The organism is Xanthomonas sp. GW (assembly GCF_014236815.1).
Classification (GTDB): Bacteria; Pseudomonadota; Gammaproteobacteria; order Xanthomonadales; family Xanthomonadaceae; genus Xanthomonas_A.
Window position 1 is genome coordinate 2,328,437 of the sequence record NZ_CP051189.1, and the last position, 57,029, is coordinate 2,385,465.

The window sequence follows — 57,029 nt, forward strand, 5'->3', positions numbered from 1 at the left end:
AATGTCGCGCTGTACGCCAACCTCAGCGACAGCGACGACGGCCACGGCTGGACCGTGTCGCCGAGCTACACGTTCTACGCGCAGGGCAACCTCAGCGTCTATGCCGAAGCCGGCATCGGCGGCGGCGAGGACGAGATGCGCGCGCTCGGCACCGGGCTGACCTGGTTGATCGCCGGGCGCGTGCAACTGGACCTGTCGGTGCTGCGCGGCTTGTCCGCGCCGACGTCGGATTGGCAGGGCGGGCTCGGCGTATCGGTGCTGCTGCGCTGAGCGCAGTTAGCCCCTGTCCCTGCGGGAGAGGGGTTGGGGTGAGGGTCCGGCGCGAAGCGGCTCGCGGTGTTTGGGTGCGCGAGGCTGCGCCCGTACCCTCATCCGGCCCTTCGGGCCACCTTCTCCCGGTGGGAGAAGGAACCGCCTAAGCCCCTCTCCCGTCGGGAGAGGGGTTGGGGTGAGGGTGCGGCGCGCAGCGTCTCGCTGAGTTTGGGTACGCGAGGCTTCGCCCGTACCCTCATCCGGCCCTTCGGGCCACCTTCTCCCAATGGGAGAAGGGAACAGCCGTGGCATAAGTCCCGGTATGAGAGGGACCTACACCCCTCACTCCGGATCGTAGTCCAGGTTCGAGGCCAGCCAGCGCTCCGCCTGCAGCAGCGGCACGCCCTTGCGCCGCGCGTAGTCGGCGACCTGTTCCTTGGTCAGACGCCCGACCACGAAATACTGGCTCTGCGGATGGCTGAAGTAGTAGCCGGACACCGCCGCGGTCGGCAGCATCGCGAAGCTTTCGGTCAGCGACATGCCGGCATTGCGTTCGGCGTCGAGCAGCGCGAACAGGGTCTTCTTCTCGCTGTGCTCGGGGCAGGCCGGATAGCCGGGGGCAGGGCGGATGCCGCGGTACTTCTCGGCGATCAGCGCCTCGTTGTCCAGCGCCTCGTCGACGACATAGCCCCAGAATTCGCGGCGCACGCGCTGGTGCAGGCGCTCGGCCAGGGCCTCGGCCAGGCGATCGGCCAGCGCCTTGAGCAGGATCGCGTTGTAGTCGTCGTGCTCGGCCTCGAAGCGCGCCACGTGCGGCTCGATGCCGATGCCGGCGGTGACCGCGAACGCCCCGATCCAGTCCTGCTTGCCGCTGTCCCTGGGCGCGATGAAATCGGCCAGGCAGAAATCGGGCCGCTCGACGGGTTTGTCGACTTGTTGGCGGAGGAAGTGCAGGAGAAGCCGGGATTGGGGATTGGGGATTGGGGATTGGGCGGGCTGTTGCGAATCCCCAATCCTGACTCCCGAATCCCGGTGATCCCCCAGGATCACCTCAACATCGTCGCCCACGCTATTCGCCGGCCACAGCCCGAACACCGCCTTGGCGGTCAGCCACTTCTCGGCGACGATGCGCTTGAGCATCGCGCGCGCGTCGCGGTACAGCTCGCTGGCCTGGCTGCCGACCACCGCGTCGCTGAGGATCGCCGGGAACTTGCCGGCCAGTTCCCAGGCCTGGAAGAACGGGGTCCAGTCGATCAGCTCGATCAGCTCGGGCAGCGGATAGTCGTCGAACACGTGCAGGCCCGGCTGCTTCGGCACCGGCGGCGTGTAGGCGTCCCAGCCGCCGTCGAAGCGCTGCGCGCGCGCCTTCTCCAGTGATACCAAACGCTTGGCGTCGCCGCGGTTCTTGTGGCGCTGGCGGATCTCGGCGTAGTCGGCGTCGTTGGCGGCGACGAACGCGGCGCGCAGGTCCTTGGAGATCAGCGACTGGGCCACGCCGACCGCGCGCGAGGCGTCCTTGACCCACACCGTCGGCGCGCCGTAGTGCGGGTCGATCTTCAGTGCGGTGTGCGCACGCGAGGTGGTGGCGCCGCCGATCAGCAGCGGCATCGAGAAGCCCTGCCGCTGCATCTCGCGGGCGACGTGGCTCATCTCCTCCAGCGACGGGGTGATCAGCCCTGACAGGCCGATGATGTCGGCGTTCTCGGCGCGCGCGCGGTCGAGGATGGTCTGGGTCGGCACCATCACCCCCAGGTCGATCACGTCGAAGTTGTTGCAGGCCAGGACCACGCCGACGATGTTCTTGCCGATGTCGTGCACGTCGCCCTTGACCGTGGCCATGATGATCTTGCCGTTGGACTTGCCGGTGTCGCCGGTGCGCAGCTTTTCCGCCTCGATGTACGGCAGCAGGTAAGCCACCGCCTTCTTCATCACTCGCGCCGACTTGACCACCTGCGGCAGGAACATCTTGCCGGCGCCGAACAGGTCGCCGACCACGTTCATGCCGTCCATCAGCGGGCCTTCGATCACGTCCAGCGGACGCGTGGACAGCTGCCGCGCTTCCTCGGTATCGATCTCCACGTAGGCGTCCACGCCGTGCACCAGCGCATGCGCCAGCCGCGCGCGCACCGGCTTTTCGCGCCAGGCCAGGTCCTCGACGCTGCTCTGGCCCTTCTTGCCCTTGTAGCGCTCGGCGATCTCCAGCAGGCGCTCGGTGCCGTCGCGGCGGCGGTTGAGGATCACGTCCTCCACGCGCTCGCGCAGGTCCGGGTCCAGGTCGTCGTAGATCGGCATGCCGCCGGCGTTGACGATGCCCATGTCCATGCCCGCGGCGATCGCGTGGTACAGGAACACCGAATGGATCGCCTGGCGCACGGTCTCGTTGCCGCGGAACGAGAACGACACGTTGGACACGCCGCCGGACACATGGCAATGCGGCAGGGTCTTGCGGATGATGCGGGTGGCCTCGATGAAGTCCACCGCGTAGTTGTCGTGCTCCTCGATGCCGGTGGCCACGGCGAAGATGTTCGGGTCGAAGATGATGTCTTCCGGCGGGAAGCCGACCTGCTCGGTCAGCACCTTGTAGGCGCGGCTGCAGATCTCGACCTTGCGCGCGCAGGTGTCGGCCTGGCCCTGCTCGTCGAACGCCATCACTACCGCGGCGGCGCCGTAGCGCAGCACCTTGCGCGCGTGCTCGATGAACACCGCCTCGCCTTCCTTCAGCGAGATCGAGTTGACCACGCTCTTGCCCTGCAGGCACTTCAGCCCGGCCTCGATCACGCTCCACTTGGAGGAATCGACCATGATCGGGATGCGCGCGATGTCCGGCTCGGACATGATCAGGTTGAGAAAGCGGGTCATCGCCTTCTCCGAATCGATCAGGCCCTCGTCCATGTTGACGTCGAGGATCTGCGCGCCGCTGGCGACCTGCTGGCGCGCCACCTCCACCGCCTCCTCGTAGCGTTCTTCCTTGACCAGCTTGCGGAACTGCGCGCTGCCGGTGACGTTGGTGCGCTCGCCGACGTTGACGAATAGCAGGTCCGGGGTCAGCAGCAGCGGCTCTAGGCCGGACAGGCGGGTAATGCGCACGGACATGGTCAGTCTTCCAGGATCGTTGCGGTGGACGCGCAGGCGCGGCCGGCGGGCGCAGCGCACGCCATGCGGCGCGCCTGCGCTGCGAATGCGTAGCGGGGCAGGGGATGCGCGCGCATCTCAGGCCGCCTGTGCCTGCGCCGCCAGCGGCGTGCGCGGACGCAGCCCCCGCACCGCCTCGGCGATCGCCTGGATATGCGCCGGGGTGGTGCCGCAGCAGCCGCCGACCAGGTTGAGCAGGCCGGATTCGGCGAACTCTTTCAGCGTCGCCGCCATTTCCTCGGGGGTCTCGTCGTACTCGCCGAAGGCGTTGGGCAGGCCGGCGTTGGGATGCGCGCTGACGTAGCCGTCGGCGATCCGCGCCAGCGTCTCCACGTGCGGGCGCAGGTCGCTGGCGCCGAGCGCGCAGTTCAGCCCCACCGACAGCGGCCGGCCGTGCGCGACCGAGGCGTAGAACGCTTCGGCGGTCTGCCCGGACAGGGTGCGCCCGGAGGCGTCGGTGATGGTGCCGGAGATCATTACCGGCAGGCGCCCGCCGCGCGCGTCGAACACTTCCTCGATCGCGTACAGCGCCGCCTTGGCGTTGAGCGTGTCGAAGATGGTTTCCACCATCAGCGTGTCGGCGCCGCCGTCGATCAGGCCTTCGACCGCTTCGCGGTAGGTGCCGCGCAGCTCGTCGAAGCTGGTGTTGCGGAAGCCGGGATCGTTGACGTCGGGGCTGATCGAGGCGGTGCGGCTGGTCGGGCCGAGCACGCCGATGACGAAGCGCGGCTTGTCCGGAGTCAGCGCCTCGACCGCGTCGCAGCAGTCGCGCGCGACCTGCGCGCCGGCCTTGTTCAATTCGTAGACCAGGTGTTCCAGGTGGTAGTCGGCCTGGCTGATCGAGGTGGCGTTGAAGGTGTTGGTTTCCAGCAGGTCGGCGCCGGCGTCGAGGTAGGCGCGATGGATGCCGGCGATCACTTCCGGCCGCGACAGCAGCAACAGGTCGTTGTTGCCCTTCAGGTCGTGGCCCTGCGGCGCATGGTCGCAACCGGGTCCGTGCACGTGCGCGCCGTCGTAGCCGGCGGCGAAACGCTCGCCGCGGTAGTCGGCTTCCTGCAGGTCGTGGCGCTGGATCATGGTGCCCATCGCGCCATCGATGATCAGGATGCGTTCGGACAGGGCCTGCAACAGCTTTTGCGTGCGCTGCGGATGCAGCCAGGGAATCTGGGACTGAGAAGAACCGTCAGAGATGCTCATGCGCTTGCTCCTGCTTTTGCCTTTGCGATTCCCGAATCTCCATTCCCCAATCCCGGCTTCACCGCAATCAACGAAATCACCTCGAAATGCGGCGGCCGCTTTTCGCGGGTCACGGTTTCCAGGCTGGACACGTCCAGTCCGGCCTTGTCGACGAACTTGCGCAGCTCCTTGGAGGCGAAGCCCAGGTTGACGTGGCCATAGGCCTGCACCGCGGCCTTGTGTTCGTGGCGGGCGAGGCTGCACAGCAGCAGGCGCCCGCCGGGGCGCAGTACCCGCGCCGACTCGGCCACCGCTTGCGCCGGCTTGGCCGCGTAGGTCAGCGCGTGCATCATCACCACCAGGTCGAAGCTGGCGTCGGCGAATGGAAGCGCATGCATGTCGCCTTCGCGCACTTCCACGTTGCTCAGGCGGCGCAGGCGTTCGCTGGCCGCGGCCACCACCCGCGCGCTGGTGTCGATGCACACGTAGCGCCGCGCATGCGGCGCCACCAGTTCGGCCAGCACGCCGTCGCCGGAGGCGATGTCGAGCACGTCGCCGGTTTCCAGCAGCGGCAACGCGGTGCGCGCCAGCGCTTCCCAGGTGCGCCCGGGCGAGTAGTGGCGTTCCATGTCGCCGGCCACCGAATCGGCCCAGTTCTGGTCGGCGGCGCGATTGGCCAGCACCGCGGCCACGCGCTCGGCGTCCTGGCGCAACAGCGGGTCGTCGCTGCCGGTGCTCAGCGCCAGCCACAGCGCGCGCTGCGCCGGGTCCAGCTGCGCCTCGTCGAAGCGGTAGTAGGCCGACACGCCGGCGCGGCGGTCGCGCACCAGCCCGGCCTCCTTCAGCTTGGCCAGGTGGGTGGACACGCGCGGTTGCGCCAGCCGGGTGATTGCCGACAGCTCGGCCACGGTCAGCTCTTCCTGCTCCAGCAAGGCCAGCAGGCGCACCCGGGTCGCATCGGCGAACACCTTCAGCCGGGTCGACCAGTCCTCCAGATCCATTAATATCTTCCTATCGCGATATAGAGATATTCTGTTCCCGCGGGCGCACCGGGTCAAGTCGTGCACACGCCTGCGTATGGTCTGGTTGGCTACAATGGCGCACCAGACAGCCCGGGAGGGGTTCTACGTGGATTTCAGCTTTACTGAAGAGCAATTGATGATCCAGGACGTGGCGCGACGCATCGCCCAGGAACGGATCGCCCCGAGCGCCGAGCATCACGACCGCACCGGCGAGTTCCCGCTGGAGAACATCCGCCTGCTCGGCGAGAACGGGCTGATGGGCATCGAGGTGCCGGAGGAATACGGCGGTGCCGGCATGGACCCGATCGCCTACGTGCTGGCGATGGTCGAGATCGCTGCCGGCGACGCCGCCCATTCCACCATCGTGTCGGTCAATAACTCGCTGTTCTGCGCCGGCATCCTGAAGAACGGCAACGAGGCGCAGAAACAGAAGTACGTGCGCGCGATCGCCGACGGCAGCCACATCGGCGCGTTCGCGCTGACCGAGCCGCAGTCCGGTTCCGACGCCACCGCGATGCGGTGCCGGGCGGTGCGCCAGGACGACGGCAGCTTCGTGATCAACGGCAAGAAGAGCTGGATCACCTCCGGCCCGGTCGCCAAGTACATCGTGCTGTTCGCGGTGACCGATCCGGAGCAGGGTTCGCGCGGCATCACCGCGTTCGTGATCGACACCGACAAGCCCGGCTTCCATCGCGGCAAGACCGAGCCCAAGCTCGGCATCCGCGCTTCGGCCACCTGCGAGATCGAGTTCCAGGATTACGTCGCGACCCCGGACGAGGTCCTGGGCGCGCCGGGCGAGGGCTTCAAGATCGCGATGAGCGTGCTCGACGCCGGCCGCATCGGCATCGCCTCGCAGGCGATCGGTATCGCCCGCGCCGCCTACCAGGCCACCCTGGACTACGTGAAGGAGCGCAAGGCGTTCGGCTCGCCGATCGGCGCGTTCCAGATGACCCAGGCCAAGATCGCCGACATGAAGTGCAAGCTCGACGCGTCGCTGCTGCTGACGCTGCGCGCGGCGTGGGTGAAGGGGCAGGGCCAGCGCTTCACCACCGAGGCCTCGGTGGCCAAGCTGACCGCGTCCGAAGCGGCGATGTGGATCACCCACCAGGCGGTGCAGATCCATGGCGGCATGGGCTACTCGAAGGAAATGCCGCTGGAGCGCTATTTCCGCGACGCCAAGATCACCGAGATCTATGAAGGCACCTCTGAAATCCAGCGCTTGGTGATCGCCCGCAACGAGACCGGATTGCGTTGAGAGCTGGGAATAGGGAGTCGGGAATGGGGAATCGGACCGGCGCTGCGGCAGGCAGTGCTGGAACCGGCAAAAAAAAAGCGGCCGATAAGGCCGCTTTTTTTGTTTGCAGGAACCTGAGGCTCTCAAGGACCCGGGATTCCTGACGAATCCCGAATCCCCAATCCCGGCCCCTCACCGATCCGGCTGGTTCCGGTTCTGCCCTTCCTGCTGGATCGCCACGTACTCCTTCGACGGCTCGTCCAGCTTGTCGCCGAGCATGCGCCGCACCACCACGAAGAACAGCGGGATGAACAGCACGCCGAGCAGCGTCGCGAACACCATGCCGCCGATCACGCCGGTGCCGATCGAGTGGCGCGCGTTGGCGCCGGCGCCGCTGGAGATCGCCATCGGCAGCACGCCGAGGATGAACGCGAACGAGGTCATCAGGATCGGACGGAAGCGCAGGTGCGCCGCCTCGGTGGCCGCTTCGCGCAGGGTCTTGCCCGCCGCGCGCTGCTCCACCGCGAACTCCACGATCAGGATCGCGTTCTTCGCCGCCAGGCCGATCACCGTGATCATGCCGATCTTGAAGTAGATGTCGTTCGGCAGGCCGCGCAGCAGCGAGAAGGTGATCGCGCCGAGCACGCCGATCGGCACCACCAGCAGCACCGAGACCGGGATCGACCAGCTCTCGTACAGCGCCGCCAGGCACAGGAACACCACCACGATCGACAGCACCAGCAGCAGCGTGGCGCTGTTGCCGGCGATGATCTCCTGGTACGACATGCCGCTCCAGTCGAAGCCGAAGCCCGGCGGCAGGTCGTTGTTGACGATCTCCTCCATCGCGCTCATCGCCTGGCCGGAACTGCCGCCCGGGGCCGGGTTGCCGACCACGTTGACCGCCGAATAGCCGTTGTAGCGGCTCAGCGACGGCGAGCTGTAGATCCAGTCCGACTTCACCACCGTGCTCAGCGGGATCATCTGCGGCAGGCCATCGCTGTCGGTGGCGCTGCTGCTGGGCACATAGAAGTTGCGCAGCGACTCCGGACCGGTGCGGAACGGCGCGTCGGCCTGCATGTTGACGCGCTTGATGCGGCCTTCGTAGAAGAAGTCGTTGACGTACACCGGCGCCAGCATCATCTGGATCGACTGGTAGATGTCGCTGACCGACAGGCCCATCGACTGCGCCTGCACGCGGTCCACGCTCAGCTGCAGCTGCGGCGCGTTCTCCAGGCCATTGGGGCGCACCCCGGCCAGCGCATCCTGGCGCGCGGCGGCCTTGCCGAGCAGGATGTTGCGCGCCTGGGTCAGCGCTTCCTCGCCGGCGCCGGTGCGGTCCTGCAGCCACATGTCGAAGCCGCCGAACTGGCCCAGGCCGTTCACCGTGGGCAGGTTGACCACGAAGATCTGCGCGCCCTTGATGCCGTAGAACATGCCGTTCAACTGCTGGATCAGGTCGGTGGCGGTGACGTCGCGGTCGGCCCATGGCTTGAGCCGGATGAAGCCCATGCCGACGTTCTCGCCGCGGCCCAGGAAGCTGAAGCCGGCCACCTGCAGCATGCCTTCCACGGCCTTCTGCTGCTGCAGCACGCCGCGCATCTGCGCGAACACCTCGTTGGTGCGGCCGACCGTGGCGCCCGGCGGCAACTGCACGATCGCCAGCGCGAAGCCCTGGTCTTCCTCGGGCAGGAAGCTGCCGGGCATGCGCGTGAACAGGAAGCCGCACAGCACCACCAGCAACGCGAACACCGCCATCCAGCGCGGGGCGCGGCGAATGGTGCCGCCGACCGCGCCGACGTAGCGGTTGGCCAGCTTGTCGTAGTACTTGTTGAAGTTGCGGTACACCCAGTTCGGGTTCTCGTTGTGGGTGGCCTTCAGGAACGCCGCGCACAACGCCGGAGTAAAGCTCAGCGCCAGGAACGCCGAGAACCCCATCGCCATGGCGATGGTGATCGCGAACTGCTTGTAGATCGCGCCGGCCGCGCCGGGCTGCATCGCCGAGGGGATGAACACCGCCGCCAGCACCACGGTGATCGCCACCACCGCGCCGGTGATCTGGGTCATCGCCTTCTGCGTGGCCGCCTTCGGCGCCAGGTGCTCTTCGGACATGATGCGTTCGACGTTCTCGATCACCACGATCGCATCGTCGACCACGATGCCGATCGCCAGCACCATCGCGAACAGGGTCAGCTGGTTGATGGTGAAGCCGATCACCCACATGCCCAGGAAGGTGCCCAGCAGCGCCACCGGGATCACCAGGGTAGGGATGATGGTGGCGCGGAAGTTCTGCAGGAACACCAGCATCACCAGGAACACCAGCACGATCGCTTCGGCCAGGGTCTTAACCACTTCCTCGATCGAGATGCGCACGAAGGTGGTGCTTTCGTACGGGGTGAACCAGCTCACGCCCTGCGGGAAGCTCGGCTGCAGCTCGTCCATCTTGGCCTTGACCGCCTCGGACACGCTCAGCGCATTGGCGCCGGGCAGCAGCTGGATCGCGAACGCGCCGGTCGGCTTACCGTTGTACTGGGTGTCGAAGCCGAAGCTGGTCGGGCCGAACGCGACCCGCGCCACGTCCTTCAGGCGCACCACGCTGCCGTTGCCGTCCGCGCGCAGGATGATGTTCTCGAACTGCTCGGGCGAACTGAAGCGGCCTTCGGCGGTGACCGTGGCGGTGAACGACTGCCCGGACGGGGCCGGATCCGAACCGATCGAGCCGGCGGCGAACTGCACGTTCTGCGCGCTGATCGCGTTGTACACCTGGCTCGGCGACAGGTGATAGCCCTGCAGCTTTTCCGGGTTCAGCCAGATGTCCATCGCGTATTCGGCGCCGAACTGCTGGGTGCTGCCGACGCCGGGTACGCGCGAGATCTGCTCCAGCACGCGCGAGCCGACGATGTCGTTGAGCGCGCTGCGGTCGATCGACGGGTTGTCCGAACGCAGCGCGATCACGCTGAGGAAGCCGGCGTTGGCCTTGGCCACCACCACGCCCTGCGCGGTCACTTCCGAGGGCAGGCGCGGCGTCGCCAGCGACACCTTGTTCTGCACCTGCACCTGGGCGATGTCGGCATTGGTGCCGGTCTCGAAGGTCAGGGTGACGGTGGCGGTGCCGCTGGAGGAGGACGAGGAGCTGAAGTACAGCAGGTGATCGATGCCGGTCAGCTGCTGCTCGATCACCTGGGTGACCGAGCGTTCGGTGGTGTCGGCGCTCGCGCCGGGGTAGGTCGCGGTGACGGTGACCTGCGGCGGCGCGATCGAGGGATAGGACTCGACGCCGAGGTTGAGGATGGCGATCACGCCGCTGAGCGAGATCAGGATCGCCACCACCCAGGCGAAGACCGGGTGTTCGATGAAGAACTTAGGCATGGCGGGGGTCCGTTACTGCTGCTCGGGCTTGGAATCGGCCGCGGCGGCCGGCGTGTCGCCGCTCGCTGCGCCCTGCGGTTGGCCGGCGGCCTTGTCCTGCGGTGCGGCACCTGCGGCGGGCGCCTGGCCCTGCGGCGCGGCGCCGCCTGGCGCCTGGCCCGGTGCTGCGCCCGGGGTCCATGGCGTGGCCTTGGCCGGTGCGCCTTCCTTGGCCTTCTGCAGGCCGGAGACGATGACCTGGTCGCCGGCGGCCAGGCCGGAGCCGACGATCCACTTGCCTTCCTGCTGGCCGACCGTGACCACGTCCTTGCGCAGCACCTTGCCGTCCTTGCCGACCACCAGCGCATAGGCGCCCTTGGCGTCGCGCTGGATCGCTTCCTGCGGGATCAGGTAGGCGTTGTTGCGCTGGCCCAGGTTGGCGGCGAAGCTGACGAACGCGCCGGGCAGCAGCACCCGGTCCGGATTGGGCAGCAAGGCGCGCAGGGTCACCGAGCCGGTGCTCGGATCGACCGCGGTGTCGGAGAAGTCCAGCGTGCCGGACTGGGCATAGACGCTGCCGTCGCCGAGCTTGACCTGCACGGTCGACTTGCCCTCGTCGTTCAGCGCCACGTTGCCCTGGGTCTGCGCCTGGCGCAGCTGCGCCAGTTCGTCCGAACTCATCGAGAAGTTCACGTACAGCGGATCGAGCTGGTCGATCGTGGTCAGCAGGGTGGTGTCGCCCTGGCCGACCAGCGCGCCTTCGGTGACCTGCTGCTTGCCGGCGCGGCCGGCGATCGGCGCGGTGACGGTGGCGTAGCCCAGGTTGATGCGTGCGCTGTCCACCGCGGCGCGCGCCTGCTGCACCGACGCGGCCGAGGTGCGTTCGGTGGCCTCGGCGGTGTCCAGGTCGGACTTGGACACGTAGGCCTGCGGGGCCAGGCTGCGCGCGCGGGTGGCGGCGACCTTGGCGTTGGCGTAGGTCGCCTCGGCCGCGGCCAGCTGACCCTGCGCCGACGCCAGCGAGGCGCGCAGCGGCGCCGGGTCGATCTGGAACAGCGGCTGGCCTTCCTTCACGTCGGTGCCTTCGGTGTACAGGCGCTTTTCCAGCACCCCGGCCACGCGGGCGCGCACGTCGGCGCTGCGGTAGGCGGACAGGCGCCCGACCATGTCGCGCTGCAACGGCAGCGTCTGCGGCTTGGCTTCCAGCACGCCCACTTCCGGCGGCGGCATGGCCTGCTGTTCCTCTTGTTTCTTGCAGGACGCCAATACCACCACGACGGCGCAGGCCAGGGCGAGAGAACGCAACGGGGAGGTCATCGGGTGGTACTCCGGTCTGGTATCGAAAACGAAAGGGAAGGGGCAGGGGGCGCGGCGAACGCGCGCAGAAAACCGTCGACGGCGAATTCGGCCCAGGCGCGCTGCGCGGCGGCATCGCTGCGATGGGCGGTATGGAAGCGTTGGCGCTCGAAATCCATCCCGACGATCATGCTCAACAGCAGTTCGGCCATGAAGTGCGGATCGTCATGGCGCAGCTGGCCGGCGGCCACCGCCAGTTGCAGGCGTTCGCTCAGGCGCTGCATCAGCGCCTCGGCGCTGTCGCGGAACAGCGCGCGCACCTGCTCGGGGAAATGCCGCGATTCGGCGGCGATCAGCTGGCAACTCTGCAGCACGCTCGGCTCGGACAGCTGCTCCAGGTACTCGCGGGCGAAGCGCAGCAGGCTGCCGCGCAGCTCGCCCTGCGCCGGACCCAGGTGCGTGGCGCTCAGTTCGGTATGGTCCTGCATCACCCGCTGCAGCAGGTCCTGCTTGCTGCGGTAGCGGCTGTACAGGGTCTGCTTGGAGCAGCCGGCGCGCGCGGCCACCGCATCCATGCTCAGGCGCATGCCGGCTTCGGCCAACAGTTCGCGCACGGCGGCGTACACGCGCTGATCGCGCGCCTGGGGCAGGCGGGACGGGGCAGGGGAGGCGGTCATTGAATGTGGACTATACCGTCCAGTTTAGAATTGGAACAGCCTTGACATCGGCGCGCCGATCGCGACAAGTCCGCGGCATCGGCGACGCTCCGCCGTACGAAGTTAGGACAGCGTGACGGCGGTGCGCGCGACTTTGCCCGATATGGCGTGTCGTTTCGTTCCCCGGCCCGGTTTGCGCCATGCAGCAAGGTAGTTGAACGCGCCACCGGTACAATTCTGGCTTTCCCAACGAGCATCGTTGTTGCTCCCCGTCATGAAACCCAAATCAGACGCTTCCCGTTCCAGCACGTCCTCGGCCGGATCCTCCAGCAAGTCCGCGTCCAAGCCCGCTTCCTCCTCGTCCAAGGCATCGGCCAAGCCGTCCGCCAAGCAGGCCAAGGCCGCCCCGGTCGCGAGCAAGCGCGGCGCGGCGCGCGCCACCGCCAATTCGCGGGTGATCGACGCGGTGCCGGCCACCGCGGGCGGCGGCTTCAGCCTGGAGCCGGTGTACGCGGCCCTGCGCCAGCGCTACCCGAGCGGCCGCCAGGCCGAGGCGCAGGCCTTCGCCGAGGAGTTCTACAAGCGCATGGAGGAGGACGAGTTTCCCCACCACAGCGCGCAGGAATGGGCCGCGCTGGCGGCGTCGATGCTGGAGTTCGCGCGCAAGCGCAAGCCGGGCACGTTCAACGTGCGGGTGTTCAATCCGAGCCTGAAGGAAGACGGCTGGGAGTCCTCGCGCACGGTGCTGCAGATCGTCAACGACGACATGCCGTTCCTGGTGGATTCGGTGAGCATGGCGCTGTCGGAGCTGGGCATCGGCGTGCACGTGCTCGGCCATCCGGTGCTGCGCATGAGCCGCGACAAGGGCGGCAAGCTGGAGACGGTCGGCGAGGGCAAGCCGGAATCGCTGATGCTGCTGGAGATCGACCGGCAGCCGCCGGAGGACATGCCGCGGGTGGATGCGGCGATCCAGCGGATCCTCGGCGAGGTGCGCAACATCGTGCGCGACTGGAGCGGCATGCGCGAAAAGATGCTGACCCTGGCCGACGACCTGACCACGCGGCGCCTGCCGGTGGACGACAAGGGCCGGCGCGAGGCGCAGGAGTTCCTGCGCTGGGCCGCGGCCGACCATTTCACCTTCTTCGGCTACCGCGAGTACCGGGTCGAGAAGCAGGGCGGCGAAGACGTGCTGGCGCCGCTGGAGGACAGCGGCCTGGGCCTGCTGCGCGGCCACGACAAGTCGCCGTCGCGGCCGGTGCGCACCCTGGCCGCGCACGGCCTCAGCGAATCGGGGATCAAGGAAGCGCTGATCCTGACCAAGACCAACGCGCGCTCGCGGGTGCACCGCAGCGGCTACATGGACTACATCGGCGTGCTGGAATTCGACGCCAAGGGCCGCATCGTCGCCGAGCAGCGCTTCCTCGGCCTGTTCACCTCCAGCGCCTACAACCGCCGCCCGTGGGAGATCCCGCTGGTGCGCGAGCGCCACGACTATGTGATGCGCAAGTCCGGGCTGACCCCGAGCAGCCACAGCGGCAAGGCGCTGCGCCACATCCTGGAGACGCTGCCGCGCGAGGAGCTGTTCCAGTCCAACGAGGAAGAGCTGTACCGCACCGCGATGGGCATCCTCGGCCTGCAGGAGCGGGTGCGCAGCCGCCTGTTCCTGCGCCGCGACAAGTACGGCCGCTTCATCTCCGCCTTGGTCTATATCCCGCGCGAGCGCTTCAACACCGACGTGCGCCTGCGCATTGAGGCCTTGCTGAAGGACGCGCTGCACGGCGAATACATCGACTCCAGCGTGGTGCTGGGCGAATCGCCGCTGGCGCAGCTGCACCTGATCGTGCGGCCCAAGCCCGGCGAGGCGCTGGAATTCGATACCACCGAACTGGAAGCGCGCCTGGCGCACCTGCTGCGCAACTGGCAGGACGACCTGCGCGAGGCGCTGGTCGCCAGCCACGGCGAGCGCGACGGCCTGCGCCTGGCGGCCAACTACGGCCGCGCGCTGCCGGCCGGCTACATCGAGGAATCGACCGCGCAGATCGCCGCGCGCGACGTCGAGCGCCTGGCCGCGCTGCGCGGTCCCGACGACCTGCACTTGAGCCTGCAGGCGCTGCGCCGCGACGGCGCCGACAGCCTGCGCCTGAAGCTGTACCGCCAGCACGACGACCTGCCGCTGTCGGACGTGTTGCCGATGATGGAGAACCTGGGCCTGCGGGTGATTTCCGAACGCCCGTACCGGCTCACCGTGGACGGCACGCTGTTGTACATCCAGGACTTCGAAGTGGAGCCGCTGGCCGGCAGCATCGATGTCGAGCGTGCCGATGCGCCGCTGTGCGAGGCGTTCGTGCGCATCTGGCGCGGCGATGCCGAGAACGACGGCTTCAACCGCCTGATCGTCGGCGCCGGCCTGAGCTGGCGCCAGGTGGCGATCCTGCGCGGCTACTGCAAGTACCTGCTGCAGACCGGCGTGCCGTTCTCGCAGGCCTACGTCGAAGAGACCTGCACGCGCTATCCGCTGCTGGCGCGGCTGCTGGTGGAACTGTTCGAGGCGCGCTTCGATCCGGCCACCGGCAGCGAGAGCAAGGCGCAGATCGCCGACGGCCAGGCCGTGCTGGCGGCGCAGCTGACCCTGCTGGCGGGCGGCGACGAAGGCGCGCTGAAGGCGCTGCAGCCGGTGATCGACGCGCGCCGCGGCGACCGCGCCGCGCAGCTGGACGCGGCCAATGCCGCGCTGCTGAAGCTGTTCGACCAGGTCGCCAGCCTCGACGAGGACCGCATCCTGCGCAGTTTCAAGGGCGTGATCGAAGCGACCCTGCGCACCAGCTACTACCAGACCGGCAAGGACGGCGGCCTGGGCCATTGCATCAGTTTCAAGCTCGATTCGGCCAAGGTGCCGGAGCTGCCCAAGCCGCGTCCGTACCGCGAGATCTTCGTGTACGGCCCGCGCGTGGAAGGCGTGCACCTGCGCTTCGGCGCGGTGGCGCGCGGCGGCCTGCGCTGGTCGGACCGGCGCGAGGATTTCCGCACCGAGGTGTTGGGCCTGGTCAAGGCGCAGATGGTCAAGAACACGGTGATCGTGCCGGTCGGCGCCAAGGGCGGCTTCTTCTGCAAGCGTTCGCCGGTCGGCGGCGACCGCGACGCGGTGCTGGCCGAAGGCATCGCCTGCTACAAGCTCTTCATCCAGGGCCTGCTCGACATCACCGACAACATCGTCGGCGGCAAGATCGTGGCGCCGCCGCAGGTGGTGCGCCACGACCAGGACGATCCGTACCTGGTGGTCGCCGCCGACAAGGGCACCGCCACGTTCTCCGACATCGCCAACGGGCTGGCGATCGACCATGGCTTCTGGCTCGGCGACGCGTTCGCCTCCGGCGGCTCGGTCGGCTACGACCACAAGGGCATGGGCATCACCGCGCGCGGCGCCTGGGAATCGGTCAAGCGCCACTTCCGCGCGCTGGGCCGCGATTGCCAGAGCGAAGATTTCAGCGTGGTCGGCATCGGCGACATGTCCGGCGACGTGTTCGGCAACGGCATGCTGCTGTCGCGGCACATCCGCCTGCTGGCCGCGTTCGACCACCGCCACATCTTCCTCGACCCGACCCCGGATCCGGCGGCCTCGTTCGCCGAGCGCGAACGCCTGTTCAAGCTGCCGCGCTCCAGCTGGGCCGACTACGACGCCAAGCTGATCAGCGCCGGCGGCGGCCTCTATCCGCGCACGCTGAAATCGATCGAGATCAGCGCGCCGGTGCGCGAGGCGCTGGGCCTGGAGCCGGGCGTCAAGCAGCTCTCGCCCAACGAACTGATGAACGCCATCCTCAAGGCGCCGGTGGACCTGTTCTGGAACGGCGGCATCGGCACCTACGTCAAGGCCGCCAGTGAGACCCATGGCGACGTCGGCGACCGCGCCAACAACGGCCTGCGCGTCAACGGCGGCGAGCTGCGCTGCAAGATCGTCGGCGAAGGCGGCAACCTGGGCCTGACCCAGCTCGGCCGCATCGAGGCCGCGCAGGTCGGGGTGCTGCTCAACACCGACTTCATCGACAACTCGGCCGGCGTGGACACCTCCGACCACGAGGTCAACATCAAGATCCTGCTCAACGACGTGGTGCAGGCCAAGAAGCTGACCGTGGCCGCGCGCAACACGCTGCTGGCGTCGATGACCGACGAGGTCGCCGAGCTGGTGCTGTGGGACAACATCCGCCAGAACCAGGCGCTGAGCCTGATGGAGCGGATGAGCGTCAAGCGCCTGGGCTCCAAGCAGCACTTCATCCGCACTCTGGAAGCGCAGGGCCTGCTCGACCGGCAGATCGAATACCTGCCGTCGGACGCGGAGATCTCCGCGCGCAAGGCCCGCGGCCAGGGCCTGACCCGGCCGGAGCTGGCGGTGCTGCTGTCCTACTCCAAGCTGGTCGCGTTCCAGCAGCTGCTGGAATCGGACATCCCCGAGGACCCGTACCTGTCCAAGGAGCTGCAGCGCTACTTCCCGCAGCCGCTGCAGAAGAAGTACGCCGATGCGATGGAGCGGCACCGGCTGAAGCGCGAGATCATCGCCACCGCGGTCACCAACACCACCATCAACCGCATGGGCGCGACCTTCCTGATGCGCATGCAGGAAGACACCGGGCGCAGCATCGGCGAGGTGGCCAAGGCATACACGATCAGCCGCGAGACGCTGGACGCGCGTGCGCTGTGGACGCAGATCGACGCGCTGGACGGGCAGGTGCCCGAGTCGGTGCAGATCGATGCGCTGGAAGTGATCTGGAAGTTGCAGCGCGCGTTCGTGCGCTGGCTGCTGTTCCGTCCCGGCCCGATGCCCGGCATCACCGCGGCGGTGGACCGCTACCACGAGCCGTTCAACGACATCCGCGTCGCCTCCGGCGTGCTGTCGGATTCGCAGCGTCCGCTGTACGAGGCGCTGGTGCAGGAATGGCAGGACAAGGGCCTGCCGCCGGCGCTGGCGCAGCAGCTGTCGGAACTGCGCTTCCTGGAGCCGGCGTTCGACATCATCGAGATGGCGCGTACCCGCAAGCTCAAGCCGGTGGAGGTGTCGAAGGTGCATTTCCGCCTCGGCGAGGCCTTGCAGCTGCCGTGGCTGTTCGAGCAGATCGACGCGCTGGAGGTCAACGGCCGCTGGCATGCGGTGGCCCGCGGCGTGCTGCGCGACGAACTGGCCAAGCACCACGGCGCGTTGGCCGGGCAGGCCCTGGCGTTGCCGGGCGGCAATGCCGAGGCCAAGGTGCAGCAGTGGCTGCAGCGCGACGACAGCAGCCTGCGCTTCACCTTGAACATGCTGCAGGAACTGTCGGCGCAGAAGACGCTGGACTATCCGACCGTGTCGGTGGCGGTGCAGCGGCTGGGCCAGCTGGCGGCGCACGGCGTGTGATCCTCCGTGCGCGGGCCCGCGTTGCGGGCTCGACGCGGAGGTCGGCAGCGCCGGGCCATGTGGCCCGGCGCTGCGGCTGTCGCTATGTCCCTTCCAGCGGGAGCGGGCGTGGCGCCTGCCGCCATGCCCGCGCACTTCGCCTGATGCCGAAAGCCAAGCCCGCGGCTGCGGCGCCGTTCGCCCTGGCGCCGATCTGCCCGATACTACGCGTGCCGTCCACGCCGCGTTCCGCGGCTTCGCGCCGGCACAGACCATGATCTACCTTCTCATTCCCGCGTTCGTCGTGTTGCTGCTGGTGCTGCTGGCCCGGCGGCCGTCGTTGGAGGTGCGGCTGCAGCGTGCGCTGCAGGAACAGCGGCAAGGCAACCTGGCACCGCTGCGCGCGCTGTCAAAAGCGTCGTTCGGCGATGCCGCGTATGCGTGGTTCCAGCACCTGGACGCCATCGGCGAGCAGGCCGCGGCGCTGGCCGCGTTGAAGCGCGCGGTCTATGCCCGCACCTGGCTGGGCAATGGCTTCAGCGTCGCCTACCGGGAATACGGCCGCCGCTGCTTTCTGGGCGTGGGCACCGAACCGGATCATGCCGCGCTGCTGGCGCAATGGGGCGCGCGCGGCTGGCGCGAGGGCGCGGGCTGGGAACCCGAACTGGCCTGGATCCAGGCCTTTGGCCCGCCGCCATGCCGGGATGTCGCACGCGCCTGGTACTGGTTGTGTCTGGCCGATGCGCGGCAGAGCGAGGGCATGGGTGACATCAAGTCCGCGCCGCTGGCACAGCAGGTCCGCGAACGCCTGCTCGCCGTCGTGCCGGAGTCGGTGCGCCAGGACATGCAGGAACAGGCTGCACGCACCGTCTACGACGATTACGCGTCCGGACGCTAGCGCCGGCGGCGCCTGCGTGGCCGCGCGCGCGTAACGGCGTGCCGGGTATGATCGCGGCATGAACGTTCCCGTCCTGCCGTCTTCTCCCCGCATCTGTTTCCTCGCCAGCACCGCGCCGGCCGCGCTCGCGGCGCGCGATCAGCTGATCGCACGCTATGGCGACCATGCGCCGGCCGACGCCGACGTGCTGTGCGCGCTCGGCGGCGACGGCTTCATGCTGCAGACCCTGCATCGCCATGGCGGCCTGGGCAAACCGGTGTTCGGCATGAAGCTGGGATCGGTCGGTTTCCTGATGAACCAGCATCTGGACGACGACCTGGTGGTGCGCCTGGCGCAGGCCGAGCCGGCCAAGCTGCGGCCGCTGGAGATGCTGGCGCAGACCGAGTCCGGCACCACCACCGGCTCGCTGGCCTACAACGAAGTGTCGCTGCTGCGGCAGACCCGCCAGGCCGCGCACGTCAGCATCGACCTCAACGGCCAGACCCGGGTCGACGAACTGATCTGCGACGGGGTGATGGTGGCCACGCCGGCCGGCAGCACCGCCTACAACTCCTCGGCGCACGGGCCGATCCTGCCGCTGGGTTCGCACACCCTGGCGCTGACCCCGATCGCCCCGTACCGGCCGCGGCGCTGGCGCGGCGCGATCCTCAAGGCCGACACCGAAGTACGCCTGCGCGTGCTCGATCCGTACAAGCGCCCGGTCAGCGTCACCGCCGACTCGCACGAGACCCGCGACGTGGTCGAAGTCACTATCCGCGAATCGCGTGACCGCCTGGTCACCCTGCTGTTCGATCCGGAGCACAACCTGGAGGAGCGGATCTTGAGCGAGCAATTTATGGTTTAGAGGCGGGGATTGGGGAGTCGGGATTGGGGATTCGCAACGGCGGGTCTTCCGCACCGACGCTTTACTCTTTTACGTTCCGATCCCAGTACGCCGCTTTTGCCAATCCCGAATCCCCAATTCCGAATCCCTGCTCTCATGTCCGACAACTCCCCCCGCCTGCTCACCGTCGCGATCACCTCGCGTGCCCTGTTCGATCTGGAAGAGGGCCATGCCCTGTTCGAGAAGGAAGGGGTGGAGGCGTACAGCGCGTACCAGCGCGAGCGCGAGGACGATGTGCTGGCGCCGGGCGTGGCGTTTCCGGTGGTGCGCAAGCTGCTGGCGCTGAACCAGGGCACGCCGCCGGAGACGCCGCCGGTGGAGGTGATCCTGCTGTCGCGCAATTCCGCCGACACCGGGCTGCGCATCTTCAATTCGATCCAGCACTACGGGCTGGGCATCGTCCGCGCCACCTTCACCTCCGGCGAGGCCACCTGGCCCTACGTCAAGCCGTTCGGCACCGACCTGTTCCTGTCGGCCAATCCGGAATCGGTGCGGCGCGCGCTCAGCCACGGCATCGCTGCGGCGACGATCCTGCCCAAGCCGCCGGGCGAGCGTGCGCAGGAAGCCGCCGCCGCGGCCGGGGCGATCGATTCGGAGCGGTTGTCCACGCAGCTGCGCATCGCCTTCGACGGCGACGCGGTGATCTTCGGCGACGAAGGCGAGCGCTTCTCGCGCGAGCAGGGCGTGGAAGCGTTCGGCCGCTACGAGCGCGAGAATGCGCGCGAACCGCTGACCGGCGGTCCGTTCCGCAATTTCCTGTCCGCGCTGCATGCCTTGCAGTCCGCGTTCCCGGCCGGCGAGGCCTCGCCGATCCGCACCGCGCTGGTCACCGCGCGCTCGGCGCCGGCGCACGAGCGGGTGATCCGCACGCTGCGCGAGTGGGGCGTGCGCTTGGACGAGGCGCTGTTCCTCGGCGGCCGCCACAAGGGGCCGTTCCTGCAGGCGTTCGGCGCCGACATCTTCTTCGACGACTCGCAGCACAACATCGACAGCGCCGCACGCGAGCGGGTGGCCGCCGGGCACGTGCCGCACGGCGTGGCCAACGTCATCGCCAAGCCGTGAGCGCGGCCTCCGGCGGCAACCGCGGCGCAGGCGGTCGCTGGGCCACGCTGCGCCAGCTGCTGCGGCCGGACCGCGCGCAGGCGCATGCGCCGCGTCCGGGGCGGCCGTACGTGGAGCGCGGCTGGCGCTACACCAGCCTGCAGTTCAAGGGCGAGGTGACCCAGAGCCGGATGCTCACCTGGTGGCCGCACCTGCTGGAGGTGGGCTATACCCGCAGCATGCTCGGTGCGCTGCTGCTGCTGCCGGAGCCGCGCTGCATCGGCATCGTCGGCCTGGGCGGCGGCTCGCAGGCCAAGTTCTGTTATCGGCACGTGCCGCAGGCGCGGATCGAGGCGATCGAGGCCGATGCCGACGTGCTGGCGCTGCGCGACGCCTTCCATATCCCGGCCGACGACGCACGCTTCCAGGCGCTGCACGGCGACGGCGCGCAGCTGCTGCCGCAGCGCCGCGGCCGCTACGACCTGTTGTTGCTCGACGCCTACGATGCCGACGGCATCCCCGCGGCGATGCGCACGCGCGGTTTCTACGACGATTGCCATGCCGCGCTGACGCCCGGCGGCGTGCTGGCGGTGAACCTGTACGACACCGACACCCGCCAGCACGTGGCGCACCTGCGCAAGATCTTCGACGGCCGCGTGCTGCGCATGGACGAGCCGGAGGGGGACAACCATGTGGTGTTCGCCTGGACCGGCGATGCGCAGGCGCTGGATGCGCGCGCCGCGCTGGCGCGCCTGCCGTGGCCGGCGCGCTGGCAGTTGCGGCCGACGTTCCGGCGCCTGCAGCGGGCGCTCGAGACGACCGCCTGGCGTCGCTGAGCTGCGCGTCGCTGCGACATGCCGTCCGTCACTGTGGGAGTGGGTTCAGTGGCGATGGACGGAGGCGGATACCCCCTCTTGGCTTCGGTACTTTGTTGGACGCATGCATCGAGCAGTCGGGACTGAAGTCCCTCCCACAGTGCACCCAGCCGGCTTGCCGCAGTTCCTTGTGGGAGCGACTTCAGTCGCGACGAGCGGAGGCGGACACCATCTTGATTCGGGTGCCTTGTTGGGGCGGATGCATCGAGCAGTCGGGACTGAAGTCCCTCCCACAGTGCAGCCAGCGGGCTTGCCGCAAGTCCTTGTGGGAGCGACTTCAGTCGCGACGAGCGGAGTTGGAAGCCGCTATGGTTTCGGCAATCTGTGGGTGGGTGTAACGCCTGCACCCACCGGGTTGGTCGCAAGCTTCCTGTAGGGACTCCGGGTGGCCTCGTGCCATCAGTCGCGACTGATGTTTCTTCCGACGCCGATGTCGCGGCTGAAGCCGCTCCTACAGGGGCAGCAGGATGTTGCTGAGTTTCCAGCGCAGTCCGTCGCGGGTGAAGACGCAGGGCACCGCGGTGCCGTCGGCGGTGTGGATGGTGGCGACGAAGCGCGAGGTCGATTCGAAGCGGTGTTCGGCCTGCCGCAACGGTTGCGGTGGACGCGGTGCGGCGTAGGTGTCGCCGCCGACGGTGTCGCCGCTGGCGCGCTTCCACAGCGCATCGCCCTGCAGCAAGGCGCCGATCCCGGCCGGGGTGACCATCGCATCCACGCCCATGCCGCTGACGCTGCCGGCCAGCGACAGCAGCGCGCCGCCGAACAGGCCGGCCTGCAGGTCCGGCCCGGCGCGACGCACCAGCGCATCGTCGACCTGCGCCTTCAGGTTGACCCGCAGGGTGGGGAAGTCGACGTAGCGCTCCAGCGCCGCCGCATCGCGCTGCTCCAGCGCCTGGCTGATGCCGCGGATCGCCAGGTAGGGTCCGGCGACGACATAGCCGCCGAGGGCGAGCAGGGCGAGGAACAGCAAGGCCAGCCATTTTTTCATTGTGTGCCTCGTGGTTCGGTGGCGGAGAGCACTCTTTTTTGTAGGAGCGGCTTCAGCCGCGACGGGCGTTACCGGTAACGCCTGTCGCGGCTGAAGCCGCTCCTACAGGAAGCACGTCATCCTCAGAATTCCAGATCCAGCGCCGCGCACAGGTAATCCACGAACGGGGCCAGCGTCTGCAGGTCGGCCGCCACCAGCGAGCGCAGCTTCGGGCCGGTCATGGTGGCGTCGTCGAGCTGGCGCCAGAACACCCAGTTCTTGTGCTTGAGGTCGTCGATGAATTCGAACTCGGCGGGGAAGCCGCGCGGCGGCCGCACCAGCACTTCCGTTGCCTCGAAGTCGAAGCGGCGGCGCAGCTTCGGCGCGTGCGCGGCGGCTTTCCAACTGCCGGGGTTGTCGAAGATGAACTGGCGCACCTTGCGCTGCGTGTCCGGTTCCGGATGCCACAGGCCTGCGCCGACGAAGCTCTCGCCCGGCTGCAGGTGGATGTAGAACGACGGCGCCGGCACCTGCTTGCGCCGCTCGTGGAACAGGCGCGCGCCCTGCCAGGTCTTGTACGGCGATTTGTCGTGGGAAAAGCGCGCGTCGCGATGGATGCGGAACAGCGAGCCGCCGACCCCACGCGGGTCGGAGCGGAAATGTTCGCTGACCTGGGCCAGGTCCGGCTGCAGGTCGGTGATCAAGCGCAGGAACGGCTGGCGCACGTGCTCCTCGTACTTGTGCCGGTTGTCGTTGAACCAGGCCTTGTCGTTGTGCCGCGCCAGGGCACGCAGGAACTTGAAGCTGGCGTCGCTGAAATAACTGGTCATAGGGTCCGTTGCAGGTCCTGGCCCCAGGCGGCCAGCTGGTCGAGCAGAGCCTGCTTGGTAGCATCGTCGGGGTGAGCCAAGCGTAAATCGGCGAGCTGCGCGTAGTAGCCGTCGAAGCCCAGTTCGGACAGGCCGCTGTCGCCGTGCAGGCGCTGGCGCCGGTAGTCGTCCCAGCGGCTCTGCTCAACGATGGACAGCGTCTGCGGCCAGTTGCGCGCGCGGTAGCGGAACAGCAGTTCGGGCAGGCGCGGATCGCGGAAGCCCGCTTCCAGCGGTGCCAGCTGTGCCGGCGGGGTCGCCCGCACCTGCGCCATCGCGCGCTTGTCGGTGTCTGCCAGGAAGCCGTCGTACAGCGAGGCATCCACGTCGGCCGGAGTCGCCGCGCGTTCGTTGCCGAACACGCGGCGAACCTTTTCGGCCAGTTCCGGCCCGACCTCGCGCAGGCGCGCGGCCTTGGCCAGGATCTGCGCCGGGTCGAGCTGCAGGCGGGCGAAATCCGGATCGCGCAGGTGCGACCAGGCGACCAGCGCCGGCGCCTTGTTCAGGTGCACTTCCTTCAACGGAATGCGCTGCTCGCCCTCGGGCAGGTCGGCCTGCGGCGTGTACAGGCGGTCGGCGATCTGCTCCGGGGTGTAGCGCAGCAGCGGCTCGACATCGCCTTCCAGGTCGAACACCAGCACCCGGCTGTCGATCCGCGGATGTCGCGCCAGCGGCAGCACCGGCGCCGCGCACAGGCGTGCGGCCGGATAGCGCATGGACACGTGCAGCACCGGCTGCATCGCCACCACGTCGAGCAGGCCGCCGCAGAAGCGCTTGTCGCGCAGTTTCAGCGCGTAGTCCCAAAGCCGCGGTTGCCGCTCGCGGAACAGCCGCGCCATGCCGATGGTGGCGTAGACGTCGGACAGCGCCTCGTGCGCGTCGCCGTCGCGCACGCCGTTGGCCAGCGCCAGCTGTTCCAGTTTGAACGAGGTGGCGCCGTCGTCGCGCTGCGGCCAGACCACGCCGTCCGGGCGCAGCGCATGCATCAGCCGCAGCATGTCCAGCAGGTCCCAACGCGAATTGCCGCCGCGCCACTCGCGCTCGTACGGATCGTGGAAATTGCGGAACAGGCCATGGCGCACGAACTCGTCGTCGAAGCGCAGCGAGTTGTAGCCCAGCGTGCAGGTCTGCGGCCGCGCCATCTGCTCGGCGATGCGCGCGAACGCATCGGCCTCGTTGACCCCGTCGCGCAGCGCCTGCTGCGGGGTGATGCCGGTGATCAACGTGGCGATCGGCGAGGGCAGCAGGTCGTCGGCCGGCTGCACGAAGAAGCTGACCGGCTCCTCGACCACGTTCAGCGCCGCATCGGTGCGCACCGCCGCGAACTGGGCGATGCGCGTGCGCCGCGGATCGGCACCGAAGGTTTCCAGGTCGTAGAAGAGAAAGCTGTCGGGCATGGTCGGACCAGAGCGGTGTGGGAGAGTACGCGCGGACTCGCTTTTTTGTAGGAGCGGCTTCAGCCGCGACCGGCATCACCGGCGAACGTTGTCGCGGCTGAAGCCGCTCCTACAGGGTAAGGCAAGATCGCTTCAATGCGCGCCGTCCAGCGGCGCCAGGCGTTCGTGCACGGTGCGTTCCAGCCAGGCCCAATCGATCCGCGACAGGTCGCTGTGGCCCTGCGTGGCCTGCACCAGGATCTGGCGCTGGATCTCGCTGCGTTCCAACGCCAACGCATACGGCGTGCGCAGGAAGGTGACCATGGTGTAGTGCGGTACGAAGCGGGTCGGGTGGCGCTCCTGCAGTGCCTGCTCCAGCTCGCGCTGCAGCAGGAAGCCGGCATCGCCGACGCGGTCGCGCATCTCGATGTAGTTCTCCAGCGCCATCTGCTGGATCGCGCTGGCATTGGGTTTGCGCTCGGCTTCGAATGCAGCGTAGGCGCGGCCCAGGTCCGGCTCGCGCTGCAGGTGCGCGGCCAGGGCCACGCAATCCTCGAACGCGCAGTTCATGCCCTGGCCGTGGAACGGCACCATCGCATGCGCGGCATCGCCGAGCAGCACCGCACGCCCGTCCAGATGCCAGCGTTCCAGGCGCAGCGTGCCGAGCAGGCCCGGCGGGTGCTGCTCCCAGTGTTCGGCCAGTTGCGGCATCAGCGGCAGCGCATCGGCGAAGTCGCGTTGAAACAACGCCAGGGCTTCATCGCCGCTGCGGGTGGTGGCGAAACTGGGCTCGCCTTCGTTCGGCAGGAACAGGGTGACGGTGAAGGTGCCTTCGTCGTTGGGCAGGGCGATGCACATGTAGTGCCCGCGCGGCCAGATGTGCAGCGCGTTGGCCTCGATGCGGAAGCTGCCGTCGGCGTTGGGCGGAATCTCCAGTTCCTTGTACGAATGGTCCAGGAACTCGGTGTGCTCGGCCATCGGCGACTTGCGCTGCATCGCCGCGCGCAGCGCCGAGCCGGCGCCGTCGGCGCCGATCATGCTGCGGAAGCGGATGTCGTGCGGCTGGTCGTCGCGGTCGTCGATGAAGCGCGCGTAGCCGGCGTCGAAGTCCACCGTGTGCAGGCGCCGGTAGAAGTGGATCTGCGCGCCGGCCTGTTCGGCCAGCTGCAGCAGGGTGATGTTGAGGTCGTTGCGGTGCACCGACCAGATCACTTCGCTGTCGTCGCGGCCGTAGCGCTGCAGCTGCTGGCGGCCATCGGCGAAATGCACCATGCGCCCGCGCATCATCACCGCCTTGGCCATCACCGCGGCATCGGCGCCGGCTTGGCGCAGCGCATGCAGGCCGCGCTCGGCCAGCGCCAGGTTGATCGAGCGGCCGCGCTCGTAGTCCTGGATGCGCGGATCGCCGCGGCGTTCGTACACGGTGACGCGCCAGCCCTGGCGCGAGAGCAGGATGGCGAGCAGGGAACCGGCCAGGCCGGCGCCGATCAGGGTGATGCTGCGGGGGGAGGCGCTCAAGGAAAAGTCCGGCATGACGCGCGGCCGCGGCCGCGCAGGAGGGGGCGGCTCAGACGCCGGCCCAGGTTTCCGCTTCCTCGACGAAGCGGTAGACGTCGCGATAGCGGGTGTACAGCGGCACCGGACTGATCCGGATCACGTCCGGCTCGCGCCAGTCGCCGAGCACGCCGACCGATTGCAGGTACTCGAACAGCGCACGGCCGCGTTCGCGCCCGCCGATCACGCGCAGCGACAGCTGGCAGCCGCGCTGCGCCGGGTCGGCCGGGGTGACGATCTGCAGGGTCTCGGCCAGGCGCGCGCGGATCAGCGTTTCCAGATAGCCGGTGAGCTGCAGCGACTTGCGCCGCAGCGCCGGCAGCCCGGCGCGTTCGAACAGCTGCAGCGAGGCGCGCAGCGGCGCCATGCTCAGGATCGGCGGATTGCTCAGCTGCCAGCCGTCGGCGCCGGGCGCGGCGACGAACTCCGGGCGCATCTGGAAGCGGGTGCGCTTGTCGTGGCCCCACCAGCCGGCGAAGCGCGGCGTATCGCCGTGGCCGTGGCGCTCGTGCACGAAGGCGCCGGCGACCGCGCCGGGGCCGGCATTGAGGTACTTGTAGTGGCACCACACTGCGAAATCGGGCGCGGTGTCGTGCAGGGTCAACGGGATGTTGCCGACCGCATGCGCCAGATCGAAACCGACCGCGGCGCCGGCCGCGCGCGCCAGCCGCGCCACCGCGTCCAGGTCGAAGGCCTGCCCGGTGCGGTATTGCACGCCCGGCCACAGCACCAGCGCCAGGCGCGGGCCGTGTTCGCCGATGGCGCGCTCGATCGCGGCCAGCGACACGGTGCCGTCGGCGCCGTCGGGCTGCACTTCGATCAGCTCGGTGGCCGGATCGAAGCCATGGAAGCGGATCTGCGAGGCCAGCGCATGCTGGTCGGACGGGAACGCGCCGGCCTCGATCAGGATCGCCGGGCGCTCGCGGGTCGGGCGGTAGAAGCTGACCATCAGCAGGTGCAGGTTCACCGTCAGCGTGTTCATCGCCACCACTTCGTGCGGCAGCGCGCCGACCAGCTGCGCCAGCGGCGCGGCCAGCAGCTCGTGGTAGGTCATCCACTGCGTGTCGCCGGTGAAGTGGCCTTCCACCGCCAGCGTCGACCATTTGTCCAGCACCTCCTGCACCGCGGCGCGCGCGCCGCGCGGCTGCAGGCCGAGCGAATTGCCGACGAAGTAGGCCTGGTCGGCGCCCTGGTGCTGCGGGAACAGGAATTCGCGGCGCAACTCGCGCAGCGGGTCGGCGGCGTCGAGCGCGGTGGCGTGGTTGCGGGTCAGGATCTCGTTCATCGGCAGTGGGTGACAGGACGAGGGCACAGTCTACCGGTCGCGGCGTAGCGCTTCGTCGGCGACCGTGGCGGTGGCCGGCAGCATGGCGCTGCGCAACAGGTGGGTGAGGGTGCCGACGCTGTCGGCGACGCGGTCGCCGGTATCGGCCAGCGCGGCCAGCGCCGAGCCGTCGTTGGCCTCCTGCAGATGCGCGGCCAGTGCCTCGGCCAGGCGCCGTTCGTCGTTGCGCAAGGTCGCCTGCGCCGGCGGGGCGCCGCTACGCAGGCTGTCGGCCAGTTGGGTCAGCGCCGCATGCGCCTGGCCCCGGAACTGTTCCAGCTCCGGCAGCGGCGGCAGTGATGGGCTATCGCGCAGCACCGCCTCCAGCGCCAGCGAGGCGCGGATCAGGCGGTTACCGTTGGCCAGTACCGATTCGGCCAGCTTCAGTTCGCGCAGGTTGCGCTTGCGCCGCGGCTCGCCGCGCAGGCGCTCGATCGAGGCCTGCACGTTGGTGCGCGCGGTACGCGACGCGGCGCGGGTCTCCGGCAGCGCCTGCAGGCGGCCTTCGAACAGCGCGGCGAGGTGGTCGCGATACGCGAGCAACAGCTGCGCCAGGGTGGCGCGGATATGCCGCCGCTCCCAGGTCGGCCACAGCGCGTAGGCGACCAGCGCCAGCGCGCTGCCGAGCACGGTGGCCTGGATGCGTTCGCCGATCGCCTCGCCCGGGGCCATGCCCTCGAACGACAGCAGCAACACCAGCATGCCGGTCAGCGAGGCGACGCCGAGGCCGTAGTTGACCTGGGTCAGCAGGCGGAAGCCCAGGCAGAACACGGTCAGCAACAGCAGCCGCACCACCACGCCATCCATCGTGAAGTGGGCCAGCAGGGTGGCCAGCACCAGTCCGGCGAAGGTGCCGGCCACGCGCAACGCGCCGAAGCTGAGGGTGCCGCCGAAATCCGGTTTGAGCACGATCGCGGTGGTCATCGGGATCCAGTAGCCGTGCGGGATCGCCTGCCAGCGTTCGAACAGCACCGCCAGGCTCAGGCACACGCCGCAGCGCAAGGCATGCCGGAACGCGACCGAGGAGAAGCCGAGGTTGGCGCGCAGGGTCTGCAGCGGCGCCAGCGGGCGCAGCGCCGCCGGCAACCGGGCCTCGGCCAGCTCGGCCTGGATCTCGCCGCGGCTGCTGGCCCAGTGGCCGTTGCGCACCAGCGCGCGCAGCTGCCCGCCCAGGCCCTGCGCGCGGGCCACGGCGATGCGCAGCAGGCGCCGCTCGCGGGTGTCCTGCGCTTGCGCCTGGGCCTGGGCCAGCGCTTCGGCCAGATCGTCGAAGCCGGTCATCGAGGCCTCCGCCGCGGCCGGGTCTTCGGCGTTGTCCAGTGCGTAGGCGAGCTGGTCCAGCACCACCGCGCTGCGTTCCAGCACGCGCTCGATCGGCAGCCGCGCGCCGGCGGCTTCGTCCAGGCGCCCGTGCAGGTCGGTCAGGGTCAGCAGTTCCAGCCGCGCGCGTTCGCACAGCTCGGCGATGATCCGGAACGACTGCACCGCCAGCCCGCGCGAGCGGTGCTCGCCGTGCAGCATCACCATCGCCTCCAGCACCGCCTCGGTGGCTGGCGGCGCCAACGTCGCGCTCGGCCGCTGGCGGGCGATGCCGGCCAGCTGCCGCATCAGTTCGGCCAGCGCGAACCGCTCCGGGCGGTAGCGCTGCAGCGGCCAGGCGGCCAGCGCCATCAGCATCTGCAGCACGCCGCCGGCGAAGATCAGCGCGGCCACGCCGACGCTCTGCGCGGCCGGCAGGCGCACGTCGGCGCTGACCACCAGCAGGATCATGCTGGTCAGCCCGACCCGCGCCGCGACCGGACCCAGCGCCACCAGCAGGCCGCCGCCCAGGCCCAGCAGCAGCGCCGCCAGCGCCAGCGCCGGGGTATGCGCGCCGATCAGCATGCCCAGCAGCGCCGCGCCGCCGGCGGCCAGCGCGGCCATCAGCATGCGCTGCATGCGCGCCCGGTACGGCCCGGGCTGGTCGGAGAACATGGTGTTCAGCGCGCCGGTGGCCATCGCCAGGCCCAGTTCGGCATGGCCGCCGGCCACGCCCACGGCGAGCGGGGCGACCACCGCGAAGGTGTTGCGCAGGGCGACGCGCAGCGGGACGTCGCGCGGCTTCAGCGCGATCAGGCTATGCAGCATCGCAGCCCGGCGCGACGGTCGGCGAGGGCGCGCTCACGGCGCGGCGACGGGCGCCGGCACCGGGTGCACCTGTCCGCAACGGCCGCAGGTGCGCAGCGCCTCGGAGGCGTAGAAGCGCGCGAACACCGGCGGGAAATCGGTCTCGATGTTGCGCAGCGGGAAGTATTCTTCGTACAGCAGGTGGTTGCAGCGTTCGCAATACCACTGCAGGCCGTCGTTTTCGTGCGGCAGGCGGCGGCGCTCGATCACCAGGCCCACCGAATCGGGTCCCCGCTGCGGCGAATGCGGCACCTTAGGCGGCAGCAGGAAGGTCTCGCCGGCGCGGATCGGGATCTCGCGCACCGCACCGTCTTCCTGGATCCTCAGCACCATCTCGCCTTCGAGCTGGTAGAACCACTCCGGGCCTTCGTCATAGTGGAAGTCCGAACGCGCGTTCGGCCCGCCGACCGCCATCACGATGAAGTCGCCGGAATAGATGCACTTGTTGCCCACCGGCGGCTTCAGCAGGTGCCGGTGTTCGTCGATCCAGGCGTGCAGGTTCAGCGGGGCGGGGAGCATGCGGTGTCCTTGGGTGGTCGCGTCGGCGCGGGCGCCGGCACCGGATCAGCGATCCTCGCGGTCCTGGCAGATCCGCGCCAGTGCGGCATCGTAGCGCGGCGCCAGGTCTTCGATGCGCTCCAGTTCCATGCCCAGGTCGTGCACGCGGCCGTCGCGCAGGCTGTAGACCCAGCCGTGCACGGTCAGCTCCTGGCCGGCGGCCCAGGCGTCGCGCACGATCGAGGTGCGGCTGACGTTGACCACCTGTTCGAGCACGTTGAGTTCGCACAGACGCGCGTGCTGCAGGCTCAGGTCGCCGGCCTGCTGCAGGCAGTCTTCGTGCTTTTCGGCCACGTCGGTGACGTGGCGGATCCAGTTGTCGACCAGGCCCAGGCGCGCGCGGGTCAATCCGGCATGCACGCCGCCGCAGCCGTAGTGGCCGACCACCAGGATGTGCCGCACCTTCAGCACCTCCACCGCGAACTGGATCACCGACAGGCAGTTGAGGTCGGTATGCACGACCACGTTGGCGATGTTGCGGTGGACGAACACCTCGCCCGGCGCCATGTCGATGATCTGATTGGCCGGCACCCGCGAATCCGAGCAGCCGATCCACAGGTATTCCGGGGTCTGCTGCTTGGACAGGCGGCCGAAGAAGTCCGGATCCTCGCGATTGATCCGCTCGGACCAGGCGCGGTTGTTGTGCAGTAGCTGATCGATTTTGCTCATAGCCGCGCATTATTCCAGAAGCCGGCGTGAGGATGCAGCCGCCGTGGCGCCGCCGCGCGCACCGGTTCATCGGCCAGCCGACGGGTGCCGGCACACACGCCTGCGTATGGCGGTCGATGCGCTTTTTGCGACGTGCGCAGCCCCGCGTCGTCGTGGCGTGCAGCCTCAGTTTCTGTGCGCCGCCGTATCGGGTTTTTGCCGATCCCGCCGCATGCGCCGGCTCGCCACACTTCCTCCAAGCCCGCTGACGGGCGCACTTCCGGAGGATCGCAATGGCCGACTTCAACGCGTTTTTTCCCACCTTGCTCAAGCACGAGGGCGGCTTCGTCAACGACCCGGTGGATCCGGGCGGCGCGACCAACAAGGGCATCACCCTGGGCACGTTCCGGCTGTATGCCAAGAGCCTGCTGCAGCTGGAACCGACCCTGGCCAACCTGCGCGCGCTCAGCGACGCGCAGGCCGCGGTGATCTACAAGGCCTGCTACTGGAACGCGGTGCATGGCGACGAGATCGCGCTGCAGCCGCTGGCCGACATCCTGTTCGATTTCCAGGTCAACGCCGGCAACAACGCGACCAAGCTGCTGCAGCGCGTGCTCAACGACCAGACGCCGGCGCTGCAACTGACCGCGGACGGCAAGTTCGGCGCGACCACCCTGGCGGCGCTGCTGGCCGCCGACCAGCGCGACCTGTATGCGCGCTACAAGCAGGGCCGCCGCGACTACTACCGGCGCCTGGTCGACGCCAAGCCCGCACTCGGCAAGTTCCTCAAGGGCTGGCTGGCCAGGGTGGATGCGTTTCCCGACCTGAGCTGAGCCGGCGCCGCCACGCCGCCGCCCGCGCCTGTCGCTGCCGGCGCGGCGGCAGCTGCCCGGATCTGCCGGGCGACACCGATCCGCTGCCGTCGCCGACGGCATTCCCTTTCTCCAGGAGCGAACATGGCTGGGCAGACCGCATTGAATGACCTGATCGAAGCGTTGGCCGGTGCGGTGATCGAGGCGCAGGACCGCATCGAACAGCACCAGATGGCCAACCTCGGCGACTACTTCGACGAGTTCCATCGACCCAAGAGCGTGATCATCCGCCTGCCGTCGCAGCACCCGCAGGCCGGCGAGGACGACGAGGATTACTACCGCGCGCCGCTGCTGCCGCTGGTCTCGACCAACGTGCTGCGGATCAAGGACGTGGAGATCAGTTTCGACGCGCAGCTCGGCGACATGGGCGGGCTGCAGTCCAGCGAAGGCTTCTTCGCGCCGCCGCCGGACCCCGCCGCGCCGCAAGGCGCCTGGCAGGCCAAGCGCACCGCGGCCAAGTCCAGCGTGCGCGTGGATACCAGCGCAAGCGCCAAGAGCCAGCGCCAGAGTGCCGTCCACGTGGTGTTGCGCGTGGAGGGGACCGAACCAACTGACGGAGCGGCCAGGCTGATGAATCACCTGGCGCAGACGCAGGGCGTGTTCAAGACGGTCATGGCCGACAGGCCGGCCGCCGCGGGCACGGACGATGTCACCAATCCACCTACCTAAGGAGTTACTGCAATGCCTGACGAACTCGTAAACATCTCCAGTCAGTTCAAGGGTCTGCCGATGGCCGACCTGATCGGCGGTCCGCTGGATGCGGCCTGCAACGCGCAGGTCAAGCTGGCCCGCGCCACCGCCGATTTCATCCGCGTCATCGGCTTCCTGCCGCCGGACGCCGGCAGCGCCGATCCGCAAGCCCTCGGCGCCACCCGCACCGCGAGCTTCCGCTTCAAGCGGCCGGTCGACGACCCGACCACCGCCGGCGGCATCGCCGAAGAAGAAGTGGAGCTGGAAGTGCCGTTGCTGGCGATCGTCAACGTGCCCAGCCTGAGCATCCGCACGGTGGACGTCACCTTCGATATGGAAGTGAAGTCGTCCTTCTCCGAGAAGTCCTCCACCGACGCGTCGGCCTCGCTGTCGGCCGACATGGAATTCGGCTGGGGCATGTTCAAGGCCAAGGTGCACATCCAGGGCTCGGTGGCCACGCACAAGGAAAACGCGCGCAGCTCCGACAACTCGGCCAAGTACCACGTCTCAGTGCACGCCGAGGACCGGGGCATGCCGGAAGGGCTGGCCAGGGTGATGGACATCCTGCAGAGCTCGGTGGCGCCGCGCAAGGTCGGCGCGCCGGTACCGGTCGCCGCGTAAGCCACTAGTTGGACCATCTCGTCGGGGGACTCGTCAACGATGTTCGACCTCACTGAAGTCAAGTTCGTCAAGCGGGTCGTGGTCGGCAGCGACAACCCGACGCAGATGCAAACGCCCGAGCAGGTCGAAGCGGCCCGGGCCTTGCTCAACCGCTGCCTGAGCGATACGCCGAAGGGCGCGATCATCGGCACCGAAAAGAATTTCGCCGTGCTGCAGGTCGGCGAGCACCAGGTGGTGATGCAGTGGCTGTGCTACCACGTGGGATTCCCGCGCAGGCCGGCCTGGCTGAAGGACGAATGATGCGCGCGCTGCGCTGCGATTTCGACCTGCTGCTGCATGGCCTGTCGGCGGCCTTGCTGGATGCACAACAGCGCTGCCGCGCCCGCCACGATCGGCTGTTGCGGGCCTGCTTCGGCGGCGAAACCACGCTGCCGCTGGCGCCGGCCACGGCCGATGCGCCATCCCTGCAGATCCCGTTGTGGGAACTGCGCGCCTGGCAAACCCCGCAGATCGGGCAACTGACCCTGGCGTTCGAGGTCGAGCTGGATGTGCTGGATATGCCCGACGAAGCGCCGCGTCTGCTGTTGCGGGTGTTGCCGCGCAAACCGCGGCGGCCCGGCCACCGCCTGCAGATCGTGTTCCAGGGCGCGCACGCGCCGCTGGGCGAAGTGCTGTTCGACGGACAGCTGCTGAAACTCTGGAACCTGCAGCGCCCGCCCGGCACGCAGGAACCGCATACGGAGCCAGACCATGCGTAGACACGGTTTTGTCCTGTCGCGGCGCGACACCGATCAATGGTGCCGGGACCTGCGGATCGACCTGCTGTCGCTGGCCCGCGCGCAGCGCCGGCGCCGCCGCCGGCGCATGGCGTCGGCCTTGCTCGCGGTACTGTCGGCATGCGCGGCGTTGCTGGCCATCGTCTATTTCCTCGAGCTGCCCTGGTGAGCGGCCGCAGATAAGCACCATCCACATCCCATCCAACAGGAGAGTCGCATGCCCATCCGTTCGCAGCGTTTCCCGCGCCCATGCCTGTGGCCGTCGCTATGCCTGGCGCTGGCGCTACCGCTGACCGCCGCCGCGGCCCCGCCTTCGGCCCCGGCCGCGCTGCCGGGCGGCGACTGGCGCGGCAGCCTGGCGCTGGATGCCCGGCGCATCGCCGCGGTGCGTCTGGAGCAAGCCGCCGGCAAGGCCAGCCTGCAGTTCGGCGCGCCACTGAACTGCACGCTGGCGTTGCTGCCGCAGGAGGCCGGCGCCTATCGCCTGGACTCGATCAACGGCGGCATCTATTGCGACCGGTTGCTGGGCCGGCGCCTGACCGCGCAGCGCAGCGCCGCCGACGATCTGCAACTGAGCATCGACGGCACGCCGCTGCCGGTACTGTTGCATACCGCGCTGGGTCCGGTGAGCGCGCTGCAGGGCAACTGGCGCCTGGCAGGCGGCAGCGGCGGCGGCCGCAACCCGGTGGCGTTGACGCTCGCGATCGCCGCCACGCCGCTGTCGCCCGGCGCGCCGCTGGCCAAGCTGCGCTACGGCAGTCCGCGCGATTGCCAGCTCGACGCGCGCTACGCCGGCATGCGCGACACCACGCTGGTGCTGTCGCTGACCGTGAACGACGCCGGCTACTGCGGCCGTCTCAGCGATGGCCAGGCCGAGCTGCAGCCGCAAGCGGACGGCAGCGCCACCCTGCGCATCTTCGACCGCCTCGGCACGCGCGCCGACGCCGGCACCCTGCAGCGCATTCCGTAAGGGCAGCGCCGCCATTTGTGCGGCATCGGCATCGGTGCCGCCGTCGCCATCGTTCGCGTCCAGGAGTGTTGCGATGAATGCAGGGATTCAGGCGCTGGGCGCGGCCGTGCGGCAATGGCTCGCCGGTCCGGGCATCGCGCCACGGTTACCGCCGCCGGGCATCCTGCCGCAGCTGCGGGTGGAGTGCGAGGCGATGACGCGCTATGCGCTGGAGCAGGGCATGGCGGTGCCGCCGGAGCTGGTCGCGCGCCTGTCGGTGTTGTTGGACGGCAGCGTGCCCGGCGCCGCCGGCAGCGAACACTGTGCGCACGAACTGGCGGTGAGCCATCGCCGGCTGGCGCAACTGATTCGACCGGCGACGCCGCAGGCGGTGTTCCTGCTCGATGCCGAGCGCCGCCGCAGGCACTGGACGACCCTGCTGGGACCGCTGCCGCTGGTGCGCGCGCTGACCGCGACCTCGCTGCTGTTCCTGTTCTCGGTGGTGGCCTCGGCCTTGTCCGATGAGGTCAGCGCGGACAACGTGCGCCTGGGATTCCTGGATTCCTCCGGCAGCGTGCTGCTGTGGAACGCCTTGTTCCTGCTGTCCTGCGCCGGCCTGGGCGCCTCGTTCTCGTCCCTGTTCCAGGTGCATCGCTACGTCGCCAATGCCACCTACGATCCCAAGTTCGACGCGTCCTACGGCGCACGCATGATCCTGGGCCTGATCGCCGGGCTGATTCTGGTCGAAGTGCTGCCCGGCGACCTGTTCGAAAGCGGCGGCATGCGCACTTTCGGCAAGCCGACCCTGGCGATGCTGGGCGGCTTCTCCGCGACCGCGGTGTACCGGCTGCTGCAGCGCCTGGTCGATTCGATGGAGACGCTGGTGCGCGGCGACGCCGCGGCGCAGACCCAGGCGACGCTGGAGGTGCAGCGCGCCGGCAACGACGCCGAACGCATGCGTTGGCAGGGCGAACTGGCCGCGCAGCTGATGGCCCTGCAGCAGTCGATAGACGCCGGCACGCCGCCGGCCGCGGTGCAGCAGCGGCTCGCCGATTTCGCCCGCGCCATGCTGCAGGCGGACAACCCGGCGCTTCCGGCCGCGCTGCCGAAGCCGGACTGATCGCCACCTTCGCCGCGCTGCCGCCGGTACATGCCACGGCGTTTGTGGCGTGTTCTCGGATGTGCCGGCGGCGCGACAGCCAGCGTGTTTTTCTCCGCTGCGCAGCACGCATTGCTCGCCGTTTCTACAGGGCCTGTCTACGCAGCGAGACGAATGCGCGAATCCATGCAAGTTCAGGTATGGCCGCCATCCATATCAGCCTGAGGCCGATGGCTGCGATTGCGCGGCGTGACAAGCTGATTGCGCCACGCAAGTGACGTAACGCTGTCGCATCGGTTCAAAAGGGGCGTGTCGCGCCGCGGGGAATGCGTGTTTCGCGCGGCGGCGAGCGTAGGGAGATCCATGGCGAGGACAACGGGTAGAGAATGAACACACGTATCGTGATTGCCGCCGACCGCAGCATCGTGCTGGAGGGCATGGTCGCCCTGTTGAACAACACGCCCGACATCGACGTGGTCGGCCATGCCGCCGATGGGTTGGAATGCGTACAACTGGTGACCAGGAGACAGCCCGACATCGTGCTGATGGACGTGATGCTGCCGGGCCTGAACGGGATCGAGGCCACGCGCCGGCTGCTGCAGCGCAGCCCGCAGAGCAAGGCGATCTGCATCGCCGCCTCCGATGCCGCGGCCAACGTGCGCGTGGTCATCGATGCCGGCGCCAAGGGCTACCTGGCCCGCAACAGCACCTTCCACGAACTGCTGCGGGCGATCCAGCAGGTCAGCAACGATCAGTTGTACATCAGCCCGGGCCTATCGCAATCGCTGGTCAGCGAGTACCGCCGCCCGCAGGGCGACGCCGTTTCCGCCTATACGCTGCTGACCTCGCGCGAGCGCGAAATCGTACAGTTGCTGTCCGAAGGCCTGTCGACCAAGGAAATCGCCGCGCGGCTGCATATCAGCGTCAAGACCATCGGCACCCACCGCGAGCACATCATGCTCAAGCTCGGCATGCACGGCATCGCGCAACTGACCCGCTATGCGATTCGCGAAGGCTTGTCGCCGCTGGAAGGCGGAATGGCGAACACTCGGCGTGCGGATAGCGAGCGGCAGCGGCTGATCAGCAACTGCGGTTGAGCGGCGCAAGCGGGTGCAGGGGAGGGGTGCTGGCGCCCTGCCTGCGCGCGCAGGCAGGGCGCATGGCGGCGTCGTGGTCGCGTTTCAGTGGACACCTCAAGGGGTGGATTCCAGGTGGTCGCGTTCTCATCCTCGGCCGCTGATCGATGGCCGAGCATGCAGTGCAGCTGTTGAGTTGTGGGAACCGCCGCTTCAGCCCCTCTCCCATCGGGAGAGGGTTGGGGTGAGGGTACGCAGCGAAGCCCTCGCGATGTTCGCTTGCGCGAAGCTGCGCACGTCCCCATCCGCCCCTCTAAAGGGAGCTATGGTCGCGACGGGAGAAGAACGATTGCAGTGTCGTGTGCAGCCGCGTGCACCGACGGCAACGCCGCATGCGCAAGGCGCCTGCGCCGCTCAGCCGTGCGGCAGGCGCTCGCGCATCAACGCGGCCACCGCCTGCGCGCCAGGATCGGCCTGCGCCTGCAAGGCCTCGCTCACCGCCATCACGTTCGCGGCCGGGTGGTTCTGGCTGAGCTTGAACTTCAGTTCCACCCGCTCCGGTTCGAAACGGAAGCCGACGATGCCGCGCAACTGGCGCCGGTGCGCGTCGTTGTGCGGCTCGTAGCGCCAGTCGCTGCCGAGCGCGCGCTCGTGGCGTTCGCTGAGCCGCGCCACGATGTCGGCCAGCAGCGCTTCGTCGTCCCTGACCTGCAGTTGGCCGTGCAGGTGCGCAGTGGCGTAGTTCCAGGTCGGCACCCGCGCCATCGCCTCCTTGTCCGGATACCAGCTCGGCGACACGTAGGCCTGCGGGCCGTGCACGATCAGCAACGCCGGACCGGCATGGCGCGACTGCGGATTGGCGCGCGCCCAGTGGCCTTCGATCACGATGCGCGCGCCGTTGCGCCGGTAAAGCACCGGCAGAGGTGTGGCGCAGGGAAGGCCGTCGGCCACGGTGACCAGGGTCGCGAACGGGTCGCGCGCGATCAGCGCGTCGAGCGCGCCCAGGTCGGTTTCGGCGAACGCCGGCGGGACGTGCATCGGCCGCTCAGGCGCGTGCGCCGAGGGTCTGGGTCATGCGTCCGCGCAGCGCGGCATCGTCGTCGGCCTGCGGCGGCGCCACTTCATGCAGCGAGAAGCCGCGCGCCAGCGCATCGTCCTCGTCCAGGCCGTCGAAGGCGACGAACTCGGCGTCGAACAGCGCCGCCTGCGCGGTGTCCTCGCTGTCGTAGCTGAGCGTGTTGCCGTCGCTGTCCAGCACCTCGGCGGTGCCGGCGTCGCGCACGCGCAGGCGCGCCCACACCAGGATGCGGCCGAGGCTGGCCAGGTACCACCGATCGGCGGCGGATGCGTCTGAAGTCATGGAATCACCAGGGAAAGCAGCCAGAGCAGGGCCGCCATGCCCAGGCCGAAGAAGATGGTCAGCAGCGACAGCCAGGCCGGCGTCGCCAGCCCGGACAGCGAGCGATCGCCGAGCGGGCGGTAGCGCCGCGCCAGCAACCAGCCCAGCGCTATCGGCTTGAGAAACGCGCCGGGGCCGAACACCGCGACCAGCGGCGGATGCCGGTCGCGGATATGCACCAGGGTCAGCGGCCAGAAGATCAGGAACGCGCTGAACCCGGCGATGGCCACGCCGACGAAGCACAGCGCGAAGAACAGGATCATGCCGACGTCTCCTCAAGCGGTGCATCGAAGCGCGCAACGATCTCGATGAGACCGACGATATTGTCGTTCAGCGTTTCCAGCACATCGGCCGGGATCCACCACTCGGTGTGCTGCGCGCCGCCCACTTTCTGGATCGGGTAGGGCGCCAGGAATGCCGCGCGCACCGCGAACCGCGCCACGTAGCCGACGCCGCTGTCCTTGACGTTCCAGCGCCCGGCGATCTCCTCGGCGTAGCGCTGGTTGGTCACCGGATAGAAGATCGGCTGTTCCGGCAGCCGCGGCGGCCAGCGCCGGAACCCGGAATCGCGCACCAGCGCGAATTCCTCTGGTCCCAGCGGCCGGTACATGGTCACCGTGGCGTCGGCGTCGGCCATGTCCTCAGAACTCGGCGCTGCCCGGCGCGCGCGGGTAGGGGATCGCATCGCGGATGTTGCTCAGCCCGCAGATGTAGACCACCAGGCGCTCGAAGCCCAGGCCGAAGCCGGCGTGCGGCACCGTGCCGTAGCGGCGGAAGTCGCGGTACCAGCCGTAGTGCTGCGGGTCCAGGCCGAACTGCACCATGCGCGTGTCCAGCACGTCCAGGCGCTCCTCGCGCTGGGCGCCGCCGATGATCTCGCCGATGCCCGGGGCCAGCACGTCCATCGCCGCCACAGTCTTGCCGTCGTCGTTCAGGCGCATGTAGAAGGCCTTGATGTGCTCGGGGTAGTTGGTCACCACCACCGGACGGCCGACGTGCTGCTCGGTCAGCCAGCGCTCGTGCTCGGTCTGCAGGTCCAGGCCCCATTCCACCGGGAACTCGAACTTGTGCCCGGACTTCTGCAACAAGGTGATCGCGTCGCCGTATTCGATGCGCTCGAACGGCGAGTTGATGAACGTCTCCAGCTTGCTGATCGCGGTCTTGTCCACGCGCTCGGCGATGAACGCCAGGTCGTCGCCGCGCTCCTCGAGCACCGCGCGGAACAGGTGCTTGAGGAAGTCCTCGGCCACCCGCGCGTTCTCGGCCAGGTCGGCGAAGGCGATCTCCGGCTCGATCATCCAGAACTCGGCCAGGTGCCGGGTGGTGTGGCTGTTCTCGGCGCGGAAGGTCGGGCCGAAGGTGTAGACCTTGCTCAGCGCCAGGCAGTAGGCCTCGACGTTGAGCTGGCCGGACACGGTCAGGAAGGTTTCCTTGCCGAAGAAGTCGCGGCCGAAATCGACCTGGCCCTGGCCGTCGCGCGGCAGGTTGGCCAGGTCCAGGGTCGACACGCGGAACATCTGTCCGGCGCCTTCGGCATCGGAGGTGGTGATGATCGGGGTGCTGATCCAGTTGTAGCCGTTCTGGTGGAAATAGCGGTGCACCGCCTGCGCCAGGCAGTTGCGGATGCGGGTCACCGCGCCGAACAGGTTGGTGCGCGGGCGCAGGTGCGCGACCTCGCGCAGGAATTCCAGCGAATGCGCCTTGGGCTGGATCGGGTAGGTCTCCGGGTCCTCGACCCAGCCCACCACCTCGATGGCCTCGGCCTGGATCTCGAAGCTCTGGCCCTGGCCCTGCGAGGCGACCAAGCGCCCGCGCGCGATCACCGCGCAGCCGGCGCTCAGCCGCTTTACTTCCGCCTCGTAGTTGGGCAGCTCGGCCGGCGCCACCACCTGGATCGGCGCGAAGCAGGAGCCGTCGCTGACGTTGACGAAGGACAGCCCCGCCTTGGAATCGCGCCGGGTGCGGACCCAGCCGCGTACCGTCACCTCGCCGCCCGCCGGGATCTTCCCGGCCAGCGCATGCTCAACGCTTACCACCGTCATGACTTGAATCCTCGCCGCAGCGACTCGATATGGAACGGGCAAGTGTACTGGCTGAACCGCGGCGCTTGCGAGGCGTGGCGCGCATCCGCCGCCGCGCTTCATCCCTATAATGACCGTTCGCTGTTCCCGGAGTCGTTCGCCATGGCCATCCATCTCACTCCCGTCGCCTTCGAGCGCGTGCAGCGCTTCGTCGCCCAGACCCCCGGCGCGCTGGGCCTGCGCTTCGGCGTCGAACGCACCGGCTGCTCGGGCTGGGGCCATGTCACCGACCTAGCGCGCGAAGCGCATCCGGACGATGCGGTGTTCGAGCAGGATGGGGTGCGCATCTACGTCAACGCCGCCAGCCTGCCGCTGGTCGACGGCACCGAGATCGATTTCGCCAAGCAGGGCCTGGGCGAGACCTTCATCTTCCGCAATCCCAATGCCACCGCCGAATGCGGCTGCGGCGAGAGCTTCACCACCGACGCCGAGCATGCGGCGGCTGCCGCGCGCTGAGCGCCGGCGCCGCGTTCACCAGGCGTAGTGGGTCAGCACCAGTTGCGAATCCAGGTCCAGGCGCGCGAAGCCGATCTCGCAGACCTGTCCTTCGGCGAACTGCGCGCATAGCGTCTCGGTGAGCCGCAGGCGCAGCCGCTGTCGCGCCAGATCGACCCCGCACACGCGCGCCGCTTCGAAATCGAAGTAACGCCCGACCGCGCCGAACGCGGCCTTGAACAGGCTTTCCTTGGCCGAGAACAGCGCGGTCAGCAGCGCATCGTGCGACCACTGCGGATCGGCCGCGGCGGCCAGCAGATCGGCTTCTTGCGCATCGATCGCCATGCTCAGCACGGCCTCGCGCGCGGCGGGCGCGAGCAGCCGTTCCAGGTCGATGCCGATGCCCTGGGCCTGGCCGGTCGGCAGCGCCACTGCCGCCGCGCAGCCGCCGCTATGGGAAATGCTGCCCAGGCTGCCGGCCGGCCAGCGCGGCTCGCGCGCCGTACCGATCGCGATCTCCGCCTGCGCCTGCGCCGGGCCGAGCGCCTCGCCCAGCGCCAGCCGCGCGGCCAGGCGCCCGAACAGGAATTCCGCCTGGCGCTTGCGCACGCTGCGCGCGACGCTGTCCGGGCAGGCGATCGCCGCGGCGGCGAAGGCCTGCGGCTGGAAGCGTTCGGCATCGAACGCCAGCGCGTACAGCGGCGTGCCGTCGTCCAGTAGGTAGCGGCGTGCGCTGCGCAGCGCGGTGGCGACTGCCGGCGACAGGTCCAACTGCAGCGGCTGGCCGCCGCGTAGGGGAGGGTGGGCGTGCGGGTGGGCGCTCAACGCGCGTCCCCGGTCGTCATGCCGCAGATGCGGCAAGGGCGACCGGCGCCGCGTACTCGCGCTGGCCCGGCTGCAAGCTCACGGCCTGGGGCAGCAGCCAGGACGGGCCATCGCGCGGAAAGCGGCGTGGCTTCGGTGGCTGGGAGTGCGGGCTGTCTGCGGTTCATCCGGCGAGTGTCGCAAAACCGGCGCCCATGCGGCGACGGCCTGGGCCGCCGCATTGTCTGCAGCAGGCGGTGCCCGCCATACATGCGCGTACGGCCGCCAACTTGCGGTGCGGCCCCTGCGCTGCCATACTTTCCGGCTTCCTGCGCCCGTCGTGGCGGGATCCCTTGCCCCACCGCACCCGTTTTGGGCCTCGCGGGGGGCTGTCCGGCCCTCGGGCCACATCCGAAAGGTATAACCACATGAGTCGTCATTACGAAATCGTGTTCCTGGTCCATCCGGACCAGAGCGAGCAGGTCCCGGCCATGATCGAGCGCTACAAGTCGCTGGTCGAGAACGGCAGCGGCACCATCCACCGTCTGGAAGACTGGGGCCGCCGCCAGCTGGCGTACCCGATCCAGAACCTGGTGAAGGCGCACTACGTCATGCTCAACATCGAAGTGGACCAGGCCATTCTCGCCGAACTGGTCGAGAGCTTCCGCTTCAACGACGCCGTGCTGCGCCACCTGGTGATCAAGCGCGACGGCCCGGATACCGAGCAGTCGCTGATCATGAAGAGCAAGGACGAGAAGGGCGACAAGCCCGAGCGTAGCGAGCGCCGTCGCCGCGACGACGAGGAAGGCGATGCGCCTGCCGCCGCCACCGAAACCGACGGCGACGCCGCCGAAGCCGCCTAAGGAGCACTGCCATGTCCAAGTTCTTCCGTCGCCGCAAGTTCTGCAAGTTCACCGCCGAGGGCGTCAAAGAGATCGACTACAAGGATCTCAACACCCTGCGTCAGTACCTCACCGAGAACGGCAAGATCGTGCCGAGCCGCGTGACCGGCACCAAGTCCAAGTACCAGCGTCAGCTGGCTACGGCGGTCAAGCGCTCGCGTTTCCTGGCGTTGATCCCGTACACGGACAACCACGATATTTGATGTGACCGCTCCGGAAGGACCCGCACGTCTGTGCGGGTCCTTCCGAGCGACAGCCCGCACATCCATGCGCGGGTTATTCAATAGAAGTCTGGCGATCGAAGAGTGCGGTGTTGGTTGGGGGTTTTGCGATTCCCGATTCCCGATTCCCGATTCCCGGCTTTTCCTATTCGGACAGCAAGCGTTGCGGGCGCCTTCGGGCGTGCGCTAACGAATAACGGAGCAACACCATGCAACTGATTCTTCTGCAGAAAGTGACCAACCTGGGCGGCCTCGGCGACAAGGTCGACGTCAAGCCGGGCTATGGCCGCAACTTCCTGGTGCCGCAGGGCAAGGCCGTGCCGGCCACTGCCGCCAACATCGCCGAGTTCGAGGCCAAGCGCGCCGACTACGAAGCCAAGGCGCAGTCGATCCACGCCGACGCCGAGGCCCGTGCGGCCAAGCTGGAAGGCGCCAGCGTGACGGTCAAGGCCAATGCGTCCACCGAAGGCAAGCTGTACGGCTCGGTCGGCCCGCGCGACATCGCCGAGGCGTTCACCGCCGCCGGCCTGCCGCTGGAAAAGGGCGAAGTGGTGCTGGGCGAAGGCGCGTTCCGCAACATCGGCGAGTACGAGGTGCTGGTGCGCCTGCACGCCGACGTCGAGACCACGGTCAAGGTCGTGGTCGAAGCCGAAGCCTGATCCACGGCTTCATGCTGTACCGAAACGGGCACCGCAAGGTGCCCGTTTCGTTTGCGGCCTCCGGCCCCGGCCCCCGCCGGGTGCCGTTATACTCATCGGTTCGTGCCTGTTTCCTGTCCGGCGATCGTAGTCGTATCAAGGGCTTGAAAGCGGGACTTCACCTGGATATTCATTAGCGGCAGCGCGTGCCGGCCCGCCGGCCGCCGCCTGCCATGGATTGCCTGCCCCATGCGCCTGTCGACCATCAAGCTGTCCGGCTTCAAGTCCTTCGTCGATCCGACCACGCTGCACCTGCCGACCAACATGACCGGCATCGTCGGTCCGAACGGCTGCGGCAAGTCGAACATCATCGACGCGGTGCGCTGGGTGATGGGCGAAAGCTCGGCCAGCCGCCTGCGCGGCGACTCGCTGACCGACGTGATCTTCTCCGGCTCCTCGGCGCGCAAGCCGGTGTCGCAGGCCACGGTGGAACTGATCTTCGACAACTCCGACCACACCATCTCCGGCGAGTACGCCTCGTTCAACGAGATCTCGGTCAAGCGCCAGGTCAGCCGCGACGGCAGCAGCAGCTACTACCTCAACGGCACCAAGTGCCGGCGCCGCGACATCACCGACCTGTTCCTGGGCACCGGCCTGGGCCCGCGCAGCTACTCGATCATCGAGCAGGGCATGATCAGCCAGATCATCGAGGCGCGCCCGGAAGACCTGCGCGTATACCTGGAAGAGGCCGCCGGCATCTCCAAGTACAAGGAGCGGCGCAAGGAGACCGAGACCCGCATCCGCCATACCCGCGAGAACCTGGAGCGGCTGGGCGACCTGCGCGAGGAGATCGGCAAGCAGCTCGAGCACCTCAAGCGCCAGGCGCGCCAGGCCGAGCAGTACCAGGCGCTGCAGGAAGAACGCAAGGTCAAGGACGCGCAGTGGAAGGCGCTGGAATACCGGGGTCTGGACGGCAAGCTGCAGGGCCTGCGCGAGGCGCTGGGCCAGGAAGAGACGCGCCTGCAGCAGTTCATCGCCGAGCAGCGCGAGGCCGAGGCGCGGATCGAAACCGGTCGCGTGCGCCGCGAGGAAGCGGCAGACGCCTTGAGCAAGGCCCAGGCCGAGGTCTACCAGGTCGGCAGCACGCTGGCGCGCATCGAGCAGCAAATCCAGCACCAGCGCGACCTGTCGCAGCGCCTGCACAAGGCGCGCGACGAAGCGCAGCTGGCGCTGGCCGAACTCGGCCAGCACATCAGCGGCGACGAGGCCAAGCTGTCGCTGTTGCGCGAGTCGGTGGACATCGCCGGGCCGCAGCTGGAGCAGTTGCAGGAAGACAACGAATACAAGCAGGAAGCCCTGCGCGACGCCGAAGCCAAACTGGCCGACTGGCAGCAGCGTTGGGAAACCCACCAGCGCTACACCGCCGAGGCCTCGCGCGCCGGCGAAGTCGAGCGCACCCGCGTCGATTACCTGGACCGGCAATCGCTGGAGGCCGAGCGCCGCCGCGAAGCCCTGGCCGCCGAGCGCGCCGGGCTGGACCTGGACGCGCTGGCCGCCGCCTTCGAACAGGTGGAGCTGCAGCACGAGACGCAGCGCGCCGCGCTTGACGGGCTCAACGAACAGGTCGAAACCCGCAAGCAGGCGCTGACCGCGCTGCAGGAACAGCAGCGCGGTGCGCAGGCGGAACTGGCCGAGGTGCGCAAGCAGGCGCAGGCCGCGCGCGGCCGGCTGTCGTCGCTGGAAACCCTGCAGCAGGCCGCGCTCGGCCAGGAGCAGGGCGCCGCGGTGGCATGGCTGAAGGCGCGCGGGCTGGATTCGGCGGCACGCGTGGGCGAGCGCATCAGCGTCGACAGCGGCTGGGAAAACGCGGTCGAAGGCGCGCTCGGGCAATTGATCGAAGGCGTGCTGGTCGATGCGCCGGAGACCCTGATCGATGCGCTGGGTGAACTCGGCGAAGGCCGCATCGCCCTGGTCAGCAGCGACGAAGAGGCCGGCAACTTCGCGCCGACCTCGCTTGCCGCCAAGGTGCAGGGCCCGATCGCGATCCGCCGCCTGCTGTCGCGGCTGCACGCGGCCGAGGACCTCGCCGCCGCACGCGCCTTGCTGCCGCAGCTGGGCGAGGGCGACTCGATCATCACCCGCGACGGCGCACGCCTGGGCGAGGGCTGGCTGCGCGTGTCGCGCTCCGGCGCGGCCAAGCAGGGCGCCTTGCTGCGCGAGCGCGAGATCCAGGCGCTGCGCGGCCAGATCGACGCGCTGCAGGACCGCGAAGCCGAGCTGGACCAGCGCCTGGCGAGCCTGCGCGAGCAGTCGCTGGCGGCCGAGCAGCAGCGCGAGGAAGCGCAGCGCCAGCTGTACCAGGCGCACCGCAGCGTGTCCGAACTGGCCGGGCAGCTGCAGAGCCAGCAGGGCAAGGTGGATGCCGCGCGCACCCGCATCGAGCGCATCGAGACGGAGATCGCGCAGCTGCTGGAAACCCTGGACGGCAGCCGCGAGCAGGCGCGCGAGGCGCGTTCCAAGCTGGAAGACGCGGTCACCAGCATGGGCGACCTGGAAAGCACCCGGCACATGCTGGAGAGCGAGCGCCGCCAGCTCACCGAAGCGCGCGACCTGGCCCGCGATGCCGCGCGCCGGGTGCGCGAGGCCTCGCATGCGCTGGCCCTGACCCTGGAATCGCAACGCACCCAGATCGCCTCGCTGAGCCAGGCGCTGGAGCGCATGGGCAACCAGCGCGGGCAACTGGATTCGCGCCTGGGCGAACTCAGCGCGCAGCTGAGCGAAGGCGATTCGCCGGTGCATGCGCTGGAAGCCGAGCACCAGGCCGCGCTCAGCGAACGCGTGCGCACCGACCGCGCGCTGGGCGAGGCGCGCGCGTTGCTGGACGGCATCGACAACGAATTGCGCGGGCTGGAACAGACCCGTCAGCAGCGCGACGAGCAGGCCTTGGCGCAGCGCGAGCGCATCGCCCAGCGCCGTCTCGACCAGCAGGCGCTGGTACTCAGCGCCGAGCAGTTGTCGGCGGCGGTGGTCAAGGCCGGCTTCGTGCTCGAGGACGTGATCAACGGCCTGCCCGAACAGGCCGATCCGGCCGAATGGGAGCAGGCGGTGCAGCAGATCGACGGACGCATGCGCCGCCTGGAGCCGGTCAACCTGGCCGCGATCAGCGAATACGGCGAGGCCGCGCAGCGCTCCGAGTATCTGGAAGCGCAGGACATCGATCTGAACACCGCGCTGGAAACCCTTGAGGACGCGATCCGCAAGATCGACCGCGAGACCCGCGGCCGCTTCAAGGACACCTTCGACCGGGTCAATTCCGGCGTGCAGGCGCTGTATCCGCGCCTGTTCGGCGGCGGCCACGCCTATCTGGAACTGACCGGCGAAGACCTGCTCGACACCGGCGTGGCGATCATGGCGCGCCCGCCCGGCAAGCGCGTGTCCAGTATCTCGCTGCTGTCCGGCGGCGAGAAGGCGATGACCGCGGTGGCGCTGGTGTTCGCGATCTTCCAGCTCAACCCGGCGCCGTTCTGCCTGCTCGACGAGGTCGACGCGCCGCTGGACGAAGCCAACGTCGGCCGCCTGGCGGCGATGGTCAAGGAAATGAGCGAGAAAGTGCAGTTCCTGTTCGTCAGCCACAACAAGGCCACGATGGAAGCGGCGCACCAGCTCAGCGGCGTCACCATGCGCGAGCCGGGCGTCAGCCGCCTGGTCAGCGTGGACCTCGAGGAAGCCGCGCGTTTGGCGGGCGCGGCCTGACGTGACATGCTAAATACCTTGTCTTCCCCCTACGCACCCCTGCCGGAGTAACCCCCGAATGTCCGACATGGCAATGCTGCGCATCGGCATCCTCGCCGCCGGTCTGTTGCTGATCGCGGCGATCTTCCTGTTCGGCCGCCCGAAGAAACCGACCCAGGGTCGGCGCGTGGAACCGGCCGACCCGGCCGCGCCGCGGCGCGAGCCCTCGCTCGGCGATGCCGCCGTACCCGCCGACGGCGACGCGCTCGCCGCGCCCGATCAGGACGGCGCGCTCGGCCAACCCGAACTGGGCCTGTCCGCCGCCGAAGCGGCCAATGCCGACCTCGGCAAGCGGCCGAGCCAGGACTTCGACAAGATCGTCTCGCTGTACGTCGCCGCGCGCGCCGGGCAGGTGCTGCGCGGTGAGGACATCGTCGTCGCGGCCGAGAAGACCGGGCTGGTGTTCGGCCACATGAGCGTGTTCCACCGCCTGGTCGAAGGCCATCCCGAGCGCGGCCCGATCTTCAGCATGGCCAGCATCATGAAGCCGGGCAGTTTCGACATGGCCCACATCCGCGAGATGGAGACCCCGGCGATCGCGTTCTTCCTGACCCTGCCGGCGCCGCTGACCGCGCTCGACGCCTGGGAAAAGATGTTGCCGACCGTGCAGCGCATGGGCGAACTGCTCGACGGCGTGGTTCTGGACGACAGCCGCAACGCCCTCGGCCGCCAACGCATCGCCCACATCCGCGACGAACTGCGCGCCTACGACCGCCAGCATCAGGCGCCGCCGTTGACGAAGGCCCCACGCTGGTAAGCGTGGGGCCGGGATTGGGGAGTCGGGATTCGGGATTCGTAAAAGCGATTCGCTAGCGCCCCCCTTCTCCCATCGGGACTCACGGCCCCCTTTTTGGGGGAAGGTGCCCCGAAGGGGCGGATGAGGGTACGGGCGAAGCCTAGCGCGCCATAGCCCGGCTTTTACGAATCCCCAATCCCAACTCCCCAATCCCGAAGCGCGCGCGCTATTTGCGCGCTTTCAAAAACGCCTCACGAAACCGCAGCATCTCCGCCTCGGTGCCGACGGTGACCCGCACCAGCTTCGGCCAGATCGGCCAGCTGCGGCCGATCATCACGCCTTGCTTGGCCATCGCCGCGGCGAACGCCTTGCCGTCGCGCTTGACGTCGACCATGAAGCAGTTGGCCTGCGACGGCAGGCACTTGTAGCTCTTGCTCTGCAGCCAGGCGATGGTCTCGTTGCGGATCCGCGCGTTCTCCGCGCGCCGCGCCGGCACCAGTTGCACGTCGCGCAGGCTGGCGACGCCGGCGGCCACCGCGGTGATCGCCACCGGGTTCTCGCCGAACGCGGCCAGCTTGGTCAGCAGCCCCGGCGAGGCCACCGCCAGGCCCAGGCGCAGCCCGGCCATGCCGTACAGCTTGGAGAAGGTGCGCAGCACCAGCAGGTCCTGGCGCTGGCCGATCAGGTCGATCACCGAGGGCTGCTCGCTGTAGTGGATATAGGCCTCGTCGACCAGCAGCACGCTGGAGGCGGGCTTGTTGGCCAGCAGCCATTCGATGTCGGCGCGCGCGGTGATCGAGCCGGTCGGATTGTTCGGGTTGCACAGATAGATCAGCCCGGCGTTCGGATCGGCGCTGGCCATCGCCTTGACGTCGTGCCCGCCGTCGGCGCGCAGCGGCACCCGCCGCACCGGCGCGCCGTGCGCGGCGGCGACATCGGCCACCGCTTCGAAAGTCGGATCGGCCACTACCACGCCGGCGCGGGCCGAGGTGAACGCACGCGCAGCGCGGTTGAGCGGGTCGCTGGAGCCGGGATACACCGCGACGTGGTCGCTGGGCAGCTGATGCTCGCCAGCGAACAGCGCGATCAGGTCGTTCTGCAAGTCGAACAGGTAGCGCCCGGCGCGCGGCAGGATCGCCTGCGCCGCGTCCAGCGCAGCCGGCGCCGGACCCAGCGGACATTCGTTGAAGTTCAGATAGACCGGGCCGGCCGCAGGGGCCACGCCGGGCGTCGCGACCGCCGCTGCCTTGCGTTTTGCCGCCTCCGCAGCGGGCGCCAGGCCCAGTGCACCGACCGCCAGGCCCGAGGTGGCGAGGGAAAGGAAGGAACGGCGCGAAACCGGTAGCGACACGGGCACTCTCCAGCGAAACGTCAGGGCAGGGAGGCAAACCTAATGTTTCCTTAACGTTTCGGCAAGTTTTCTGAATCGGGTGCGAACAGGGGAATGGGAAAGGAGAATGGGGAATCGGAAAAGCGCCGCGCCGCGCTCGGCGCGTCCGCTTGAGCCCCTCTCCCCTCGGGAGAGGGGTTGGGGTGAGGGTACGTCCGCCGCGCTACCGGTCCCCATCTTCAGAGTCCCAATCCGAATCCACAATCCACCAATCCCGGCCTCACCCGCATTTCCCCTTGCCAAGCACGCAGTTACTATCGCCTCCCTCTCCGTCACCACGTCCCCGGCCGCGCATGACCGTCACGCCCGATCCCCAGCAGCGCGTCACCGCACTGCGCCAGCGCATCGAAGACGCCAACGACCGCTACTACGTGCACGACGATCCGTCGATCACCGATGCCGAGTACGACGCGTTGATGCGCGAACTGGAAGCGCTGGAAGCCGAGCACCCGCAACTGGCGCGCGACGATTCGCCGACCCGCACCGTTGGCGCGCGGCCGGACGGCGGCTTCCCGGAAGTACGGCATGCGATCCCGATGCTGTCGCTGGCCAACGCGTTCGAGACGCCGGGCGTGGCCGAGTATGCCGACGATCGCGAACGCTTCGCTGAAGTCGCCGATTTCGAGCGGCGCATCGAACGCGCGCTGGACTTGGCCGCGCCGGTGTTCTCGGTCGAGCCGAAGCTGGACGGCCTGGCGATCAGCCTGCGCTACGAGGACGGCGTGTTCGTGCGGGGCGCCACCCGCGGCGACGGCAGCACCGGCGAAGACGTCACCGCCAACCTGCGCCAGGTGCGCTCGGTGCCGCTGAAGCTGCGCGACCTGGGCACGCCGTTTCCGGCCGTGCTCGAGGTGCGCGGCGAGATCTACATGCCGCGCGCGGCCTTCGCTGCCTGGAACGCCAAGGCGCTGGAACGCAACGAGAAACTGCTGGCCAATCCGCGCAACGGCGCCGCCGGTTCGCTGCGCCAGCTCGATCCGGCGGTCACCCGGCGGCGGCCGCTGGCGTTCTTCGCTTATTCGGTCGGCGAGGTGCGTGGCCTGGAACTGCCCGAGACCCATTCGCAGACGTTGGCGCTGCTGCGCCGCTACGGCTTTCCGGTGGCGCCGGAAGTTGCGACAGCGACCGGCTTCGACGGCCTGATCGCGTATTTCCGCCGCATCGGCGCCAAGCGCGATGCATTGCCGTACGACATCGACGGCGTGGTCTACAAGCTCGACGACTACGATCAGCAGGCGGCGATGGGCTTCGTCTCGCGCGCGCCGCGCTGGGCGCTGGCGCACAAGTTCCCGGCGCAGGAGCAGTCCACCGTGCTGCGCGCGATCGAAGTGCAGATCGGCCGCACCGGTGCGGTCACGCCGGTGGCGCGGCTGGAGCCGGTGCAGGTCGCCGGCGTCACCGTCACCAACGCGACCTTGCACAACGCCGACCAGATCGCGCGGCTGGACGCGCGCGAAGGCGACACCGTGATCGTGCGCCGCGCCGGCGATGTGATTCCCGAAGTGGTGCGGGTCATCGAAGAGCGCCGCCCGGCCGGCACGCGGCCGTGGACGATGCCGGCCACGTGCCCGGTGTGCGGTTCGGACATCGTGCGCGAAGAGGACGCGGTGGCCTGGCGCTGCAGCGGTGGTCTGGCCTGCGCGGCGCAGCGCAAGGAGGCCGTGCGCCATTTCGCCTCGCGCCGGGCCATGGACATCGAGGGCCTGGGCGATCGCCAGGCCGATGCCCTGGTCGAATTCGGTTTCGTGCATTCGCTGGCCGATCTCTACGCGCTGAGCGTCGAAGACCTGGTGCGGATGAAGGCGGCGCTGGACGCGGCCACGGCCGCCGATCTGGTGCAGGCCGTGAACGACAGCAAGGGCGCGCTGACGCTCGATGCGCAGGCGCAGCCGCTGCTGGCGCAGGAATCCCCGGACTGGAAGCGCGCCGACTTCCTGCGCGCGCATCTGGCCGTGGATCTGGGCGGCAAGCTGGCGACGAAATGGGCGGAGAACCTGGTCGCCGGCATCGCCGCCAGCCGCAACACCACCTTGCCGCGGTTCCTGTTCGCGCTCGGCATTCCGCACCTGGGCGAAACCACCGCCAAGGCGCTCGCGCACTGGCTGGGAGCGCTGGACTTCGTGCGCAGCACGCCGGCGGTGCTGCTGCAGGCGCTGCCCGATATCGGCGGCGAGGTGGCGCGTTCGATCGCGACCTTCTTCGAGCAACCGGGCAACGCGGCCGTGGTCGATGCGCTGGTCCAGGCCGGCATCCGCTTCGCCGATGAGGGCGCGCCGCCGGCGGAACTGCGCGAGCGGCTCGACCTGGCGCACCTGCTGACCACGCTGCCGGTGGACAAGCTCGGCGGCAAGAGCGCGCAGCGGCTGGCCGCGACCTACGGCACGCTCGATGCGCTGCTGCGCGCCAACGAAAGCGGCTGGACCGGCGCCGGGCTGTCGGCGGCGGGCGCGGCCAATCTCGCCGCCTATCTGGCCGATGACGCGCGGCTGCAGGCCTTGCGCGCTGCCGATGCGGCGATGTGGCGACTGCTCGATGCGGCGCCGGCGCAGGCCGAGCGCCGCGCCGCGCCGCTGGATGGGCAGACCGTGGTGCTGACCGGCACGTTGCAGCAACTCAGCCGCGACGCGGCCAAGGCGCGCTTGGAAGCGCTGGGCGCGAAGGTCGCCGGCAGCGTGTCGAAGAAGACTAGCTTCGTCGTCGCTGGCGCCGAGGCCGGTTCCAAGCTGGACAAGGCGCAGGAGCTGGGCGTTGCGGTGTGGGACGAGGCGCAGTTGCTGGCCTTGCTCGGCGAGCACGAGGGGCAGGGATGAGCCGGCTTCCAGACGCGACGCACCCGATCGGATCGCGGCGATGAGCGAGGCCGTGGACCTCGCGGCGCTGCGCCTGCGCGCCGCACTCAATGCGCGCATCCGTGCCTTCTTCGCCGAGCGCGACGTGCTCGAGGTGGAGACGCCGATGCTGTCGGCGGCCGGCAACACCGAACCCAACATCGACAGCTTCCAGACCCGCTTCAGCGGCCACGTCGATGCCGGCCCGGCGCTGCGCTGGCTGCGCACCTCGCCCGAATACCCGCTCAAACGCCTGCTGGCCGGCGGCGTCGGCGATTGCTACGAACTCGGCCGGGTGTTCCGCAACGGCGAGGCCGGCGGCCGCCACAATCCCGAATTCACCATGCTCGAGTGGTACCGGGTCGGCTGGAATCACCTGCAATTGGTGGACGAGACCGTGGCGCTGGTGCGCGAGGCGCTGGCGCTGGTCGCGCGCACGGCGACGCTGCATGTGGTCACCTATCGGCAACTGTTCCTGGATACGCTGGGCATCGATCCGTTGCTGGCGCCGCTGGATACGTTGCAGCAGCCATTGCGCGATATCCGCATCGACGCCGCAGGGCTGACCCGCGACGACTGGCTCGACCTGGTGATGACCCATCGCCTGCAATCCGCATTCCCGGCCGATCGCATCACCGTGGTCCACGACTGGCCGGCCACGCAGTGCGCGCTGGCGCGCATCCGCGACGTGCAGCCGCCGGTGGCCGAGCGCTTCGAACTGTACCTGGGCAGCTACGAGCTGGCCAACGGCTACCACGAACTCAACGATGCGGCCGAGCAGCGGCGCCGCTTCCTGCGCGATCACGCGCTGCGCCGCGAGCGCGGCGCGCAACTGCCGCCGTTGGACGAGCGTTTGCTGCAGGCCTTGCCGGCGCTGCCCGATTGCGCCGGCGTGGCGGTCGGCGTGGATCGCCTGCTGATGGCGATGCGCGGCACCGCGTCGATCGGCGATGTGCTCGCCTACGATTTCGCGCGAGCCTGAACCGTGCGCCGTTCATGTAGCATCTTCTTGCTTTGTCGACATCGATGATGGTTTGATCCAGCCCTGCATGCGGTCGATGCGCGATATCGGTGGAGTGGTCTTCGTTGTTCAGGTTCCACGCATAGGGGCAGAGCCAAGCATGAAGTGGTCGTACGGGCTCGGGAGCTGGTGTTGGTTGGGGTTGGCGGTATCCGCGTGTCCGGCGAAGGCGTTTGCGCAGGCGCCCGACGGCTATGACGCCGCGGTGGTGCGTTGCGAGTCGCGCGACATGAGCTGGGTGCATTGCCCGATGCCGACCGAACAGGGCGTGGAATTGATCCGCCAATTGTCCGACAACGATTGCATCCGCGGCAGCGAATGGGGCTCGGACGGTACCGGGGTGTGGGTGACGCTGGGTTGCCGCGCCGAGTTCCGCTCCAATCCGCCGCAGCCCACGCGCAGCGCGATGCGCCGCGTGTTGCGCTGCGAATCCGACGGCCGGGTCGAGAGCTGCCCGGTGATGCTGCGCGGCGCGCCGGTACGGCTGATGCGCCAGCTGTCCTCGGTGCCGTGCCGCGAGGAGCGCAGCTGGGGCGTGCGCCGCAACGAGATCTGGGTGTCGCGCGGTTGCCGCGGCGAGTTCGAGATCGGTGCCAGCGACGGGTCCGGCTTTCCGGTCGGCGCGCGTCCGGTGCTGTGCGAGTCCAAGGGCCGCTCGCGGCGCCGCTGCGGGGTCAGCATCCACAGCAGCGTGCAGCTGCGCCGGCAGCTGTCCGGCACCGCCTGCGTGCAGGACGACAGCTGGGGCTGGGACCGCGACGGCATCTGGGTGGACAAGGGCTGCCGCGCGGAATTCAGCGTCAACTGAGCGGCCCCGTCGCTGTTCACGCGCCAGGCCACGCGCTTATGGCCACCGCCGCGCCGCTTTTGCGAATCCCTAATCCCCACTCCCCAATCCCCGCCGTTAAAATATGCGGATGAACGCCGACCTAGATATCGATTACGCCCGCTACGACCATATCCGTCCGATCCTGTGGACCGGCGAGGCGCTGGAACTTCTCGACCAGCGCAAGCTGCCGTTCGTGGTCGAGCACGTGCAATGCACCGACAGCGACCAGGTCGCCGACGCGATCCACACCCTGGCGGTGCGCGGTGCGCCGGCGATCGGCATCGCCGCCGGCTGGGGCGTGGTGCTGGCCGCGCGCGATGTGCAGGCCGACGACGGCGCACAGGCGCTGGCCAAGCTGGAACCGGCGCTGCAGCGGCTCAATGCGGCGCGGCCGACCGCGGTGAACCTGGCCTGGGCGCTGATGCGCATGCGCACCGCGCTGGCCGCGGCCGGCGCCGACTGGCGCGAGGCGATCGCGCGGCAGGCGCAGGCCATCGCCGAGGAAGACCTGGCCGCCAACCGCCACATGGGCGCGCTCGGCGCGGGCCTGATCGCGCCCGGCAGCGGCGTGCTGACCCATTGCAATACCGGGTCGCTGGCCACTGCCGGCTTCGGCACCGCGCTGGGCGTGATCCGCGCCGGCATGGCCCAGGGCCGGATCGCCAAGGTGTTCGCCGGCGAGACCCGGCCGTGGCTGCAGGGCGCGCGGCTGACCGTGTGGGAACTGCAGCAGGACGGCATCGACGCGACCCTGATCGCCGATTCGGCGGCGGCGCACCTGATGAAGACCGGCGCGGTGCAGTGGGTGATCGTCGGCGCCGACCGCATCTGCGCCAATGGCGACACCGCCAACAAGATCGGCACCTACCAGCTGGCCATCGCCGCACGCCACCACGGCGTCAGGTTCATGGTGGTGGCGCCCTGGTCGACCGTGGACATGGACACCGCCGACGGCGCGCAGATCGAGATCGAGCAGCGCGACCCGGGCGAGCTGTTCGGGGTGGGCGGGGTGCGCACCGTGGCCGAGGGCATCGCCGCCTGGAACCCGGTGTTCGATGTCACTCCGGCCGAGTTGATCGATGCCATCGTCACCGAACGCGGGGTGATCGAACGTCCGGATCCCGGGCGCATGCGCGCCGCGTTCGGCGGTTGAGCCGCGGCAACCGCGCCAGACCCCTGCACGGCCCCGCAAATCCACGCAAGTGCTTGTTCGGGCCGGCAAAAACCGGGCATTCGCGCGCCTGTCATGATAGAATCCGGCGGTTCGATCGACCGCTGCGTGCCGTAGATTTTCGGTGCCGGCAGGCCCGCTTGCCGCGGGCCGGCGTCCTGGTCGATTAGCCACCAGACTTACGGAACCCGAATGGCAGAATCCGCCAAGGAAATCATCCAGGTCAACCTGGAAGACGAGATGCGCAAGAGCTACCTCGATTACGCGATGAGCGTGATCGTGGGGCGTGCCCTCCCGGACGCGCGCGACGGCCTCAAGCCGGTGCATCGCCGCGTGTTGTTCGCGATGAACGAGCTGGGCGCGCACAGCAACAAGCCCTACTACAAGTCGGCGCGTATCGTCGGCGACGTCATCGGCAAGTACCACCCGCACGGCGACCAGTCGGTGTACGACACGCTGGTGCGCATGGCGCAGCCGTTCTCGCTGCGCTACCTGATGGTGGACGGGCAGGGCAACTTCGGCTCGGTCGACGGCGATTCCGCGGCGGCGATGCGCTACACCGAGGCGCGCATGTCGCGCCTGGCCCACGAAATGATGGCCGACATCGACAAGGAAACCGTCGATTTCCAGCCCAACTACGACGAGAAGGAACTGGAGCCGACGGTCATGCCGACCCGGTTCCCGAGCCTGCTGGTCAACGGGTCGGCCGGCATCGCGGTGGGCATGGCGACCAACATCCCGCCGCACAACCTGACCGAATCGATCAATGCCTGCCTGGCGCTGATCGACAATCCGCAGATCGACGTCGACGGGCTGATGGAATACATCCCAGGCCCGGATTTCCCCACCGCCGGCATCGTCAACGGCACCAGCGGCATCGTCGCCGGCTACCGCACCGGCCGCGGCCGCGTGCGCATGCGCGCCAAGGCCGAGATCGAGATCCAGGACAACGGCCGCGAAGCGATCGTGGTCAACGAGATCCCGTACCAGGTCAACAAGGCGCGGCTGATCGAGAAGATCGCCGAGCTGGTCAAGGAAAAGAAGCTCGAAGGCATCAGCGAACTGCGCGACGAGTCCGACAAGGACGGCATGCGCATCTACATCGAGATCAAGCGCGGCGAAGCCGCCGATGTGGTGCTGAACAACCTGTACCAGCAGACCCAGATGGAGTCGGTGTTCGGCATCAACATGGTGGCGCTGGTCGATGGCCGTCCGCAGCTGATGAACCTCAAGCAGATGCTGGAGGCGTTCATCCGCCACCGCCGCGAAGTGGTCACCCGCCGCACCATCTTCGAACTGCGCAAGGCGCGCGCCCGCGCGCACATCCTCGAAGGCCTGACCGTCGCGCTCGCCAACATCGACGAGATGATCGAGCTGATCAAGACCTCGGCCAACCCGACCGAGGCGCGCGAGCGCATGCTGGCCAGGCGCTGGGACGCGGGCCTGGTCGGCGCGCTGCTCGGCGCCGCCGGCGCCGATGCCTCGCAGCCGGAAGACCTGCCGGCCGGCGTCGGCCTGCTCGCCGACGGCTACCAGCTGACCGAAGTGCAGGCCTCGCAGATCCTGGAAATGCGCCTGCACCGCCTGACCGGGCTGGAGCAGGAGCGCCTGACCGAGGAATACAAGCAACTGCTGGAGGCGATCGCCGGGCTGATCCGGATCCTGGAAAACCCCGACGTGCTGCTGCAGGTGATCCGCGAGGAGCTGATCAGCATCCGTGAGGAATACGGCGATGCGCGCCGCACCGAGATCCGCCACAGCGAGGAAGACCTCGACATCCTCGACCTGATCGCGCCTGAAGACGTGGTGGTGACGCTGTCGCATGCCGGCTATGCCAAGCGCCAGCCGGTCAGCGCCTACCGTGCGCAGCGCCGCGGCGGCCGCGGCCGCAGCGCGGCGGCGACCAAGGAAGAGGATTTCATCGACCAGCTGTGGCTGGTCAACACCCACGACACGCTGCTGACCTTCACCAGCAGCGGCAAGGTGTTCGCGTTGCCGGTGTACCAGTTGCCGGAGGCCGGCCCGAACGCGCGCGGCCGCCCGATCATCAACTGGATCCCGCTGG

The 57,029-nt window shown here is 68.9% G+C and carries 47 protein-coding genes and 1 pseudogene (2 of these 48 running past the window's edge); 27 read left to right on the forward strand and 21 right to left on the reverse strand.

What is annotated here, in order from left to right:
* Positions 1-270, forward strand: partial view of a transporter gene (locus HEP73_RS09810; protein ID WP_185823026.1) — the final stretch only. 552 nt of this gene lie to the left of the window's left edge; only the last 270 of its 822 coding nucleotides appear in the window; the start codon falls outside the window, past its left edge; the stop codon is at positions 268-270.
* A gap of 324 nt (positions 271-594) precedes the next feature.
* On the opposite strand, the gene metH is transcribed toward HEP73_RS09810, so the two are convergent.
* From metH to HEP73_RS09825, 3 genes are all read right to left on the reverse strand, one after another.
* Entirely contained in the window at positions 595-3,345 is a 2,751-nt protein-coding gene (gene metH / locus HEP73_RS09815; protein WP_185823027.1) for a methionine synthase, read from the reverse strand.
* A 117-nt stretch (positions 3,346-3,462) separates the two neighbouring features.
* The gene (locus HEP73_RS09820; RefSeq protein WP_185823028.1) at positions 3,463-4,581 is read right to left on the reverse strand and encodes a homocysteine S-methyltransferase family protein; all 1,119 of its coding nucleotides are present in this window, start codon (positions 4,579-4,581) and stop codon (positions 3,463-3,465) included.
* Positions 4,578-5,561 carry an ArsR/SmtB family transcription factor gene (locus HEP73_RS09825; RefSeq protein WP_185823029.1) on the reverse strand — a complete coding sequence of 328 codons (984 nt, stop codon included), beginning with the start codon at positions 5,559-5,561 and terminating at the stop codon, positions 4,578-4,580. Before HEP73_RS09825 ends, HEP73_RS09820 begins: the two co-directional genes overlap by 4 nt.
* Before the next feature lie 94 nt (positions 5,562-5,655).
* Between HEP73_RS09825 and HEP73_RS09830 the strand changes: the two genes are divergently transcribed.
* Positions 5,656-6,837 carry an acyl-CoA dehydrogenase family protein gene (locus tag HEP73_RS09830; RefSeq protein ID WP_185823030.1) on the forward strand — a complete coding sequence of 394 codons (1,182 nt, stop codon included), beginning with the start codon at positions 5,656-5,658 and terminating at the stop codon, positions 6,835-6,837.
* 171 nt (positions 6,838-7,008) lie between these two features.
* Here the strand turns inward: HEP73_RS09830 and HEP73_RS09835 are convergent, their stop codons facing one another.
* Genes HEP73_RS09835 through HEP73_RS09845 form a run of 3 tightly spaced genes read right to left on the reverse strand, consistent with a single transcriptional unit; the run spans position 7,009 to position 12,134 of the window.
* A complete protein-coding gene (locus HEP73_RS09835; RefSeq protein ID WP_185823031.1) occupies positions 7,009-10,182 on the reverse strand; it encodes a multidrug efflux RND transporter permease subunit in 3,174 nt (1,057 codons plus the stop codon).
* Between the two features lie 12 nt (positions 10,183-10,194).
* Complete coding sequence (locus HEP73_RS09840; RefSeq protein ID WP_185823032.1) at positions 10,195-11,478, reverse strand: efflux RND transporter periplasmic adaptor subunit; 1,284 nt, start codon at positions 11,476-11,478, stop codon at positions 10,195-10,197.
* Entirely contained in the window at positions 11,475-12,134 is a 660-nt protein-coding gene (locus tag HEP73_RS09845; RefSeq protein ID WP_053835690.1) for a TetR/AcrR family transcriptional regulator, read from the reverse strand. Before HEP73_RS09845 ends, HEP73_RS09840 begins: the two co-directional genes overlap by 4 nt.
* A 253-nt stretch (positions 12,135-12,387) precedes the next feature.
* Between HEP73_RS09845 and HEP73_RS09850 the strand changes: the two genes are divergently transcribed.
* From HEP73_RS09850 to HEP73_RS09870, 5 genes are all read left to right on the forward strand, one after another.
* Positions 12,388-17,496, forward strand: a complete 5,109-nt coding sequence (locus tag HEP73_RS09850; protein WP_185823033.1) for an NAD-glutamate dehydrogenase — start codon at positions 12,388-12,390, stop codon at positions 17,494-17,496.
* 253 nt (positions 17,497-17,749) lie between these two features.
* Complete coding sequence (locus HEP73_RS09855; RefSeq protein WP_185823034.1) at positions 17,750-18,373, forward strand: hypothetical protein; 624 nt, start codon at positions 17,750-17,752, stop codon at positions 18,371-18,373.
* Between the two features lie 73 nt (positions 18,374-18,446).
* Entirely contained in the window at positions 18,447-19,217 is a 771-nt protein-coding gene (locus HEP73_RS09860; RefSeq protein ID WP_185816567.1) for an NAD kinase, read from the forward strand.
* Between the two features lie 135 nt (positions 19,218-19,352).
* Positions 19,353-20,318 carry a 5'-nucleotidase gene (locus tag HEP73_RS09865; protein WP_185816214.1) on the forward strand — a complete coding sequence of 322 codons (966 nt, stop codon included), beginning with the start codon at positions 19,353-19,355 and terminating at the stop codon, positions 20,316-20,318.
* Positions 20,315-21,133 carry a spermine/spermidine synthase domain-containing protein gene (locus HEP73_RS09870; RefSeq protein ID WP_185823035.1) on the forward strand — a complete coding sequence of 273 codons (819 nt, stop codon included), beginning with the start codon at positions 20,315-20,317 and terminating at the stop codon, positions 21,131-21,133. The genes HEP73_RS09865 and HEP73_RS09870 overlap by 4 nt, the downstream gene beginning before the upstream one ends.
* A 490-nt stretch (positions 21,134-21,623) precedes the next feature.
* Here HEP73_RS09870 and HEP73_RS09875 read toward each other — a convergent pair whose 3' ends face one another.
* The 8 genes from HEP73_RS09875 to can form a co-directional block, all read right to left on the reverse strand.
* Positions 21,624-22,160, reverse strand: coding sequence for a DUF2939 domain-containing protein (locus HEP73_RS09875; RefSeq protein ID WP_185816216.1), 537 nt, complete (start codon positions 22,158-22,160; stop codon positions 21,624-21,626).
* 122 nt (positions 22,161-22,282) lie between these two features.
* Positions 22,283-22,969 carry a DUF2461 domain-containing protein gene (locus HEP73_RS09880; protein ID WP_185816217.1) on the reverse strand — a complete coding sequence of 229 codons (687 nt, stop codon included), beginning with the start codon at positions 22,967-22,969 and terminating at the stop codon, positions 22,283-22,285.
* Positions 22,966-24,405: an exodeoxyribonuclease I gene (gene sbcB / locus HEP73_RS09885; RefSeq protein WP_185823036.1), complete on the reverse strand. Its 1,440-nt coding sequence runs from the start codon at positions 24,403-24,405 to the stop codon at positions 22,966-22,968. The genes HEP73_RS09880 and sbcB overlap by 4 nt, the downstream gene beginning before the upstream one ends.
* A 132-nt stretch (positions 24,406-24,537) precedes the next feature.
* Positions 24,538-25,917: an FAD-dependent oxidoreductase gene (locus HEP73_RS09890; protein WP_185823037.1), complete on the reverse strand. Its 1,380-nt coding sequence runs from the start codon at positions 25,915-25,917 to the stop codon at positions 24,538-24,540.
* 34 nt (positions 25,918-25,951) lie between these two features.
* Positions 25,952-27,223: a kynureninase gene (gene kynU / locus HEP73_RS09895; protein WP_185823038.1), complete on the reverse strand. Its 1,272-nt coding sequence runs from the start codon at positions 27,221-27,223 to the stop codon at positions 25,952-25,954.
* Positions 27,224-27,253: 30 nt separating this feature from the next.
* Complete coding sequence (locus HEP73_RS09900) at positions 27,254-29,389, reverse strand: FUSC family protein (RefSeq protein WP_185823039.1); 2,136 nt, start codon at positions 29,387-29,389, stop codon at positions 27,254-27,256.
* Between the two features lie 33 nt (positions 29,390-29,422).
* Positions 29,423-29,947: a 3-hydroxyanthranilate 3,4-dioxygenase gene (locus HEP73_RS09905; protein ID WP_185823040.1), complete on the reverse strand. Its 525-nt coding sequence runs from the start codon at positions 29,945-29,947 to the stop codon at positions 29,423-29,425.
* A 45-nt stretch (positions 29,948-29,992) separates the two neighbouring features.
* On the reverse strand, positions 29,993-30,655 hold the full coding sequence (gene can, locus HEP73_RS09910) for a carbonate dehydratase (protein ID WP_185823041.1): 663 nt from the start codon (positions 30,653-30,655) through the stop codon (positions 29,993-29,995).
* A 272-nt stretch (positions 30,656-30,927) separates the two neighbouring features.
* Here can and HEP73_RS09915 point away from each other — a divergent pair, with 272 nt between their 5' ends.
* The 9 genes from HEP73_RS09915 to HEP73_RS09955 all read left to right on the forward strand — a co-directional run bounded on the left by HEP73_RS09915 (position 30,928) and on the right by HEP73_RS09955 (position 36,738).
* Positions 30,928-31,467 carry a glycoside hydrolase family 108 protein gene (locus HEP73_RS09915; protein WP_185823042.1) on the forward strand — a complete coding sequence of 180 codons (540 nt, stop codon included), beginning with the start codon at positions 30,928-30,930 and terminating at the stop codon, positions 31,465-31,467.
* A 123-nt stretch (positions 31,468-31,590) separates the two neighbouring features.
* Entirely contained in the window at positions 31,591-32,175 is a 585-nt protein-coding gene (locus tag HEP73_RS09920; RefSeq protein WP_185816225.1) for a DUF2589 domain-containing protein, read from the forward strand.
* A gap of 12 nt (positions 32,176-32,187) precedes the next feature.
* Complete coding sequence (locus HEP73_RS09925; RefSeq protein ID WP_185816226.1) at positions 32,188-32,817, forward strand: DUF2589 domain-containing protein; 630 nt, start codon at positions 32,188-32,190, stop codon at positions 32,815-32,817.
* A gap of 39 nt (positions 32,818-32,856) precedes the next feature.
* A complete protein-coding gene (locus HEP73_RS09930; protein ID WP_003471826.1) occupies positions 32,857-33,117 on the forward strand; it encodes a hypothetical protein in 261 nt (86 codons plus the stop codon).
* The gene (locus tag HEP73_RS09935; protein WP_185823043.1) at positions 33,117-33,575 is read left to right on the forward strand and encodes a hypothetical protein; all 459 of its coding nucleotides are present in this window, start codon (positions 33,117-33,119) and stop codon (positions 33,573-33,575) included. The genes HEP73_RS09930 and HEP73_RS09935 overlap by 1 nt, the downstream gene beginning before the upstream one ends.
* A complete protein-coding gene (locus HEP73_RS09940) occupies positions 33,568-33,762 on the forward strand; it encodes a hypothetical protein (RefSeq protein ID WP_185816228.1) in 195 nt (64 codons plus the stop codon). The genes HEP73_RS09935 and HEP73_RS09940 overlap by 8 nt, the downstream gene beginning before the upstream one ends.
* Before the next feature lie 48 nt (positions 33,763-33,810).
* On the forward strand, positions 33,811-34,563 hold the full coding sequence (locus HEP73_RS09945) for a hypothetical protein (protein WP_185823044.1): 753 nt from the start codon (positions 33,811-33,813) through the stop codon (positions 34,561-34,563).
* Between the two features lie 193 nt (positions 34,564-34,756).
* The gene (locus HEP73_RS09950; protein WP_221899411.1) at positions 34,757-35,662 is read left to right on the forward strand and encodes a hypothetical protein; all 906 of its coding nucleotides are present in this window, start codon (positions 34,757-34,759) and stop codon (positions 35,660-35,662) included.
* Between the two features lie 365 nt (positions 35,663-36,027).
* Positions 36,028-36,738 carry a response regulator gene (locus HEP73_RS09955; RefSeq protein ID WP_185823046.1) on the forward strand — a complete coding sequence of 237 codons (711 nt, stop codon included), beginning with the start codon at positions 36,028-36,030 and terminating at the stop codon, positions 36,736-36,738.
* A gap of 393 nt (positions 36,739-37,131) precedes the next feature.
* Here HEP73_RS09955 and HEP73_RS09960 read toward each other — a convergent pair whose 3' ends face one another.
* From HEP73_RS09960 to asnS, 5 genes are read right to left on the reverse strand one after another with little or no spacing between them, the layout of a single operon-like run.
* Entirely contained in the window at positions 37,132-37,755 is a 624-nt protein-coding gene (locus HEP73_RS09960; protein WP_185823047.1) for an FMN-binding negative transcriptional regulator, read from the reverse strand.
* A 7-nt stretch (positions 37,756-37,762) separates the two neighbouring features.
* Entirely contained in the window at positions 37,763-38,077 is a 315-nt protein-coding gene (locus tag HEP73_RS09965) for a hypothetical protein (RefSeq protein ID WP_185816233.1), read from the reverse strand.
* Complete coding sequence (locus tag HEP73_RS09970) at positions 38,074-38,379, reverse strand: hypothetical protein (protein WP_185816234.1); 306 nt, start codon at positions 38,377-38,379, stop codon at positions 38,074-38,076. The genes HEP73_RS09965 and HEP73_RS09970 overlap by 4 nt, the downstream gene beginning before the upstream one ends.
* Positions 38,376-38,801, reverse strand: coding sequence for an ADP-ribosylation/crystallin J1 (locus HEP73_RS09975; RefSeq protein WP_185823048.1), 426 nt, complete (start codon positions 38,799-38,801; stop codon positions 38,376-38,378). The genes HEP73_RS09970 and HEP73_RS09975 overlap by 4 nt, the downstream gene beginning before the upstream one ends.
* A complete protein-coding gene (gene asnS / locus HEP73_RS09980; protein ID WP_185823049.1) occupies positions 38,758-40,158 on the reverse strand; it encodes an asparagine--tRNA ligase in 1,401 nt (466 codons plus the stop codon). The genes HEP73_RS09975 and asnS overlap by 44 nt, the downstream gene beginning before the upstream one ends.
* Before the next feature lie 141 nt (positions 40,159-40,299).
* On the opposite strand from asnS, the gene HEP73_RS09985 reads away from it, so the two are divergent.
* Positions 40,300-40,653 carry a HesB/IscA family protein gene (locus tag HEP73_RS09985; protein ID WP_179565053.1) on the forward strand — a complete coding sequence of 118 codons (354 nt, stop codon included), beginning with the start codon at positions 40,300-40,302 and terminating at the stop codon, positions 40,651-40,653.
* 15 nt (positions 40,654-40,668) lie between these two features.
* Here HEP73_RS09985 and HEP73_RS09990 read toward each other — a convergent pair whose 3' ends face one another.
* Positions 40,669-41,457, reverse strand: a complete 789-nt coding sequence (locus HEP73_RS09990; protein WP_221899393.1) for a 4'-phosphopantetheinyl transferase family protein — start codon at positions 41,455-41,457, stop codon at positions 40,669-40,671.
* 407 nt (positions 41,458-41,864) lie between these two features.
* Between HEP73_RS09990 and rpsF the strand changes: the two genes are divergently transcribed.
* From rpsF to zipA, 5 genes are all read left to right on the forward strand, one after another.
* Entirely contained in the window at positions 41,865-42,299 is a 435-nt protein-coding gene (rpsF, locus tag HEP73_RS09995; RefSeq protein ID WP_003473337.1) for a 30S ribosomal protein S6, read from the forward strand.
* A gap of 11 nt (positions 42,300-42,310) precedes the next feature.
* Entirely contained in the window at positions 42,311-42,541 is a 231-nt protein-coding gene (gene rpsR / locus HEP73_RS10000; protein WP_003473336.1) for a 30S ribosomal protein S18, read from the forward strand.
* A 227-nt stretch (positions 42,542-42,768) separates the two neighbouring features.
* Positions 42,769-43,218, forward strand: coding sequence for a 50S ribosomal protein L9 (rplI, locus tag HEP73_RS10005; protein ID WP_185816238.1), 450 nt, complete (start codon positions 42,769-42,771; stop codon positions 43,216-43,218).
* A gap of 228 nt (positions 43,219-43,446) precedes the next feature.
* Positions 43,447-46,950, forward strand: coding sequence for a chromosome segregation protein SMC (gene smc / locus HEP73_RS10010; RefSeq protein ID WP_185823050.1), 3,504 nt, complete (start codon positions 43,447-43,449; stop codon positions 46,948-46,950).
* Between the two features lie 58 nt (positions 46,951-47,008).
* Entirely contained in the window at positions 47,009-47,746 is a 738-nt protein-coding gene (gene zipA / locus HEP73_RS10015; protein WP_185823051.1) for a cell division protein ZipA, read from the forward strand.
* A 205-nt stretch (positions 47,747-47,951) separates the two neighbouring features.
* Here zipA and HEP73_RS10020 read toward each other — a convergent pair whose 3' ends face one another.
* Positions 47,952-49,076 carry a pyridoxal phosphate-dependent aminotransferase gene (locus tag HEP73_RS10020; RefSeq protein WP_185823052.1) on the reverse strand — a complete coding sequence of 375 codons (1,125 nt, stop codon included), beginning with the start codon at positions 49,074-49,076 and terminating at the stop codon, positions 47,952-47,954.
* A gap of 332 nt (positions 49,077-49,408) precedes the next feature.
* Here HEP73_RS10020 and ligA point away from each other — a divergent pair, with 332 nt between their 5' ends.
* The 5 genes and pseudogenes from ligA to gyrA all read left to right on the forward strand — a co-directional run.
* Complete coding sequence (gene ligA, locus HEP73_RS10025) at positions 49,409-51,925, forward strand: NAD-dependent DNA ligase LigA (RefSeq protein WP_185823053.1); 2,517 nt, start codon at positions 49,409-49,411, stop codon at positions 51,923-51,925.
* Positions 51,926-51,965: 40 nt separating this feature from the next.
* Complete coding sequence (epmA, locus tag HEP73_RS10030; RefSeq protein WP_185823054.1) at positions 51,966-52,925, forward strand: EF-P lysine aminoacylase EpmA; 960 nt, start codon at positions 51,966-51,968, stop codon at positions 52,923-52,925.
* 139 nt (positions 52,926-53,064) lie between these two features.
* The gene (locus HEP73_RS10035; RefSeq protein WP_185816244.1) at positions 53,065-53,772 is read left to right on the forward strand and encodes a DUF3011 domain-containing protein; all 708 of its coding nucleotides are present in this window, start codon (positions 53,065-53,067) and stop codon (positions 53,770-53,772) included.
* A gap of 109 nt (positions 53,773-53,881) precedes the next feature.
* Positions 53,882-54,946: an S-methyl-5-thioribose-1-phosphate isomerase gene (mtnA, locus tag HEP73_RS10040; RefSeq protein ID WP_185823055.1), complete on the forward strand. Its 1,065-nt coding sequence runs from the start codon at positions 53,882-53,884 to the stop codon at positions 54,944-54,946.
* 210 nt (positions 54,947-55,156) lie between these two features.
* Positions 55,157-57,029: pseudogene (gene gyrA, locus HEP73_RS10045) on the forward strand (DNA gyrase subunit A); its annotated part runs 248 nt beyond the window's last position; the annotation flags it as partial.

Excerpts from the sequence above, each read along its gene's own strand:
- rpsR (WP_003473336.1), top strand. The coding sequence starts at position 42,311 with ATGTCCAAGTTCTTCCGTCGCCGCAAGTTCTGCAAGTTCACCGCCGAG.
- HEP73_RS09930 (WP_003471826.1), top strand. The coding sequence starts at position 32,857 with ATGTTCGACCTCACTGAAGTCAAGTTCGTCAAGCGGGTCGTGGTCGGC.
- HEP73_RS09985 (WP_179565053.1), top strand. The coding sequence starts at position 40,300 with ATGGCCATCCATCTCACTCCCGTCGCCTTCGAGCGCGTGCAGCGCTTC.
- HEP73_RS09875 (WP_185816216.1), bottom strand. The coding sequence starts at position 22,160 with ATGAAAAAATGGCTGGCCTTGCTGTTCCTCGCCCTGCTCGCCCTCGGC.
- sbcB (WP_185823036.1), bottom strand. The coding sequence starts at position 24,405 with ATGCCCGACAGCTTTCTCTTCTACGACCTGGAAACCTTCGGTGCCGAT.
- smc (WP_185823050.1), top strand. The coding sequence starts at position 43,447 with ATGCGCCTGTCGACCATCAAGCTGTCCGGCTTCAAGTCCTTCGTCGAT.
- HEP73_RS09820 (WP_185823028.1), bottom strand. The coding sequence starts at position 4,581 with ATGAGCATCTCTGACGGTTCTTCTCAGTCCCAGATTCCCTGGCTGCAT.
- HEP73_RS09920 (WP_185816225.1), top strand. The coding sequence starts at position 31,591 with ATGGCTGGGCAGACCGCATTGAATGACCTGATCGAAGCGTTGGCCGGT.
- HEP73_RS09835 (WP_185823031.1), bottom strand. The coding sequence starts at position 10,182 with ATGCCTAAGTTCTTCATCGAACACCCGGTCTTCGCCTGGGTGGTGGCG.
- HEP73_RS09840 (WP_185823032.1), bottom strand. The coding sequence starts at position 11,478 with ATGACCTCCCCGTTGCGTTCTCTCGCCCTGGCCTGCGCCGTCGTGGTG.
- HEP73_RS10035 (WP_185816244.1), top strand. The coding sequence starts at position 53,065 with ATGAAGTGGTCGTACGGGCTCGGGAGCTGGTGTTGGTTGGGGTTGGCG.
- HEP73_RS09925 (WP_185816226.1), top strand. The coding sequence starts at position 32,188 with ATGCCTGACGAACTCGTAAACATCTCCAGTCAGTTCAAGGGTCTGCCG.
- HEP73_RS09940 (WP_185816228.1), top strand. The coding sequence starts at position 33,568 with ATGCGTAGACACGGTTTTGTCCTGTCGCGGCGCGACACCGATCAATGG.
- HEP73_RS09845 (WP_053835690.1), bottom strand. The coding sequence starts at position 12,134 with ATGACCGCCTCCCCTGCCCCGTCCCGCCTGCCCCAGGCGCGCGATCAG.
- epmA (WP_185823054.1), top strand. The coding sequence starts at position 51,966 with ATGAGCGAGGCCGTGGACCTCGCGGCGCTGCGCCTGCGCGCCGCACTC.
- HEP73_RS09960 (WP_185823047.1), bottom strand. The coding sequence starts at position 37,755 with ATGCACGTCCCGCCGGCGTTCGCCGAAACCGACCTGGGCGCGCTCGAC.
- asnS (WP_185823049.1), bottom strand. The coding sequence starts at position 40,158 with ATGACGGTGGTAAGCGTTGAGCATGCGCTGGCCGGGAAGATCCCGGCG.
- metH (WP_185823027.1), bottom strand. The coding sequence starts at position 3,345 with ATGTCCGTGCGCATTACCCGCCTGTCCGGCCTAGAGCCGCTGCTGCTG.
- HEP73_RS09900 (WP_185823039.1), bottom strand. The coding sequence starts at position 29,389 with ATGCTGCATAGCCTGATCGCGCTGAAGCCGCGCGACGTCCCGCTGCGC.
- HEP73_RS09830 (WP_185823030.1), top strand. The coding sequence starts at position 5,656 with ATGGCGCACCAGACAGCCCGGGAGGGGTTCTACGTGGATTTCAGCTTT.
- HEP73_RS09970 (WP_185816234.1), bottom strand. The coding sequence starts at position 38,379 with ATGATCCTGTTCTTCGCGCTGTGCTTCGTCGGCGTGGCCATCGCCGGG.
- kynU (WP_185823038.1), bottom strand. The coding sequence starts at position 27,223 with ATGAACGAGATCCTGACCCGCAACCACGCCACCGCGCTCGACGCCGCC.
- HEP73_RS09825 (WP_185823029.1), bottom strand. The coding sequence starts at position 5,561 with ATGGATCTGGAGGACTGGTCGACCCGGCTGAAGGTGTTCGCCGATGCG.
- HEP73_RS09955 (WP_185823046.1), top strand. The coding sequence starts at position 36,028 with ATGAACACACGTATCGTGATTGCCGCCGACCGCAGCATCGTGCTGGAG.
- HEP73_RS09915 (WP_185823042.1), top strand. The coding sequence starts at position 30,928 with ATGGCCGACTTCAACGCGTTTTTTCCCACCTTGCTCAAGCACGAGGGC.
- mtnA (WP_185823055.1), top strand. The coding sequence starts at position 53,882 with ATGAACGCCGACCTAGATATCGATTACGCCCGCTACGACCATATCCGT.
- can (WP_185823041.1), bottom strand. The coding sequence starts at position 30,655 with ATGAGCAAAATCGATCAGCTACTGCACAACAACCGCGCCTGGTCCGAG.
- HEP73_RS09890 (WP_185823037.1), bottom strand. The coding sequence starts at position 25,917 with ATGCCGGACTTTTCCTTGAGCGCCTCCCCCCGCAGCATCACCCTGATC.
- HEP73_RS09945 (WP_185823044.1), top strand. The coding sequence starts at position 33,811 with ATGCCCATCCGTTCGCAGCGTTTCCCGCGCCCATGCCTGTGGCCGTCG.
- HEP73_RS09880 (WP_185816217.1), bottom strand. The coding sequence starts at position 22,969 with ATGACCAGTTATTTCAGCGACGCCAGCTTCAAGTTCCTGCGTGCCCTG.
- HEP73_RS09905 (WP_185823040.1), bottom strand. The coding sequence starts at position 29,947 with ATGCTCCCCGCCCCGCTGAACCTGCACGCCTGGATCGACGAACACCGG.
- HEP73_RS09850 (WP_185823033.1), top strand. The coding sequence starts at position 12,388 with ATGAAACCCAAATCAGACGCTTCCCGTTCCAGCACGTCCTCGGCCGGA.
- rpsF (WP_003473337.1), top strand. The coding sequence starts at position 41,865 with ATGAGTCGTCATTACGAAATCGTGTTCCTGGTCCATCCGGACCAGAGC.
- HEP73_RS09855 (WP_185823034.1), top strand. The coding sequence starts at position 17,750 with ATGATCTACCTTCTCATTCCCGCGTTCGTCGTGTTGCTGCTGGTGCTG.
- HEP73_RS09950 (WP_221899411.1), top strand. The coding sequence starts at position 34,757 with ATGACGCGCTATGCGCTGGAGCAGGGCATGGCGGTGCCGCCGGAGCTG.
- ligA (WP_185823053.1), top strand. The coding sequence starts at position 49,409 with ATGACCGTCACGCCCGATCCCCAGCAGCGCGTCACCGCACTGCGCCAG.
- rplI (WP_185816238.1), top strand. The coding sequence starts at position 42,769 with ATGCAACTGATTCTTCTGCAGAAAGTGACCAACCTGGGCGGCCTCGGC.
- HEP73_RS09935 (WP_185823043.1), top strand. The coding sequence starts at position 33,117 with ATGCGCGCGCTGCGCTGCGATTTCGACCTGCTGCTGCATGGCCTGTCG.
- HEP73_RS09975 (WP_185823048.1), bottom strand. The coding sequence starts at position 38,801 with ATGCGATCCCCTACCCGCGCGCGCCGGGCAGCGCCGAGTTCTGAGGAC.
- zipA (WP_185823051.1), top strand. The coding sequence starts at position 47,009 with ATGTCCGACATGGCAATGCTGCGCATCGGCATCCTCGCCGCCGGTCTG.
- HEP73_RS09965 (WP_185816233.1), bottom strand. The coding sequence starts at position 38,077 with ATGACTTCAGACGCATCCGCCGCCGATCGGTGGTACCTGGCCAGCCTC.
- HEP73_RS09865 (WP_185816214.1), top strand. The coding sequence starts at position 19,353 with ATGTCCGACAACTCCCCCCGCCTGCTCACCGTCGCGATCACCTCGCGT.